A 56719-nucleotide genomic window follows, 5' to 3' on the forward strand; every position below is an offset into this window, starting at 1 on the left:
TTTACTGAAAAACGAAAAGACAACCAAGGCCGGCATCGCTACCAAACGCTTAAAAGCTGGCTGGAATGCCGACTATCTCGCCAAGGTCTTGGGCTTGCCGACCTGATGCTTCATGCAATCGCCCTGGTCGGCACTGGTGGCGACCCGTCGATTATCCAGCGCTTGTGCATGCAGCATCGGCCCGGCTCCCCGATAAAGTTGAAACAGCAGAAAGCATGAGTGTAATGCCAAGGCTGACAAAATGAAAATAATCGCCGCTGCCGTACGCTGGCTGGCGCGAAAAACCTGCTAGTCTGCTGGCATTCCACCCTCACAGGAGCATCGCATGCTGCATCGCCTGACGCATCACTTTAAATACCTGTCCCTCGTCGCCGCCATCGCCATGGCCGGCGGCTGCGCCACCACGTCCGACGGCGCCAAGCCGGACACGGGCCTCACGCCCAGCTACAGCCTGACGAATACCTACTGGAAGCTGACAGAACTCGATGGCGCCCCCGTGACGATGACGCCGGAGCAAGAGCGCGAAGTGCGCATCACCCTCACCGACGATGGCAAGGTCCACGGTTTTACGGGCTGCAACCGCGTGATGGGCGGCTACACGCTGGCCGGCACGGCCCTGCGCTTCACGCAGCTGGCCGGCTCGCGCATGGCCTGCCCGCCGCCGTTGATGCAACTGGAAAGCGCCGTGCTGGCCAATTTGAACAGCGTGACGGGCTACCGCTTCGATGGCGAATACCTGATCCTGCTCAAGGATGGCGCGCCCGTCGCCCGCTTTGAATCGGTCTACCTGTGAAATAAAAATCGACTGCCGTTACAATGGCTTCCATCCCATCATCCGGAAGGAAGCCATGTCTGCACTGCCCTCGCCGCCTTCACCCCCGCCACCATCGGCCGCCGGCCGCTACCGCGCTTTTCTGTTTGACATGGACGGCACCGTCATCAATTCCATCGCCGCCGCCGAACGCATCTGGGGTATCTGGGCGCAGCGCCAGGGCCTGGACGTGGCAGCCTTTTTACCCACCATCCATGGCGCGCGCTCGGTCGACACCATCGCCAAACTGCGCTTGCCCGGCGTCGACGCGCAGCGCGAGTCGCAGGGCATCACGGATGCAGAAATCATCGATGTGGATGGGATTATTGAAATTGCGGGCGCGCTGCGCTTTTTACAATCGCTGCCGCCTGCGCAATGGGCCATCGTCACGTCGGCCCCGCGCGCGCTGGCCACTGCACGCCTGAAGGCGGCCGGCATGCCAATTCCCGCCATCATGGTGACGGCGGAAGACGTCAAGGCGGGCAAGCCGAAGCCCGATTGCTACTTGCTGGCGGCTGAAAAACTGGGCGTGGCGCCCTTGGATTGCCTGGTGTTCGAAGACGCGTCGGTCGGCATCGAGGCGGGTGAGGCGGCCGGCGCGAAGATCATCGTCGTCACCGCCACGCATGCGCACCCGCTGGTCACGCACCACCCCGCCATCGACAGCTACGAGAGCATCGTGGCAACCGTCGATGCGGATGGTTTCATCGTGCTGGCGCAGTTATCTGCCCCTGCGATTGCAGTACCGGCGACAAAATAGCCTGCTCCAGCGCGGCGAAAGCCGCATGGCCGCGCTGGCGGGGGCGCGGCAAGTCTACCCGCACGTCCAGGGCAATCCGCCCATCCTCGATCAACAGCACCCGGTCGGCCAGGGCCACCGCTTCGGCAACATCGTGCGTCACCAGCACGGCCGTGAAACCGCGCGCCAGCCACAGCGACTCGATCAGCTGCTGCATTTCGATGCGCGTCAGCGCGTCGAGCGCCCCCAAGGGCTCGTCAAGCAGCAGCAATTGCGGTTCGTGCACAAGGGCGCGCGCCAGCGCCACGCGCTGCTTCTGCCCGCCCGACAAGGCCGCCGGCCAATCGTCCGCCCGTTCTGCCAGACCCACCGTCCACAGCGAGGCGGCCGCCGCGCCGACGGAACGCGGCAAGCCCAGAGCCACGTTGGCTAGCACTGTCTTCCACGGCAGCAGCCGCGATTCCTGGAACATGATGCGGATATCGGGCGCGCCCACGCCGCTGCCGATGGCGACCTTGCCCTCGTCGATGCTTTCCAGGCCCGCGATGGTGCGCAGCAAGGTGCTCTTGCCGCAGCCGCTGCGCCCCACGATGGCGACGAATTCGCCCGCCTCCAGCTGCAGGTCGACGTTGTTCAGGACCGGGCGTTCGCCATACGCCTTGCTCAATTGCGTCAGTTCCAAAGGCACGCCGCGGCGCGCCAGCGGGGCAGACGGCGTGCCCCTGGCTTGCGGCGGCGCGCTGGTGTGGTCGTACTGCACGAAGAGCGACAAAAAATCCGTTTCGATCTGGATGGGGGCGAGCAGCATGGTTTTTTCTTTCCTCATTTCGTCACTATCGGTAGGCGGGATGCCAGCGCAGGCAGTGGCGTTCCAGCCCCCGCGAGAACAAATCGGCCAGCTTGCCCAGCAAGGCGTACAGCAAGATCCCCACCAGCACCACGTCCGTTTGCAAAAATTCGCGGGCATTCATGGTCATGTAGCCGATGCCGGCCTGCGCACAGGAGCCGCTGCAAGACGCCATCCGCATTGCCACCGCGCTGGCCGCGCGCCTGGCCGAAACGGCGAATGCCCGCGACCAGGCCGGCGGCCACGCGGCCCAGGAACGCGAAGGGCTGCGCGATTCAGGCTTGCTGACCTTGTCGATTCCCGTCGAATTCGGCGGCCAGGGCGCATCCTGGCCCCTCGTGTACCAGGTGATCCGCATCCTGGCGCGCGCCGACAGCGCATTGGCGCATGTCTTCGCCTTCCACCATTTGCAGCTGGCCGGCCTGCAGCGATACGGTAGCGCGCAGCAGCAGCGCCGCCTGCTGGCCCTCATCGTCGACGAGCGTCTGTTCTGGGGCAATGCCTTGAATCCTCTCGACAAACGCGTCACGGCCATCGATAGCGATGACGGTTACCTCCTCGACGGCATCAAGCGCTTTTCTTCCGGCTCCGTCGGTTCCGACTGGCTGACTATCTCCGCCTGGCACGCACCCACGCAAACGGCGCTGATCGCCGCCCTGCCCACGCGCCAGGAGGGCGTCACCGTGCAGGCGGACTGGGACGCCTTCGGCCAGCGCCAGACGGACAGCGGCAATGTGCATTTTCAGGCAGTCGCCCTGCCGCAGGAAATGGAAATAGTGTTCCGCAAGGGCGCGCTGGCCGTGTCCGTGGCCGAAGCCAAGTGCCTGGCGCACAAGGCGGGACTGGAAATCAGCAGCCAGATGTTCGAGCTGACGGGCGCCCGTTCCACCTCGGCCCAGTATGGCTTCGACCGCTACTGGCGTAACGTGCGCGTGCATACCCTGCACGACCCCATCGACTACAAGCTGCGCGACCTGGGGCGCTTTGCCTTGACCGGCACGCCGCCCGAGCCGACCGCGTACTCATCATTCACCACCAAGGAGGCAGCATGACCATCGCCCGCCGCACCGTGTTGCTTACCGCCCTGAGCCTCACCCTGACCAGCAACCTTGTCCACGCCAAGGCCCCGAAGGAAATCACCATCGGCACCAGCGCCGGACCGTACGCGGACCAGATCAAGCTGGGTATCAAGCCTATCCTGGAAAAACAGGGTTACAAGGTCAAGCTGGTGGAATTCAATGACTACATCCAGCCGAACTTTGCGCTGGCCAAAGGTTCGCTGGATGCCAATGTGTTCCAGCACATCGTCTACCTGAAGAAATTCGCGCTCGAGCACAAGCTGGCGCTGACAGACCTGATCACGATACCCACGGCGCCAATCGCCATCTACAGCAAGAAGTACAAGACCCTGGACGAGGTAAAGGAAGGCACGACGGTGGGCTTGCCGAACGATCCGACCAACCAGGCGCGCGCGCTGGTGCTGCTCGACCAGCTGGGCTGGATCAAGCTGCGCGCCAGCTACGACCCCGTGCGCGCGTCGGAAAGGGATATCGCCGTCAACACGAAGAAAATCAAGCTGCTGCCGCTGGAAGCGGCGCAGCTGCCACGCTCCCTGGGCGACACCGACTACTCCTTCATCAACGGTAATTATGCGCTGGCGTCCGGACTGAAACTGACGGACGCGCTGGTGGCCGAGAAAATCTCTCCCGACTACATCAACCTGGTGGCCGTGCGCACGGCAGACAAGGACAAGCAGTTCGCAAAAGACCTGGCGGCCGCCTATCGCTCGCGCGAATTCCTCGACATCACGAACAAGCACTTTGCCGGCTACTCGAAACCCGACTACCAGCAAGCCTTGCAGACGGCGGCAAAATGAGCCATGGCAAAGACGCTACGCTTCAACGCCTTCCAGATGAATACCGTAGGCCACCAGTCGCCGGGGCTGTGGACGCATGCGCGCGACCGCAGCCACCGCTATACCGACCCCGAACACTGGACGGAACTGGCGCAGCTGCTGGAAGCGGGCCTGTTCGATGCGGTTTTTCTTGCCGACGTGCTGGGCGTATATGACGTGTACCGGGGCAGCCTCGATGCGGCCCTGGACGAGACGGGCATCGACGGCTTTAATCTGGCCTTCGCCGTGGCGCACGACAGCATGGCCGACGTGGTGGCCCACATCGTGCCGGAACTGCAGCGGCGCGGCCGCTACCGCACCCGCTACGAGGAAGGCAGCCTACGCCACAAGGTCTTCGGCCAAGGCCCGCGCCTGCCCGCCGATCACGCGGGACGCCAGGTCAGCATCACACCCGGCAGCGCCACCCTGGCTGCGGCCTGAACACCAGCTTCGCCAACAGCTATGCATGCAAGGATGCGTTTGCGTCCAGCCCCGTTCCGTGTCAGCATACGCCACCTTGGCAACACGGATAAGGATTGCAATGCCCCTCACTCTCACACGCGCGCTGGCTCTGGCGCTGCTGGCAGGCCATGGCTCCCTGGCAGTGGCGCAGACGCCGGGCTGCGATGTCTGCGCCGCCTGGAATGCCGACCAGGCGCCGTTCCGCATCTTCGGCAATACCTATTATGTGGGCGTGAAAGGCCTCAGTTCCGTGCTGGTGACGTCGCCGCAGGGCCATGTGCTGATCGACGGCGGCCTGCCGGAATCGGCGCCCAAGATCATCGCCAATATCGACACGCTGGGCTTTCGCATCGAGGACGTCAAGCTGATACTCAATTCGCACGGCCATATCGACCATGCGGGCGGCCTGGCCGAACTGCAGCGGCGCAGCAATGCACTGGTGGCCGCCAGCCCGTCGGCGGCGCTGGACCTGGCGTCGGGCGAAGTGGGGCCGGACGACCCGCAATACCACGCGCTGCCCAAGTACCCGCCCGTGAAAGACATGCGTTTGGCGCGCGACGGCGGCCAGTTCAAGGTCGGCTCCATCGAACTGACGGCGCATGCCACGCCAGGCCACACGCCCGGAGGCCTGAGCTGGACGTGGCTATCGTGCGACGGCCCGCGCTGCCTGAACATGGTGTACGCGGATAGCCTCAACGCCGTCTCGCGCCCCGGCTTCAAATTCAGCGCCAGCAGCGAATATCCACACGCGCTGGCGGATTTACGCCACAGCTTCGAAAGCCTGGAAAAACTGCCCTGCGACGTGCTCATTTCGGCGCACCCGGAAGCATCGCAATTGTGGGAGCGGCTGGAGGCGAGCGTCACGGGCGGCAGCGATGCCTTTGTCGATCCGCAGGCCTGCCGCGCCTACGTGGCGGCGGCGCGCACCTTGCTCGACTCTCGTCTGGACCAGGAAAAACAGCAGTAAGCTTGCCAGTAAGCTTGTCAACCGTGCACGCTGGCCTGACGCCAATCTGCTACGCTGGCGCCATCCATTTGAAGAAGGATTGCCATGTTCACACTCGCCAGACTGTTTCCCCTCGCCGCCATCGTGGCCATCACTGCCGGCTGCGCGCAAACGCCCGTGCGCAGCGATGCCGCCGCCGCCGCGCCCGGCGCCACCTCGCCCGCCAAGCCGGCGCCCAAGCTGACACAGACGCAATGGAAGCTGATGGAATTGAAGGGCAAGCAAGTGCTGCGCAAAGCAACTGAACAGCGCGAAGTGACCCTGCTGCTGGCCGAAGGCCGCGCCAGTGGCCACAGCGGCTGCAACCAGATGATGGGCGGCTACACCAGCGATGGCGTCAGCACCCTGGCCTTCTCGCAGCTGGCCGGCACCATGATGATGTGCCAGCCGCAGGACATGGACCTGGAGCGTCTGCTCTTGACCACCCTGGGCGAAGTCAATGGCTACCGCTACGCCGACCAGGAATTGCTGCTGCTGAAAGATGGCGTGCCCGTGGCACGTTATGAAGCGCTGACGGTGAAGTAAGGTCGTTGCAAAACCGGGGGCTCCCCCCGGCATGAAGAGTGCCCGAAAAACGTTCAGGACCAGGCGCAGCGCCGCAGGCAGTACGCTAGTACGCCAAGGCGCTGCAGCGCCGCCATGGGCGTTTTCTCGGGTACTCTTCCTAGTCGTTGCGCATCTGCGCCTGCGACACGTTACTCTCAGGCGGCACGCTCTGCGTCAGCCACACATTCCCCCCGATGGTCGATCCTGCGCCGATGGTGATGCGCCCCAGCACGGTCGCGCCCGCGTAGATGACCACGTCGTCTTCGACGATGGGGTGGCGCGGCGTGCCCTTGATCAGCGCACCGCTGGCATCCGCAGGAAAGCGCTTGGCGCCCAGGGTGACTGCCTGGTACAGGCGCACGCGCTGGCCGATGATGGCCGTCTCGCCGATCACCACGCCCGTGCCGTGGTCGATGAAGAAGGATGCGCCAATGTGCGCGCCAGGGTGGATGTCGATGCCCGTCAGCGTGTGCGCGATGTCGGCGATCAGGCGCGCCAGGAACGGCGCGCCCAGCGCATGCAGGCGGTGCGCCAGGCGGTGGTACAGGATGGCGATAGTACCCGGATAGCACAGCATGATCTCGGCCACCGAGGTGGCGGCCGGGTCGCCCGTGTAGGCGGCCTGCACGTCCGACACCAGCAAGGCGCGGATCTCGGGCAGGCTGGCGGCAAAGGCGCGCGTGATGTCGCGCGCCTGCTGCGCCAGTGCCGCATCGTCGCTGGCGGCATCCTGCTCCTCGCCGGCCGGCACCGAAAATAACAGGCCGCGCCGTACCTGCTCGCTAAGGCGGTTCAGGGTGGTGTTGAGCGTGTCGCCGACAAAATAGTCGATGCTTTCATCCGTCAGGTTAGGCCGCCCGTAATGGGTGGGAAACAGGGCCGCCGACAAGCCGTTGACGATGGTGGTCAAGGCCTCGCGCGACGGCAGTTCGCGCACCCTGCCGTTATGGCGGATCTTGTGCTTGTCTTCGCGCGAGCTGCGCAAGGCCAGGATCACGGGCCCCAGGTTCCACTGGGGCGTGTCGTCGGCGGGCGCTGCGGGATCAATGCTGTGCATGGCGTATCACTTCCAAAAATGGCAAACAAGCCGGGTCGCCCCAGCATAGCGGTGGCAACAAGCGATGCAAACGAAGAATTTCAATATTCCATATGCGAAAAACACATATGGATGACAAACAGCGTCGGCGCCAAACCCGATTCCAGTCACTAGCGTAAAATGACGGACTAACAAAAACACTCTTCAACATGACTAAATTATTAACCTGGATTTTGGCGGGCCTGGCGATGGTCGGACCGCTTGCAATTGACACCTATCTGCCGTCTTTCCCCGCCATCGTGCAAGATTTCAATGCCAGCCCCCTGCTGGTGCAGCAAACCCTGAGCTTTTTCCTGTTCACGTTCGCCTTCATGATGCTGTTTTACGGCACCCTGTCCGATTCCTTCGGCCGCCGTCCCGTGATTCTCGTCTCGCTGGTGCTGTATGTGATCGCCTCCGTGGGTGCCGCGCTGGCGCCGTCGCTGGGCTGGCTGCTGGCCTGGCGCGTGCTGCAGGGCTTGTCGGCGGGCGCAGGTTCCGTCATCGGCCGCGCCATCGTGCAAGACCGCTATTCGGGCGCCGCCGCGCAGAAAATCCTCTCGCACATCATGATGGTGTTCGCGCTGGCGCCAGCCATCGCGCCCGTGCTGGGCGGCTGGCTGCAGGTGGGACTGGGCTGGAGGGCGATCTTCTGGTTCCTCACGGCCTTCGGCGTGCTGATGTTCATCGTCGTCTGGCGCGCGCTGCCGGAAAGCCTGCCGAAGGAGCAGCGCCACGCCTTCCACCTGGGCGACATCGCCGTCAATTACTGGAAAGTGCTGTGCCACCGCCAGTTCCTGCTGCTGTCGACGGCCATCGGCGCCGCCTTTGGCGGCTTCGCCCTGTACATCGGCTCGGCCGCCTACTTCATCATCAACATCCTGCACCTGCCGGAAACGGCATTTGCCTGGCTGTTCATTCCCTTAATTAGCGGCATGGTGTTCGGCTCGGCCCTGTCGGCGAAAATCGCCCACCGATACAGCCAGCGCCAGATGATCTGGGCCGGCTTCATCCTGATGCTGGTGGCAGCGCTGGCCAACATCGGCTATAACTATATCTTTGCCGCCGAAGTGCCATGGGCCGTGCTGCCCCTTTTCTTCTACTCGTTCGCCCTGTCGATCGCCATGCCGCCGATGACCCTGATGGCCTTGAACCACTTCCCCAACAACAGCGGCCTGGCCTCGTCGATGCAGTCGTTCATCCAGATGCTGCTGTTCGCGCTGGTCTCGGGCCTGGTGGCGCCGTTGCTGTTCGACAGCGCCCTGAATCTGGCGTATGGCGTGATGGCGGGGCTGCTGGTGAGTTTGCTGTGCTGGGTGTTTGCGCAGGGTAAAGCTGAAGCCTAGGCCAGATTACGGCCAGGGCGCGGGGGTCACATCGACATACTGCGCCCCGCCCTGCTCAGGGGCCGGTTCCGCCGCATCACGCACGGCTGGCTGATTCAAGGACCCGGCCGGCGAACGCAAACTCAAAATCTCCTTGCGCGCCTCGACGAAGTCGGCGGAACTCAGGGGATGTTGCTGGTCGGGCCAGTGGCTGACAGCCCACTCCTGCAAGGTTTCAAAGCGCCGCCACAACTCGGCGACGAAGGCGCGGCGCGCCTCTTCCAGCTGTTCCGGGGTCTTTTCAATTGCTTCGCTCACATTGACTTCCATGGCCGTTTCCTCGCTGACAAGTTGTCCTGCCAGCCTACTCTGAAACCAGCCAGGCCTCTGTTCGCGAACGAACACAGGATTTATTCGGGCATCTTGCGGAAGCCCACAGCCAGGCGGTTCCAGGTATTGATGGAGCCGATGGCCAGGGTGACGTTGACCATCTCCGCCGGCGTCAATTGCTGCGCCAGCGCCGCATAGTCTTCGTCCGAAGCATGACCTTGCGGCAGCAGGGTTAGCGCTTCCGTCCAGGCCAGCACGGCCCGCTCACGCGGCGTGAAGAACGGCGTTTCGCGCCAGACCGACACCGCATACAGGCGGCGCTCCGTCTCGCCCGCCTTGCGCGCATCGCTCGTGTGCATGTCCACGCAAAAGGCGCAGCCATTGATTTGCGAGGCGCGCAGGCGGATCAGCTCGAGCAGCGAGTGTTCCAGGCCCAGCTTGGCGATGGCCGCTTCCAACGCACGCATGGCCTTGACGGCGTCCGGTGACGCTTGTGTGAAATCGATTCGTTGCTGTGTCATGATGCATTCCTTGATAGAGTAGAGATGCACTATTGTAGAAGCGCGCATAGCGCGCGCGGCAGGCCAATCCTGCCGAAAAACGGCAGACCACCAACAGATATTCCATGGAACTACATATCCTGATCGACGGCACGCGCGACCTGGGCGGCCAGCTGTATCGCCAGCTCAGCGAAGCCATCCGCTCGGGCCGCCTGAGCGACGGCCAGCAATTGCCGCCCTCGCGTCTGCTTGCCAGCCAGTGGGCCTGTCGCGCAAGACGGTGTCCGACGTGTATGAGAAGCTCGCTTATGAAAAACTGCTGATAGGAAAGGTCGGCGTGGGCAGCTTCGTGCAAACCCCGCATGCCTCGCCGCAGCGCCGCCACGCCAGCACGCCGCTGGCCAGCGCCGAGCGCATCGCCCGCTGGGAAGCGACGCCCACGCCCTTGCGCCAGGCCAGCCAGGAAACGCCCGCGCGCTACGCCTTCATCGGCGGACGCGCCACCCCCGCGCACTTCCCGCAAGATGAATGGCGCGCCTGCCTGCTGCACGCGCTGCGCCAGGATGGGCAGGCGCGCGGCCGCTATGGCCCTGTCGCAGGCTTGCCCGCCTTGCGCGCGGCGATTGCCGGCCACGCTGCCTTCAGCCGCGGCATCCATTGCACCGAGGAACAGGTGCTCGTCACCAGCGGCGCGCAGCAAGCCTTGCATCTGCTGGCGCTTACCCTGCTGGAGCCGGGCGACACGGTTGCCGTGGAAGAACCTGGCTACCCGGTGGCGCGCGCCGTATTCGCCAGCCAGGGCGCGCGCGTGGTGGGCGTGGAAGTGGACGAAGATGGTCTTGTCGTCGCACAAATCCCCGACGGCACGCGCTTGATCTATGTCACGCCCGCACATCAATTTCCGCTCGGCATGCCGATGAGCATGGCGCGCCGCCATGCCTTGCTGGAGCGCGCCCGGCAGCTGGGGGCCATCATCATCGAGGACGACTACGACAGCGCTTTCCGCTACGAAGGCCGACCCGAAGATGCGCTGCAAAGCATGGACCGCTACGGCGTCGTCGCGCACGTGGGCAGCTTTTCCAAGATCATGCTGCCGGAATTTCGGCTCGGCTATGCGGTGCTGCCGCAAGCCCTCGTGGCCGCCGTGGAAACGGTGAAATACCTGACGGATTGCCATACGGCCAGCCTGGGCCAGCATGCGCTGGCCAAGTTCATCGGCGATGGCCACTTGCTGCGCCATCTCCGCCGCTGCCACGACATTTATGCGGGGCGGCGCGAACGGCTGCAGCACTGGTTCAACGGCCCCTTGGCGCCGTGGTTCCGCCTGGTGCCGGCCAGCGCCGGCTTCCACGTAGCGGCCCTGGCCCAGGCGCCGCTCGATATCGCCGCATCGCTGCGCCGCGCGCGCCTGGCCGACGTCAGCTTGTATGCGCTATCCGGCTTTTACGATGGCCCCGCCCGCCATGAAGGCTTGTTCCTCGGCTATGGCGCCATCGACAGGCTCGATATCGATACGGCGCTGGCCTGCGTGCTGGCGATCCTGCAAGAGATCGCTCCCCTGCCCCTCAGCGCGGCTGCCAGCCGGGTTGCCAACGATAGTGTCCCGTGATCGGATAACTGAATAACATATTTTCCTCGCGCGCGCCCTCGCCGATGTTGTGGATGATGAGAGGCACGCCGCTCCACGACTGCTTGTCGCTGACGATGCCGATATGCGTGAGGTTGCGCGGCAGGCGCCAGGTGACGATGTCGCCCGCGCGGTAAGCGTTCGCTTCCTTGGCTGGCGGCAGGCTGGTGCCGTGGCGGGCAAAAAACGTGCCCAGGTTGGGCACGCGGCGGTGGTCGATATTGCGGTCCGGCCCCTTCATTTGCCAGCGTCCCTGCTGCTGGTACACCTGCCACGCCTTGCGCATGTCTTCGTGCACCAGTACCTGCAAGTCCTGCCCCAGCTGGCGGTAGGCGCGCACCACCACATCCGTGCACACGCCACGCTCAAGCGGCACATCGCCGCCCGGATACGCGAGGCGCTCGTAGCGCGGGTCGTACTGCAGGGTCACGCCCACCTGGCTGCGGGCGGCGACGACGAGGGCTTGCGGAGTGGCAGGGGCTGCCGACGCCAGCATCGGCGCCAGCACAAGCGCCAGGAGGGAGAGCAGTTTGATAGGCATCAACGTCGGTGGGCGGATGGAAATGCCAACTTTACCCCAGCGGCAGGGAAAACGTCGGACGCCAGGCGGCCAGCTGCGCCAGGTGGGTGGGGAAATCCACGGCCGGGCCAGCCGCATTGATGGTCTCAAAGTAATCATGCCAGCCCGTGGCGGCGATACCGGCCAGCAAGGCGTCCAGCGCCGCCTCGTCCGGGAAGCGCCAGACGGCATAGAATTGCTGGGCAGCCGCATGCAGCTTGCCGCCGTCGATGGCGCCCATGGCCAGCGCTTCGGCGCCGCTGCCCGACAAGGCCGCCATGCCGGCGCCCACCGTGTCGAAATACGCCTGGCGCGCGGCGCCATCGAGGGCCAGCCAGGCAGGTTTCGGGCTGTACAGTTCTAACAGGTAATGCATGTTTACTCCTTGGGTGAGGTATCGTCAGGCCAGCGAGCGCTGGGCCCGCTTGCAAATGCGTGCCGTCGCAGCATTGTCACTTTCCTGCAGCCATTGGGCACACAGCTTGCGCACCCAGTCCGGCTGGCTCTTGGCTGCATCGTTGAGCCAGTTGGCCACGGCATCCTGCACGTAGACGGCCGGGTCGGCGCGCAGAGGCTGCAGCAGGGGCAAGGCCAGTTGCGGCGCTTCTTTTAACTGGGCAATATGCGCGCACCACACGCCGCGCGGGCGCAGCGCTTCGCAGGCAAAGCGGCGCACTCTTTCCGACGGGTCCGCCGTCCACGGTGCCAGCAGCGCGATGGCGTCAAGCAGATGCGCAGCCAGCCGGGGCCGCAGCGCCAGCCAGGCCCATTCACGCACGCCGAAGTGGCCATCGTCGGCCAGCGGCCGCATGGCGGCCAGTTGTTGCGGCAAGGTCCAGCCAGTTTGGGCGGCGATGGCAAAGCAGGCCCAGCCACGTACCGTATCGGACACATGGTCTTGCAGCGGCGCCAGGTCAACTTGACCGTCGAGCAGCAATTGCGCCGCCAAGACCATGCGTTTGGTGATGCCCGCTGCGGCCTGCGCGCGCATCCGGTCCAGCCGGGCGGCGCCGATATCGGGTACGGCTGCGACCAGCAGCTGGGTGAAATCGATGGCCAGCCCTTCCGTCAGGGTGGCGCTGGCCACGCTCCCCCCGTTCAGCAGCGCCAGGCGCGCGGGAGTCACGTCAGCGACGCCACGGCTCATGCAGCACCTCGGTCCGTCTTACGCCAGGCTTTTTCCAGCAGTGCACTGAACACCTGCATTTCTTCCGGCGTGAAATCGGCAAACAGGCTGGCGATCCATTGCGCATGTTCGTCGACCAGGGTGGAGGCGGCAGCTTCTCCCTTGGCGCTCAGGCGCACCAGCAGCTTGCGCCGGTCGACCTGGTCCGCATGGCGCGCCAGGAAACCGTCGCGCTCCATGCCGTCGAGCAAACCCGTGATGGTGCCGCGCGTCACGCCGGCCCGCTCGGCCAGTGCGTGCGGCGAGAGTCCGTCCGGCACATCGCGCAGCAGGGACAGCAACACAAACTTGCCTTCCGACAAGCCATGCCGGCCCAGGCGCGTGGCGCAATCGCCATCGATGGCGGACGCCAGGCCCAGCACTTCAAAGCACAGGCGCAGGCGCCCGAGGGATGCCGGGGTGTCCGGGCCGAGCGCGCGGCGCTGCACGTCGCCCAGCAAGGCCGTGTATTTCTGTTCGAGTTTTATCATATGGCGCAATATAATATTGCGCCATACTAAATGTCAAATGAAAAACTGTGATGGTTTTCCCGCCGGCTCAAAGGTGGGCTTTATCCTTCGCCCAGGCGATGATGGCCAGCGCATCGATGGCGCCCGGCTGGCGCGCCACTTCCACGCCGCGCAAAAACAGGGCCAGGGTGGGAATGCTGCGGATATTGAAACGGCTGCCCAGGTCCGGCGACGCTTCCGTATTCACCTTGACGACGCGGAACGCCGGCTCCAGGGTCTTGGCGGCCTGCACATAGAATGGCGCCATGCTGCGGCACGGACCGCACCACGGCGCCCAGAAGTCCACCAGCACGGGAATGTCGCTGCGTTCGATATGTTTGAGGAAACGGGCGCTGGCCAGGTCCACGGGCTGGCCCATGAATAAATCCTTTTGGCACTTGCCGCAGGTAGGCTGCTCGCTGAGGCGGGCGTGCGGCAGGCGGTTGACGGCGTCGCAATGGGGGCAAACGATGTGCAGGGAGTCTGGCGTGGTCGAGGTCATGGCATTCCTGGGAAGCGTAGCGTAAAGTGATCGGACATTTTACGGTGTATCGTGCAGCCGCGTCGGCACGCTGGCGGCACTTTTGCACAGAGTCAACTATAGTGCGCTGGAGCGGCGCGCACATTGCCAAGCCGGCCGAGGAAAAAAATGCCTGATGTCGCAGAAAACATGGATCTGAGCACCACCCCCGTCCACGCAACACTGGATGCCGCCCTGGCCTTGCAGCGTGCCGCTTATCTGGCCCACCCCGTGCCCACGCTTGCCGAGCGCAAACACGACCTGCAAACCTTGCAGCGCTACATCCGCGACCATAAAGACGCGCTGTGCGAGGCGATCAGTGTCGACTATGGCAACCGTTCCCGGCACGAAACCTTGCTAGCGGAGATATTCCCCGCCATCGACGGCATAGACCATGTATTAAAACACTTGAAAAAATGGATGAAGCCGCAGCGCCGCAGCGTGGACTGGCGCAATTTTCCAGGCGCAAGCAACCGCGTGCTGCCCCAACCGCTGGGCGTGGTAGGCGTCATCGTGCCGTGGAATTTCCCCGTGAACCTGAGCCTGGTGCCTTTGACTTACATCTTCGCCGCCGGCAACCGCGCCATGGTCAAGATGAGCGAAAATTCGCGCCACCTGGCCCGGCTGCTGATCGACACCATGCCCGCCTACTTTCCACCGGAAAAATTGCAGTTTTTTGAAGAGACAGGCGGCGTGGGCATGGCTTTTTCACAACTGCCGTTCGATCACTTATTATTTACGGGGTCCGGCCAGACGGGTCGCGCCGTCATGGCGGCGGCGGCGCGCAATCTGTGCCCCGTCACCCTGGAGCTGGGCGGCAAGGCGCCGGCCATCGTCTGCGCCGATTTCGATGTGCGCACAGCCGCCGAACGCATCCTGTTCGTCAAGTACTTGAACGCGGGGCAGATCTGCACCAGCGTCGACCACGCCTGGCTGCCCGAAACGAGCATTGCCGCCTTCGTCGCGCATGCGCGCCAGATCGTGCCCACGCGCTACCCGCAGCTGGACACGCCCGATTACACCTCCATCATCGACGAGGCCGCCTTTCAGCGCCTGCTGCTGGCGCTCGACGAAGCGCGCGAACGGGGCGCACAAGTGATTTCGCTGTTGCCGGGGCCTGCCTACGACCGCGCCACGCGCAAGATCGCGCCGCATATCGTGCTCGACGCGCCCGAGGACAGCCTGCTGCTGACGCGGGAAATCTTCGGCCCCATCCTGCCCCTGCGCGGCTACACGAATCTGGAAGGCGTGATCGACAGCATCAATGCGGGACCACGCCCGCTGGCCATCTATCCGTTCAGCAACAATAAGCAGACCGTGCAGAGGCTGATCGACAAGGTGATGTCGGGTGGCGTCTCCGTCAACGACGCCCTGTTCCATGTGGGCCAGCACGACCTGCCCTTCGGTGGCGTGGGCGAGTCCGGCATGGGCCACTACCACGGTGTGGAAGGTTTTCATACCTTCAGCAAGCTGCGCCCGGTGTTTTACCAGGCGCGCTTCAGCGCTTTGACACTGCTGCGGCCGCCATATGGCAAGCTGGCCAGCCGCATACTGAACTTCCTGACCCGCTGATTACAGGAACAGCGAGGCGGCGATGGCCCACATGACGAGGGCAATGATGCCGTCGAGCACGCGCCAGGCCATGGGCTTGGCAAACACGGGCGCCAGGTAGCGCGCACCAAAGCCCAGCAGGAAGAACCACAGGGCCGAAGCCATGATGGCGCCGCCGGCGAAGTAGAAGCGTCCCGCGCCTTCATGCTGGCCGCCGATCGAGCCGAGCAGGATGACCGTGTCGAGGAAGGCGTGCGGGTTCAGCAAGCTGAACGCCAACGCCGCGCCGATCACGGCCCAGTAACCTTCGGGTGCCTTGGCGGCCGACACCGTCAGGGCCGTTGGACGCCAGGCCGACTTGGCCGCGCGCAAGCCATACGCGATCAGGAAGGTGGCGCCACCGGCTTTGGCCCACAGCAGGAAGTTGGGATTGTCGGCAATGAACGTGCCCATGCCAGCCACGCCGGCCGTGATCAGGATGGCGTCGCACAGCAAACACACGAGTATGCAGGTGAGCACATAATGGCGCTTCAAGCCCTGCTTGAGCAAGAATGCATTTTGCGTGCCGATGGCCACGATCAGGCTCGCTCCGAGCCCCATGCCTTTCAAGAAGATTGCGCTGTCCATATTGCATCCTTTATTGCTTTCCATCACGCGCACGGCCGCCCACGCTCTGCCGGCAACGGCAAAGTCATCAGTGGTAGGTGGAGGGTGGTGCGGAACCAGGAGGACCGCGCGGGAGAGTGGAGTTGTTACCCTATTTCAACAGTGTAAAGAAAAAGTAAATATAAGTATAATGAATGATTCTAACTATATATAAGAGAATCTTATGCGCGTTGTCGATTACCGTGGCTTGGCCGCCCTCGACGCCGTAATCGGCCTGGGCAGCTTTGAAAAGGCCGCGCAAGCGCTGGCGATCAGCCAGCCGGCCGTGTCGCAGCGCATCCGCACGCTGGAAAACCTGGAAGGCACCTTGTTGATCATCCGCAGCCACCCGCCCCTGCCTACGGAAGCGGGCCAGCGCCTGATCGCCCACTATCGGCAAGTCAAGCTGCTCGAAGCGGCGCTCGACGCCCAGCCCGGCCCCACCACGCAATTGCCGGAGCTGGCCATTGCCGTCAACGCCGACAGCGCCGCCACCTGGATCCCGGAAGCGCTTGGGCCGCTGCTATCGCCGCCGTCGTGCCTGCTCGATATCCGCCTCGACGACCAGGACCACACCCTGAGCCAGCTGCGCGAAGGACGCGTGTTTGCCTGCGTCACCAGCGCCAACGATCTGGTGGCCGGCACCACGGCCACGCCGCTGGGCGGCATGCGCTATCTGTGCGTGGCATCGCCGGGATTCGCGCAGCAATGGTTTTCCCATGGTTTTACGGTGGAGGCCGTCAGCCAGGCGCCCGCCATCACGTTTGGCAGCAAGGATGCCCTGCACGAGCGCTACCTGCAGCACCGCCTCGGCTACACGGGCCGCTATCCGCACCATGTGCTCGGTTCGGCGCGCGACTTCGTGCGCTTCATCGAAGCGGGCTATGCTTATGGTATGGTGCCCCTGCTGCAGGCGGAAACGGCGCTGGCCACCGGCAGGCTGGTCGACGTGGCCGCCGGGCAGGCGCTCGACGTGCCCCTGACCTGGCATGCCTGGGATATCCAGACGCCCCTCACGCGTACCCTCTCGGATGCCGTCATCGCCACGGCGCGCAAATGGCTGCTGCAAGATTGAAATAAAACACGAAACAGTTAGCTGCTCTACACTGCAAGCATCATCCACCACCATCAGGAGCCAGCATGACGATCCTGCGCACCACATTGTTCGGTTTGGCGGCGACCATCCCGCTCGCTGCCAGCCTGGCCGCCTGCTCCCCCTTGACCGCCATCAATGCCTTGTCGTCCGGCAGCGCCTCGCAAGTGACGCGGGGCTTGGCCTACGGCCCCCTGCCACGGCAAAAACTCGATGTGTATGCCCCAAAAATCCGTACGGGGTCCGTGCCCGTGGTGGTGTTCTTTTATGGCGGCAACTGGACGACGGGCGAGCGCGCCGACTATGCCTTCGTTGGCCATGCGCTCGCGTCACGCGGCTACCTGGCCGTGATCGCCGACTATCGGCTATATCCGGACGTGCACTACCCGGAGATTTTGCAGGATGCGGCCCGCGCCGTGGCCTGGGCCGCGATGGAGTCCGGCCGCCATGGCGGCGACCCCGCCCGCTTGTTCGTGATGGGCCATAGCGCCGGCGCCTACAATGCGGCGATGCTGGCGCTCGACGCCAGCCTGCTGGCGCGCCACGGCATGCACCCGCACGACTTGCGGGGATGGATAGGTCTGGCCGGTCCGTATGATTTCCTGCCGATCGAAAACACCACCACCCGTCCCGTCTTCTTTTACCCGGACACGCCCGCCTCTTCGCAGCCCATCAACCACGTGACTGCCGAGGCCCCGCCCGCCTTGCTGATCGCCCCCCTGCCCGGACGGGATAAACTGGTCAATCCGCAACGCAACACGGGTGGCCTGGCCATGGCCTTGCGGGCACACCAACGGCCGGTGACGGAAACGTATTTCGACAAGGTCAGCCATACCACCTTGCTCGCCTCGCTGGCCAGCCCCTTGCGCATGCTGGCCCCCACGCTGGACGCCGTGAGCGCTTTTATCGACGCCAACAGCAAGACGGACAACGCGGGCACGCCGCAAGGCACGGGCATGCGGGAAAGCTCGGCTACGCGGCAACGTCCTGCAACGGCGCAAAGTCCTGCAACGGCGCCGAGCGCCGCCACGCAAGCTGCCGCAGCGCGCCCCGCCACCCACGACAATACGCCCGCCCCCTGAAGGACGGGCGCTCTGCCCGGACCAAAATGCACGATGCTGCGCCAGCTAAGCGCATCGCAAGGCTCGGTCCGCGTGACGCGGATTGCGCTGCCATTCAGGCCCCAGCAGCGGCCCGCTTATTCTTTACGGCTGGCGCTGCTGCTTTTGCTTTGTGCGGAGCCCGCTTGCGATGCGCTGCCGCTGGCCGAGCTTTCGCTGCCGGCCGACTGCTGGCTACCCTGCTGGCTGACGCTTTGCAGGCTTTGACCGTCACGGCTTTGCGCGCCGCGCTGCTGGTCGCGGTTGGCGCCGTTTTGATGGTTGGCCTGGAATGGTTCGGCGACGCGCTGCATGGTTTCCTGCTGCTTGCGCACGTTTTTCTGCGTTTCTTCCGCAGCCGTGCGGGCCACTTCTTCGGCCAGTGCCTTGGCAGTACGGCTCGTTTCATTCACATGCCGCTCTGCCACATTGGCCAGTTCGACCTGCGTATCGGCTGCCAGGCGCGACAGCTGTTGCTGGTACTTGCGCAGTTGCTCGGCGGCTGGCTGGCCCGCTACGGCAGCCACCTGGAACACATCTTCAGCGCGCTCGAGCGTCAGCAGGTTCTGGCTGGTGACAGTGGTTTCTTCCAGCAAGCCTTGCGCCAGTTGCATGTTCAAGTCATTAAAATGCTGCACCGACTGGAACAAGGACTTCGACACACCATTGAAAAAAGCCAGTTGCGCTTCCAGGTGGTTTTTGGCGGCAGGGGTAACACTAGGGAAATAGGGATACATGGAGTTCCTCATTAAATAGCGGTTGGGTAGACACAAGGCGACACCACCGGCTGTCGAACGGTGAAGCAGACGACCGGGCTACGCCACGAAACGCGAAAAACATATCCGATTGGTGGAAAGATGCTTTGCAACGCGAGTCCCAAGGCTACGTGAGCACCGCAGGTGAGGGATGATCTGTATCAAAGGTACGCCAGGCAGCGCAAAGAGTTTTGGCTGGACGGCTTGCCCTTGGCAAACGTCAGTGACAGGAAGGAAAATCTGTGCCAGGCACGCTCAAGAAACAGTGCCCGTGGCCGGCACGACGGGCTTGTAACCATGGCTACGCAGCGAGGCTTCCAGCCAGCGGTTGCCATACCAGCCACGTGCCAGCAGGTAACTGAGCTCTGCAGCGGCCATCAGCAGCATCAGCGGACCGATGTGCAGTTCGGTGGCCAGATGGCTGCCAAACCACAGGCAGACATCCATCGCCAGCATCAGCAGCAACAGCCACCAGCGGCGCTTGGCCACGGCCCAGAACGAGCCCAGCAACAGAGCCGGCCAGGAAAATCCCCCTTTCACATAGGCATAGCGGCCGGCATCGTCGGCAAACAGGGTGGCGCTGTGCTTCATGCGGCTCTCTTTGGGTAATGAACGGTGTCAGGCTTCGGGATGGTGGCAGACGGCTTCGACATTGTGACCGTCCGGGCCCAGCACGAAGGCGCCATAGTAATGCGGGTGATACATGGCGCGAATGCCTGGCGCGCCGTTATCCTTGCCGCCCGCTTCCAGCGCGGCTTTGTAAAACGCGTGCACCTGGGCACGCTTGTCCGCCGCGAAAGCCAGATGCATGCCGGCATGCGGCGTGCCGCCCACGCCGAACCAGAAATCGGGCTTGCCATCCTTGCCCAGGCCAACCCAACCCTGCGCTTCCATCACCACCGACACGCCCAGGGGCGCCAGGGCAGCCGAAAAGAAAGCCTTGCTGGCCTGTGCATCGCTGACATTCAAACCGATGTGATCAAGAATCATGATGGCGCTCCTTGGAGGGTATGGAAAATAAAGAAAGGAAACACAGTATGCGCCAACATTGCCTTTTTCGCAAGTAAAGCTACAGATCCGGCGCGTAGCGGGCGACCATCTGCGCCTGTGTTTCCTGCGGCCCGCTGCCGCCCGTCTGGTCTTGGATCATCTGGCCCATCGTCGGCAAGACGCAGCGTTCGACTTGCGCCGCGCTATCCCACAGACGCGAACGCATGAGGGCCTTGGCGCAATGCAGATACGCCTCTGCCACGCGCATGCGCATGACCAGGCGCGGCGGGTGGCGCTCGCCGGCGAAGTGCGCCAGCAGCGCCGGATCGTCGCTGAGACTGGCCTCGCCATTCACACGCAGGGTTTCATCGACGCCAGGGATCATGAACAGCAGCCCCGCCCTGCCCGTCTCGGCAATATTGCTGAAACTGTCGAGGCGGTTATTACCCTTGGCATCGGGCAGCAGCAAGGTATGGGCATCGAGCACCTGCACGAAACCGGGCGCGCCGCCGCGCGGTGAGGCGTCGAGCTGGCCGCCAGTGCCGCCCGTGGCCAGCACGACGAACGGCGACAGGCCAATGAACGCCATGCAATGTGGGTCGAGACGGTCGAGCTGCTTGCTCAGCGCCCGCCCCTGCGCGGGCGTATAATGCGCGCGCAGTTGCTCTATGGAATCGATGCGCATGGCCCCGGTGCCTAGCGCAGGTTGCCCGTATGGCCGAGCGAATAGCGGCCCGGCTGCGGCCACACGGTGAGGCCGTGCGGTTCCTGGCCAACTTTCACCTTGGACACGTCGCCACTGTTCGTATCGATGCGGTACACCACATCGTCGAAGCGGCCGGACAGCCACAGGTATTTGCCATCGGCCGATACATTGCCCATGTCGGGGCTGCCGCCGCCGGGAATCGGCCAGTTCGCCACCACTTTTTCGGTGGCAAAATCGATCACGCTGACGCTGCCCTTGCCATTGCGCTTGCCGTGGATGCGGTGCGTGCCGCGGTTGGCCACGTACAGTTTCTTGCCATCGCGGCTAGGGTAGAGGCCGTGCGCGCCCACGCCCGTCTGGATGAAGCCGATTTCCTTCAGGGTGGCGCCATCGACGATGTGCACGCCGTCGGCATCCATGTCGGCGATAAAGAATTTCTTGCCGTCCGGCGAGATGCGTATGTCTTGCGGCATGCCCTTCTTGACGCTGCAGATTTCATTTGCCGGGCCGCCCACGGGGCCGGACTCGGCAAAGCGCTTGGCCGGCATCTGCAATTTCAGGTAGCCGTCGACCTTGCGCCCCACCAGGTCGATCTTGGCGATGGTGCCATCGAACTCGCAGGTGAACATGGCGTAGCGGCCGTCATTCGAGAAATCCGCATGGTTGATGCCGCCGCACTGAGGTGTGTCGATCGAATACTGCACCGCCATGGTCTTCGGATCGCGGAAATCGAGGCGGTGGCGCGCTTCAGCCACGACGATGGCCGATTTTCCGTCCGGCGTGTAATACATATTGTAGGGATCATCGACGGGCACTTCCTTGCCCGGGTTGCCGCTCAAAGGGTCGATCGGCGTCAAACTGCCCTTGTCCGTGCGTTCGGCATTGTTCGCCACCCACAGGGTGCGCAAGTCCCACGACGGCACCACGTGCTGCGGACCGCTGCCGACCTTGAACTTGTCGACCACCTTCAGGCTCTCCTGGTCGATCACATACACGTCGTTCGAGCGCAGGTTGGGCACGTAGACACGGCGCAAATGATCTTTGACGACAGGACTCATATTGCTGCTGGCGATGCTGCCATACACGTTTTTCGGGTCCACCAGCGGCGGCATGCCCGGCAGCGGGGAATAGGCGGCAGTCGGTGCGGCGGCAGCAGGGGTCGCGGGGCTGGCGCCGGTGACCTGGCTGGCCACGCCCAGTCCTGCCAGTGCAGCAGCCAGGGCAGACAAGGTGACAATGGTGCGTCGTTGAGATTTTTTCATGTAATTTCGCGTCTTTTCGTTGCAAAAGCCGGAAGTTCAGCACTTCCGGCGGAGAATTCACTTGTTGCGTTGTAGTAACTGCTTGATGGCGGCCACCGAGGTGTCGACCTGCAACTTGACGCCCACCTGGCCCAATTCAGCCGTGGCACGCGTGGCGTCGCCGCGCACGCCGTCCGCCACGCCGGGCTTGGGTCCGTGGGCCATGGCTGCGCTGCGCACGAGCGACGGATCCGTCGCCAGCATCAGCGCCGCGTCGGCCAAGCCCGCATGCAAGCCGATTTCGGCGCTGCTGTAGCCGCGCTTCTGCAGTTCAGCAATATATGGCGATTGCGTAATGTCATAGTAATCGAGCAAGGCATACGCACGCGCATCTTTCGCCGGGGAAGCTTTGCCCCAGGCCCGATTCAGCTTATTCGCCACATTCTGCTCGTTCTTCTGGTAACCGCCGTGATCGCCGAGGAAAATGATGTCGCGAAAACCATGCTGGCGCAGGCTGGCGGCCGCCCCTTCCAGCACCGCTTCGAAGGCGGCCGGCGGTATCGAGATGGTGCCGGCAAAGCGCATGTGGCCGGCCGGTGGCGAAATCGCGCCTTCCGGCACGTAGGAAACCACGGGCGCAACGATGGTGTTGCCCAGCTTTTGCGCGATCTGCCGCGCCAGCAAGCTGGCACGCACATTGTGCTTGCCCAGCGCGATATATGGCCCGCTCTGCTCGACGCCGCCAATCGGCACCAACACGGTGGTGGCGCCGTGGTCTATGCGGCTGCGCAACTCCGTGCTGGTCAGTTCTTCCAGCATGACGCTGCTGCTGGCAGGCGTGGCCGCCAGAGCGGACGCCGCAGGAATCAGGCAGAACAGGGTCAGGGCAAACAGGGAGCCGGATGGCTTGGACAGAATGGAGGGCGCGCGCGGCGCCAGGGGTACATTCGGCAGGGGGAACTGCAGAGTCATAAGCAAACATCTTTCCAAGGTCAAAGCGTGACGCCGTGCCCGGCCTTGCCAGGCAAGCTGGCTGCCACGCAGGAATTGTATTCCATCATGACGGTAACGGCACGTTAATTTGACGCGGTACTTTGCAAGGAATTGACGAGGGGAAACTATCCATCAGGCGATTGTCGCGCTAGCCCCGCATCGACATCGCCATGAATACATTGAATGGCGTAGTCGCCGGTCCAGGCCAACGCACCGGATGCGGGCAATATGATTCTTCCCCGTCAACCGCAGCCGCCGGCGGCGCCCTGGACATCCCCTACAGTTTATTGCGCCTACGCCATGCAATAAATCGTCCCAGCAAGGCGCCTGTCACAACGGACACCAGAAGCCAACCGTTAACTTCACTTTCGTCCTGAGAGAGAGCCAGCCAACTCACGATGCCGACGACGAAGCCGGCCAATCCGCCATAGCCTGCATCCATGCGCCGGTCCAGATTGTCCACGGTTTGTTGCAGCCCTTCAGGCCGGGCAATTGCCTCTTGTATCAGGATGGTTCCACACTCGAGGCAACGTACACTCATGGCCGAATTTTGGGCATTACACACTGGGCAAGTCATTGGCGGCCAGAAAAGAGAGGAGGCTTGATTGATAAAAATTGGCGAACGAAATAGTTTCCAAAAAGAAAATCAATCAATATAACATGCCCATTCCACGTTTTGCTAAAAAGCTTATATCAGTGAGCCTGCTTTGCAAGGCCTGTGATGCTGCGCGACATCGCGTGATGCGACGCAGCAAATATAAATTCGGCAGCGTCAGGAATAATCTCTTTGGGGTAGGAATATTGCGCAAGCAGCCGCCAGTGCGGCGGCCAGGAGATCAGCGCAGCGATACAGGACCAGGAAGGGGCGAGGAAAAATGCAGGTGGGTACACAGATGGGCAACAAAGACGCGGATTTTCGGTGACAGGTGGCGGCTCGATGGCCACAGCACCCAGAACTTGCTCGCATACAGCAAATCGTCAGCCAGCACGGCTTGCAGTTCGCCGCGCGCGATGGCGTCGCGCACGATAAAGTCGGGCAGGTAAGCGAGGCCCACACCCTGCGTGGCGGCGCCGATCAGCGCTTCGATATTGTTGCAGGTCAAGGCCGTTGGCAAGCGCAACTCGCCGCCGCTATCGCCATCGGCACGCTGCAAGGCCCATTCCTGCAACTTGCCCGTGGTGGGAAATTTATAGCGCACGCAGGCGTGGCCTTCCAGCGCGCGCGGCGTGGCTGGCACGCCATGGCGGGCGAAATACGCGGGAGAGCCCACGATGGCGAAGGCAAACGGCCCCAGCTCGCGCGCCATCAGGCGCGAATCGGTGAGCGTGCCGCTGCGCACGGCCACGTCGACGCCTTCGGCCACCACGTCGACCAGGCGGTCGTTGAAATCGAGGTCGAGCTCGATCTCCGGATACAGGCGCGTAAATTCGGCCAGCAGGAGCAATATGATGCGGTAGCCGATCACGGGCAGGCTGACCCTGAGCTTGCCGCGCGGCGCCAGGGCCAGTTGCGACAGTTCCGCCTCGGCATCGCCGAGGTCGGCCAGGATGCGCTGGCAGCGCTCGTAAAACAGCGCGCCCTCGTTGCTCAGGCTGATGCGCCGCGTGCTGCGGTTGAGCAGGCGCACGCCCAGCTTTTCTTCCAGCCGCGCCACGCTCTTGCCCACGGCCGAGGCCGACACACCGAGCAGGCGCCCGGCCGCCACGTAGCTGCGCATTTCCGCCGCGCGCACGAAGGCGGCGATGCCGTTCAGATTATCCATGCCACCTCGCCATCTCCATTAAGGAATATTTGTCCGTTATGAATGGATTTTCAACCACTTTTTCATTGATTGCGTCCATATTATCATCAGATTCCCTCTTTCTGGAATCATTCCCATGGATACGAATCACCGTATGAAGCCTGCCTCGCCGCCCCGGCGCGCCTTCGTGCTGGCTGCCGTCTGCCTGGCCGCGCTGTGCATGCCGCTCAGTTTCACGGGTCCGGCCATCGCCATTCCCGCCATCGCCGCCGACCTGCACGGCACGCCGCTGGCGCTGGCGTGGATCACGAATGCCTTCATGCTCAGCTTTGGCGGCTGCCTGATGGTGGCCGGCGCGCTGACCGACCGCTATGGCCGCAAGCGCGTGTTCTTGCTGGGCATGGGCGTGTTTTCCACCGCCGCCCTGGCGCTGGCGGCCGCGCCCGGCATTGTATGGCTCGACGTGCTGCGCGCCGTCCAGGGCCTCGGTTGCGCCATGGCCCTGTCGAGCGGACTGGCGGCCCTGGCGCAGGAATTCGACGGCCCCGCCCGCGCGCGCGCCTTCAGCCTGATCGGCACGGCCTTCGGCGTGGGCCTGGCCTTCGGCCCCTTCCTGGCAGGTACATTGATCACGCACACGGGCTGGCGCGCCATTTTTGGCGCCACGGCTGCGGCCGGCCTGGCCGCCCTGCTGGCCGCCGCGCGCGCCATGCGCGAATCGCGCGACCCGCAGGCGCAAGGCGTGGACTGGCCCGGCGCCCTGACGTTTACCGGCGCCCTCTCCTTGTTTACGTATGGCTTGCTGCAGGCGCCGGACAGCGGCTGGGGTAGCGCCGCCAGCCTGGGACTGCTCGGTGGCGCGGCCTTGCTGCTGGGCGTGTTCATCCGCGTGGAGCGGCGCGCGGCGCGGCCCATGCTGGATTTGACACTGTTCCGTCTACCCGCTTTTGCCGGTGTGCAACTGCTGGCCGCTGCGCCCGCGTTTTCCTTTGTCGTGCTGCTGGTATTGTTGCCGGCCCGCTTCATCGGCATCGAGGGCTACAGCGCACTGGAAGCGGGACGCATGATGATCGCCCTGTCGGCGCCCATGCTGGTGCTGCCTGTCCTGGCCGGCATGGCGGCGCAGCGCCTTGCCGCCGCCCACATTTGCGCCAGCGGCCTGCTGCTGGCGGCGGGCGGCTTGCTGTGGTTCTCCACCTGCGCGCCGGGCCAGGCGCCCGCCAGCTTGCTGGGGCCGCTGCTGCTGATCGGCTGCGGCATCAGCCTGCCCTGGGGCTTGATGGATGGCCTGGCCATCAGCGTCGTGCCTGTCGAGCGGGCCGGCATGGCGGCCGGCATTTTCAATACGACGCGCGTGGCGGGCGAAGGCCTGGCGCTGGCCATCGTCAGCGCGCTGCTGGGCACGTTCACCGTGGCAGCGCTGGGCGGCGCCGGCATTGCCGGCATCGGCGCGGAACAGGCGGCGCACGCCGGCCCCTTTCTGGCGCTGGGCCAGCTGCGCCATGCTGCTACCCTGCTGCCGCAGGCTGGCGCCGCCGAGCTGGCGCAAGCGTATGGCGCGGCCTTCCGCCACTTGCTATATGTGCTGGCAAGCATCACGACGGCGTCGGCCCTGCTGATCCTGGGCTTCCTGCGTCATCCGGCCGCTGCGGCAACAGACACGGCCGCACGGCCCGCCTGCAAGGCGCAAAACTAAGTCACCCTATTTCCTCACGACAGCAATTCCCTCCCCGCCACATCCGGCGGCGCCCACGCGCCGCCACCCGCCTTTGATGTTTCTCCACCACACCTCAACAGTATAAGAAGAATTCAAAGAACAAAACTAGTTTACTGATCAAAGCGCTTTGAACTATACTCAAAGCGCTTTGAGACATAGTTAAAGCGCTTTGGCTGTGCAAATTGATGCGCGCCGACCCCACACCTATAAAAACACTGGAGACACAATGAACAAATTTTTCTTGAAAGCGTTGCCAGCGGCAGTGTTGATGGCCTTGAGCGCATCGGCCCAGGCTGCCCTGCCGATCGACTTCGGCGGCTATATCCGCTCGGGCTTCGGCACCAGCAGCGAAGGCGGCAAGGAAGCCTGTTTCGGTCTGGCCGGCGCCTCGTCCAAGTATCGTCTGGGCAACGAGTGCGAAACCTACGGCGAGCTGAAATTCGGCGGCGAAGCCTTCAAGGCAGCCAACGGCACCACCTTCCGCATCAATACCCTGGTGGCGTTTTCCGTCAACCAGAACCAGGACTGGGAGCAATCGGACCCGTCGTGGCGCGAAATGAACGTGGTGGCCGACAAGATCGGCACGGGCGCCTTCGCCGAAGCACGCGCCTGGGTGGGCAAGCGCTACTACGACCGCCAGGACGTGCACATCACCGATTACTACTTCTGGAATAACAGCGGCCCCGGCGCCGGCCTGGAAAACATCGACCTGGGCGCCGCCAAGCTGGCCTACGCCGTCGTGCGCACAGCCGATGACACGGACGGCAAGCGCATGGGCCTGTCCCACGATCTGCGCTTCTCCGGCATTAAGGTCAACCCGGACGGCGAACTGACGCTGGGCCTGCAATTCAACCAGAAACGCAACGCGCAAGGCGCAGCCCCCATCGCCAGCGGCCACTTGCTGACCATCATGCATACGCAAGGCAACCTGCTCGGCGGCTTCAACAAGGTCGCCTTGCAGTTCGGCAAGGGCAGCGCCGCCAACACGGGCGGCTTCAGCCTGGGCGCCGACAAGGATGACAAGGTCACGCGCCTGACGGAACAAATCATGATCCAGCCCAAAGGCGCCTGGTCGGGCATGGGCACCTTCGTCTACGAAGACAAGCAAACGGCGGGCGTCAGCAGCAAATGGACCTCGATCGGCGCGCGTCCCGTCTACCACTTCACGGACAACTACAGCCTGGCCGTGGAACTGGGCCACGACATCGTCAAGCCGGAAGGCGGCGAGAGCCGCAACCTGACCAAGCTGACCTTCGCGCCGCAACTGTCGGCCGGCAACAGCTTCTGGTCGCGCCCCGTGCTGCGCGCCTTCTACACCTACGCCAAATGGAACAAGGCAGCCCAGTCGGCCGCTGCGGCGGAAACCGCGCTGTCGTCGACGGGCGTATTCGGTGGCAAGACCAATGGCAGCTCGATGGGTTTCCAGGTGGAATCCTGGTGGTAAGCGCGGGACTCTGGCACTTTGGCAAGCGTCCCTGGACGCCAGCCACTGGCAGCAACACCGCCCGCTCATCCAGGGGCAAGGAATATCCGGACCCACCATTTCGCCGCTGCACGCGATGGCCGGTAGCTTCAATGTAGTGATTCAGCAGTATCCTCTTTTAGCGCGGGCGCCCCTGGGTTTGCCCGCGTATTTTTTTGGGCGCTGCCGCCGCTGGTCATACCCCTGATGATTCCGGCATTTATCAGATAAACTACCCTGCATCGCTCCCGATCCACCCCAGACGCAGCATCCATGAACCTCAAAAATTTCGCCAAAACGCTAGGAATATCCGAAACCACCGTCAGCCGCGCCTTGAATGGCTATCCGGAAGTGAGTGAACGCACGCGCGAACGGGTGCTGGCCGCCGCGCAGGCCGCCGGTTACCGCCCCAATCCCATGGCGCGCAGCCTGGCCGTGGGGCGCACGAATATCGTCGGCATCATCTACCCGCTGATGCCGAACGACCTGGCCGACCCCATGTTCATCGACATCGTCGGCGGCATGTCGGAAGCGCTGGAAGCGCAGCAGATGGACATGATGATCGCACCCGCTTCGGCCGGCAACGAATTCCACACGTATGAACGCATGGTCAAGGGACGCCGCATCGACGGGCTGGTCGTGGGACGGACCAAGCCGTTCGACGAGCGCATCGCCTACCTGGCGCAGCAAGGCATGCCGTTTGTTGCGCATGGCCGCACGCAGCTGAACCAGCCGCACGCCTGGTTCGACTATGACAACGAGGCGGGCATGCGCCTGGCCGTCGAGCGCCTGGCGCAACTGGGCCACCAGCGCATCGGCCTGATCAGCGCCACGCCGGACCTGAACTTCGTGCGCCAGCGCGTCGAGAGTTTCCAGCACGCCATGCAGGCAGGCGGCCTCGTCGTCGATCCGGACAATCTGGTCGACAACGCGCACGACCGCCGCGCCGGCTACCAGGCCATGCAGCGCCTGCTGGCCCGCTCGCCCCGCCCTACCGCCGTCATCGTCGACAATCACATGTCGGGCGTGGGCGCCGTGCGCGCCCTGCTCGACGCGGGCATTGCCATCGGCAGCGAGATGTCGCTGATCGTCTGGGGCGTGATGGAAGATTCCCTGGCCGGCCACAACGTCACCACCGTCGTCCAGCCCGACCCGCGCGGCGCCGGCGCGAAGATGATCCACATGCTGCTGGCCCTGATGGATGGCACGCCCGTCACCGACTTGCAGGCACTGTGGCCGTGCGAACTGCTGCCGGGCGAGTCGGCCGGGCCGGTCATACACGCCTGATTTACCCCTAGAGCAAACTACGGGGGTCGGCCCCTCAAGGTCCGATCCCCGCCTCCGCTTGGGGTTTCGTAAAACGCCCTCTTCCGCTCTGTTTTGCCCTCCTGAATCACCCTCATAAAAAAATCGTATGTCTGGTGCGTGTATCGCTTTACTTTTCAAAGCGCTTTGAACTATACTCATTTCATACCCAAAGCGCTTTGAATACTAAAATAAGACGTTCGCCTACCAACCAGCAGCGCTGCCCTGATAGCCAAGGCTACAGGCAACTTTTAAGAAATCATTCATGCCGACCATCCAGAACAATCTTGCCCACCTGCCCGCCGACTGGTGGCGCAGCGCCGTGATCTACCAGGTCTATCCACGCAGCTTCCTCGACAGCAATGGCGACGGCATCGGCGACTTGCCCGGCATTACTTCGAAACTTGCATACATCGCCGCCCTGGGCGCCGACATCGTGTGGATCTCGCCCTTCTTCACGTCGCCGATGAAGGACTTCGGCTACGACGTGGCCGATTTCTGCGACGTCGACCCCATGTTTGGCAGCCTGGCCGATTTCGACCGCCTGGTGGCGCGCGCCCATGCACTGGGCTTGAAAGTGATGATCGACCAGGTGCTGTCGCACTCGTCCGACATCCACCCGTGGTTCGTGGAAAGCCGCGCCAGCCGCGACAATGCCAAGGCCGACTGGTATGTCTGGGCCGACCAGAAACCGGACGGTACGGCGCCCAACAACTGGCTGTCCGTGTTTGGCGGTTCCGCCTGGCAATGGGAGCCGCGCCGCGGCCAGTACTATCTGCACGATTTCCTCGCCAGCCAGCCCGACCTGAACTTCCATAATCCGGCCGTGCAGCAAGCCCAGCTGGACAACCTGCGTTTCTGGCTGGAGCGGGGCGTCGACGGTTTCCGCTTCGATTCCTGCAACTTCCCGTATCACGACCAGCTGCTGCGCGACAATCCGCCAGCCGCGCAACGCGACGCCAGCAGCGTGTCGGCCATCAATCCCTACGGCATGCAGGCGCACGTGTACGACAAGACGCAGCCGGAAAACATCGCCTACCTGCAACGCGTGCGCGCCGTGCTTGACGAATATCAAGCCATTTCCATCGGCGAAGTGGGCGACGACAATGCGCTGGCCACCATGGCCGCCTACACCACGGGCGGCGACAAGCTGCACATGGCTTACAGTTTCAATTTGCTGACGGCAGAGTTTTCAGCCGCGCACATCCGCACGCAGGTGGAAGAATTTGAAGCCCAAGTGACCGACGGCTGGGCTTCCTGGTCCGTTGGCAACCACGACAGCGTGCGCGTCATGACGCGCTGGGGCGGCGAGAACCCGTCGCCATCGCTGGCCAAGGTGGTGCTGGCCGTGCAGGCGGCATTGAAAGGCACGCCGTGCCTGTACCAGGGCGACGAACTGGCCCTGACGGAAGCGGACTTGCCTTTCGAAGCGCTGCAAGACCCGTATGGCATCCCGTTCTGGCCCCAGTTCAAGGGCCGCGATGGCTGCCGCACGCCGATGCCGTGGGTGGCCGATGCGCCGCATGGCGGCTTCAGCAATGCAAAACCCTGGTTGCCGGTGCCGCCCGAGCACATGGAGCGGGCCGTTGACGTCGAAGAGCGCGATAGCGCCTCGCCCTTGACGTTTGCGCAAACCATCCTCGCCTGGCGCCGCACCCTGCCGCAATTGCTGCGCGGCGACATTGCCTTCTTCGATGCGCCGGAACCCGTGCTGGCCCTGCGCCGCGACTTGCCCGGCCAACCATCCGTGCTGGCCGCCTTCAACCTGGGCACCGAAGCGGTCACGTTTGACTTGCCGGCCGCCGCAGCAGCGACCGACCTGGCCGGTCACGGCTTGCCGGGCGACAAGCAAGGCAGCCAGATCACCCTGCCCCCGCATGGCGGCTGGTTCGGCACCTTGGCGTAAATCGCAGGCTTTGGCGGCCACGCCGCCAATTACAATAACGAGCCCCGCGCATCAGCGGGGCCGAATTGACAGAACGAGGACGACATGGCAGGACTAAAATTAGCAGGGCTGAAGAAGGCATATGGCGACGTGCAAACCCTGCACGGCATCGACCTGGAGATCGCCGATGGCGAATTCATGGTCTTCGTGGGCCCGTCCGGTTGCGGCAAGTCCACCTTGCTGCGCAGCATTTGCGGCCTGGAGGAAATCAGCGGCGGCGACTTGTTCATCGGCAAGACGCGCATGAATGATGTCCCCCCCGCCAAGCGCGGCATCGCCATGGTGTTCCAGAGCTACGCCCTGTACCCGCACATGAGCGTGGCGCAAAACATGGCGTTTGGTCTGAAGCTGGCCGGACAGAGCCGCGTACAAATCGCCGACGCCGTGCAACGCGCCGCGCAAATCCTGCGCATCGAACCTTTGCTCGAACGCAAACCGAAAGACTTGTCGGGCGGACAGCGCCAGCGCGTGGCCATCGGCCGCGCCATCGTGCGCAAGCCCGACGTCTTCCTGTTCGACGAGCCGCTGTCCAATCTCGACGCCTCGCTGCGCGTGCAGATGCGCATCGAACTGGCGAATTTGCACCGCGAATTGCGTTCGACCATGATTTACGTCACGCATGACCAGGTCGAAGCGATGACCCTGGCCGACCGCATCGTCGTGCTCAACGCGGGCCGCATCGAGCAAGTGGGCGCCCCGCTGGAGCTATACCACCATCCTGCCAACCTGTTCGTGGCCGGCTTCCTCGGTTCGCCCCGCATGAACTTCCTCAAAGGCAAAATCCACAACTACGCCGACGGCGTGGCCAGCATCGCCACCAACGCCGGCGGCACGCTGCAGGCAGCACTCCAGCAGCCGCTGGCCAGCGGCACCCCCGTCACCATCGGCGCGCGTCCCGAGCATGTGCAAGCGTGCGCGCCCGGCGCCACGGCCGCCCTCACGGCCAGCGTGCAGGCGGTGGAAAAACTGGGCGACATCAGCTATCTGTATGTGCAGGTACCGGGCGGCGACGAGCCGCTGGTGGTGCGCGCCGATGCGGAAACCGACTGGGCCATTGGCCAGTCCGTGGCGCTGCAGGTGGCGCCCGCCCGCGTCCACGTATTCGACGAGCACGGCCAGACCCGTACCTGAACCCCGGCTTTAAGGGGCCAGGCGCTACAGGCGCCGCCTGGCCCGGTTGCATCGTTTCAGCCTTGATACTCAACATAAACTTAGCATAAAAAAAGATACTGGAGATTGACATGTCCTTCACGCACCCGAAACGCAGCTTCATCAAAACCACCCTGATCGCCGCCGCCCTGGCCGGCATCGGCAACCTGGCCGCCGTCAGCATGGCGAACGCGGCCGAAGCAGGCACCCTGTTGATCTGGATCAATGGCGACAAGGGCTACAAGGGCCTGGCCAAGGTCGGCGAAGAATTCACCAAGAAGACCGGCATCAAGGTCGTCGTCGAGCACCCGGAAGATGCGCCAAACAAATTCCAGCAGGCAGCGGCCGCCGGCAAGGGCCCGGACATCTGGATCTGGCCGCATGATCGCATCGGCGGCTGGATCGATGCGGGCTTGCTGCAACCATTGACGCCAAGCAAGGAAGCGCGCGCCGCCATCCTGCCGCTGGCCTGGAACGCCTTTACGGTGGGCGGCAAGACCTGGGGCTATCCGATCTCCATCGAAGCCGTGGCCCTCGTCTACAACAAGGATCTGGTGCCGAATCCGCCAAAAACCTTCGAGGAAATTGCCGCGCTGGACAAGAAACTCTCGGCACAGGGCAAGAAAGCCATCCTGTGGGATTACACGAATACCTATTTCACCTGGCCTTTGCTGGGCGCGGGCGGCGGCTTCCCGTTTGAAGTCAAGAGCGACGGCTGCTACGATGCGGCCAAGACGGGCGTGAACAATGCCGGTTCGCAGGCGGGCGTGAATGCGCTGATGACCCTGATCAATAGCGGCGCCATGCCGAAGGGCGCCGGCTATGCCGAGATGGAAGCGGGCTTCAACCAGGGCAAGATCGCCATGATGATCAACGGCCCATGGTCGTGGGACAATGCGCGCAAATCAAAAATCAATTTCGGCGTGGCAACGATTCCTACCGTGGCAGGCAAGACAGCCACGCCATTCGTGGGCGTGCTGGGCGCGATGATTTCGAAAGCCAGCCCGAACAAGGACCTGGCGACGGAATTCCTGGAAAACCAGATGCTGCAGCTCAATGGCTTGAAAACCATCAACGCCGACGTCCCGCTGGGCACGCCAGCGAACAAGGTACTGTTCGCGGAATTGAAAGCCAACCCGAACATCCAGGCGACGATGGAAAGCGCGCAAGCGGGGCGCCCGATGCCGAACAACCCGGAAATGGGCCGCTTCTGGTCGTCCATGCAATCGGCGCTGGAAAACATCACGCAAGGCCGCCAGACGACCAAAGATGGCCTGGACGCGGCGGCGAAGCGGATCACGACGGCGAATTAAACCAGGTATCCATCACCCCAGGCAAAAATCTGCGGTCAGACCCGCCGGGGGAACGCATCCCAATGGGATGTGTTCCCCTTCCGAAGGGACTGACCCCGGCATTCTGCTGCATCCATCTTCACAGGTATCCATCGTGCGCAAGTTTATCGGCCCTACGGTATTGACCATCAGCATGGCGCTGGGTCTGTATCTGCTCTTCATGTTGTACATTTCCGGGCAAACCATGCTGGCCGCCGTTTTCCTCGGCTTGCTGACCCTGACGACGTTTGTCTTCACGTCGCCGCGCGCCTATGCCTACCGTTATCTGTTTCCCGGCATCACGGCGGTGATCGTCTTCGTGCTGCTGCCGATGGTGTACACGGTGTCGATCGGCTTTACCAATTTCAGTTCGCGCAACCTGCTCACCTACGAGCGGGCCACGCAATACCTGCTCGACGAGACGCAGCGCGTGGAAAGCGCCGGGTATGCCATGACCGTGCATCCCGACAACAAACAATACCGCTTGCGCCTGGAAAGCCCGGACACGGGCGAAGTGCTCTTGACGCAGCCGCTGGCCCTGAAGCACGCCGTGCCCCTGAATGTGGAGGTGGCGCCGCCGGATCCCGTGCAAGCGCCCGTGCTGGCCCCGCCGCTGAGCATCAAGGACATCATCGCCCTGCAAAAAGATTTGAAGCAGCTCACCCTGATCATGCCGAACAAGATCGAGCTGCGCATGGTGGGCTTGCGCGAATTCGGCCCCGTCGCGCATGTCTACAAGCAACTACCCGACCAGACCCTCAAGAAGATCGCCACGGGCGAACGCATCAAGCCGAATTTCAAGACGGGCTTTTATGAAATGCCGGATGGCACGAAACTGGAACCGGGCTTCAAGGTCAATGTGGGCTTTGCCAACTTCGTGAAGATTTTCTCCGATGAAGCGTTCCGCGGTCCCTTCTTGCGCATTTTCGTCTGGACCATCGTTTTCGCCCTGATCAGCGTGGCCACCACCACGGGCCTGGGCATGGTGCTGGCCGTGCTGCTGAACTGGGATGCGCTGCGCTTCCGCGGCCTGTACCGCACCCTGCTGTTCCTGCCGTACGCCGTGCCGGGTTTCATTTCCATCCTGGTCTTCAAGGGCTTGTTCAACAATAACTTTGGCGAAATCAACCTGGTGCTCGACGCCTTGTTCGGCATCAAGCCCGCCTGGTTCTCGGACACCACCCTGGCCAAGGCCATGATCCTCATCGTCAACACCTGGCTGGGCTACCCCTACATGATGGTAGTGTGCATGGGCCTGATCAAGGCGATCCCCTCGGACTTGTATGAAGCCTCGGCCCTGGCCGGCGCGGGACCGCTGACGAATTTCTTCAAGATCACCTTACCGCTGATCATCAAGCCGCTGACGCCGCTGATGGTGGCCAGCCTGGGTTTCAATTTCAATAACTTTGTGTTGATCAGCTTGCTGACGGGCGGACGTCCCGATTTCCTTGATACCACGTTACCTGCCGGCACGACGGACTTGCTGGTGTCCTACACCTACCGCATCGCGTTCGAGGATTCGGGCCAGAACTTTGGCTTGGCCGCCGCCATCTCGACCCTGATCTTCTTCCTCGTGGCCGCGATTTCGCTGGTCAACATGCGCCTGACGCGCATGAACAAAGCATAAAGGACAGTAATGGCTATCGTTGTCGACCGTTCCAACCGCTGGCGCATTCTGGCGGCCCACGTCGCCGTGATCGCGCTGATCGCGCTGGTGATGTTTCCCTTCCTGATGATTTTGTCGATCTCGCTGCGGCCCGGCAACTTCGCCTCGGGCAGTTTGATCCCGCCCGAAATCAGCTTCGAGCACTGGCGATTGGCGCTGGGCATGTCTTACCAGGCGCCCAACGGCGCCCTGGTCGAGCCGGACTTCCCCGTGCTGCTGTGGCTATGGAATTCCATCAAGGTGGCCAGCATGAGCGCCACCGTCACCGTGCTGCTGTCGACCACCTGCGCGTATGCGTTCGCGCGCATGCAGTTCCGCTTCAAGTCGCAAACCCTTTCCGCGCTGATGCTGCTGCAGATGTTCCCCGCCGTGCTGGCCCTGGTGGCCATCTACGCCATCTTCGATGTGCTGGGCAGCTACGTGCCATGGCTGGGCATCGACCACCACGGCAGCCTGGTGCTGGCTTACACGGGCGGCATCGCCCTGCATATCTGGACCATCAAGGGCTATTATCAAACCATCCCCATCGAGATCGAGGAAGCGGCCAAGGTCGACGGCGCCACGCAGTGGCAGGCGTTCATCTACGTGCTGCTGCCGATGACGGTGCCCATTCTGATGGTGGTGTTTTTGCTGTCGTTTATCGGCGCCATCATCGAATACCCGATCGCCTCCGTGCTGCTGCATGAACAGAACAACCTGACCCTGGCCGTCGGCTCGAAACTGTTCCTGTACGAGCAAAAATACCTGTGGGGCGACTTCGCGGCGGCAGCCATTTTGTCCGGCTTGCCCATCACGGCCGTATTCCTGCTGGCGCAAAAATGGATGATCTCCGGCCTGACGGCTGGCGGCGTGAAGGGCTGACATGAAGACCGTGCTGACCGCCCTCGCCGCTTTGCTCGTCAGCCTGCAGGCGCAGGCGGCCAGCTTCGCGGACAACCCCATCGTCTACTTCGCCGTGACGGATCGCTACGCCAACGGCAATCCCGGCAACGACCACAGTTATGGCCGCGCCGCCGACCCGGCAGGCGGTGATGTGGGCAGCTTTCACGGTGGCGATATCGCCGGCATCACGCAGCAACTGAAGGCCGGCTATTTTCAAGAACTGGGCATCAATGCGCTGTGGATCACGGCGCCGTATGAACAGATCCACGGCTGGGTGGTGGGCGGCAAGCAGCAATTCCAGCACTATGCCTACCACGGCTACTGGGCGCTCGACTACACCACCATGGATGCGAACATGGGCACGCGCGAAGAATTGCGCGAGATGATCAACACGGCGCACGCGCAAGGCATCCGCGTGCTGTTCGACGTGGTGCTGAACCACCCCGGCTATGCGGACTTGCGCACCCTGGCCGAATACAAGGTGCCAGTGCTGTGGCCGGGCCACGAGAAGGCCGGCTTGCGCGATTATCACAGCTTCATCGACTACAACAACTTCGAATTCAAACAGTGGTGGGGCCCGCACTGGGTGCGCGCGGGCTTGCCCGGCTATCCCGACGGCGGCAAGGATGATTTCACCATGCAGCTGGCGTATCTGCCCGACTTCCGCACGGAAAGCGGCAAGGCCGTGGGCTTGCCGCCGATTTTACAACGTAAAAGCGACACGCTTGCTGTGGCCCTGCCCGATACAACGGTGCGCGGCTACCTGGTCCACTGGCTGGCCGACTGGGTGCGCGAATTCGGCGTCGATGGTTTTCGCGCCGACACCGTCAAGCATGTGGAGCCGGCCAGCTGGCTGGCCCTGCGCGCGGCCGCCACCGACGCCTTGAAGGATTGGAAAACGCGTCATCCGCAACAGAAAATCGACGACGCGCCATTCTGGATGACGGGTGAAGCGTGGGGCCATGGCCCTGAGCGCAGCAGCTGGTTTGATGCCGGTTTCGATTCGATGATCAATTTCGATTTTCAAGGCCGCGCCGGCGGCGACTGGAAAAGCATCGATGGCGTGTACCGCCAGTACGCGGGCTTGCTGGCCAAGGGCCCGGCTCCCCGCTACGACATCCTGTCGTATATCTCGTCGCACGACACCAGCCTGTTCCCACGCGACCGGCTGAAACACGGTTTGAGTGCCCTGCTGCTGGCGCCGGGCGGGGTGCAGCTGTTTTACGGCGATGAAAGCGCGCGCCAGCCTGGCACGGCGCCCGTCGGCGACGAACAGCAGGCGACACGGTCGGACATGAACTGGACATCCATGGACTCTGCAACGCTTGCGCATGCGCGCAAGCTGGGCCAGTTCCGCTTGCGCCACCCTGCCCTGGCGCGCGGCGAGCACAACTTCATCCATGAACAGCCGTATGCGTTCGCCCGCGTGATCGATGGCGACGCCGTCATCGCCGTGCCCGAGGCGCAAGGTGCTATCGCGCTGAAGGTGCGCGGCGTTTTCGCCGATGGCACCAAGCTGCGCGACGCCTACACCAATCAAAACTACATCGTCAAAGATGGCGCCGTCGCGGTGAACGCGGCCGGCACCGTCCTGCTGGAGAACGCTGCACCATGAGTAACTATGACATTGTAGTAGTGGGCGGCGCCGGCATCGATACAATAGTGCGCGTCCCTTCCCTGCAATTGCCCGTCGCCGATTCCGTGCACGTGCCGCCCATCCACGATTACGTGGCGCACACGGGCAATGGCGTGGCGCTCGGTTGCCATGCGCTGGGCTTGCGCTGCAAGTTCATCGATTTCATCGGCGACGATGCGCAAGGCGCGGCCATCCTGCAGCGCTACAAGGAAGCCAAACTCGATTTTTCACATCTCGTCGAGCCATCGGGCACGCGGCGCAGCGTCAACCTGGTTGACCCGCAAGGGCGCCGGCTGTCGCTGTACGATGGCCGCCACCCGGAAGACCTGCGCATGCCGGCCGCCTTTTATCTGCCTTACCTGGGGCCGGCGCGCCATGCGCACTTTTCCATCATGGGCTGGGTGGCCGAGCTGTTTGACGATGCGCTGGAGTGCGGCACCACGGTGTCGACCGATTTGCACGACTGGGATGGCGTCAACCCGCACCACCGGGTCTTTGCCCTGCGCGCCGACCTGGTGTTCCTCAGCACGGCGGCACTGGGCGAACGCCACGAGCCAGTCATGCGCGCGATTGTCGCGCAAGGCCGCGCGCAAGCCGTGATCGCCATGGCCGGCGCCAACGGCGCCTATCTGCTGGAACGCGCCAGCGGCGAAGTGCGCCACTACCCGACGGCAGGCTTGACGCTGCCCGTGGTGGACACGAATGGCGCGGGCGACTCATTCGTTGCCGCCTTCCTGCAGGCATGGCTGGATGGCGCGGGCATCGACGCCGCCATGCGCCGCGGCGCCATCGGCGGCGCGTTTGCCTGCGCCCAGCATGGCACGCATGAACGATTTATCGCGCAGGCAGAGCTGCATGACTTATATCAAGATAGCACTAGCTTATGACTTAATATTCTATCAAGCGTAACAGCCTTGCAAGTGGCGCATGGCACAATGGCTGCGGATTTCACCACCGCATACCATCGACACCGGAGACCACATGAGAATCGAAACCCTGGCCGTGCACGCCGGCTACACCCCCGACCCGACCACCAAGGCCGCCGCCGTCCCCATTTACCAGACGGTGGCCTACGCTTTCGACAATGCCCAGCATGGCGCCGACCTGTTCGACCTGAAAGTGGCCGGCAATATCTACACGCGCATCATGAACCCCACGCAGGACGTGCTGGAAAAAAGAGTCGCGGCGCTGGAAGGCGGCGTGGCCGCGCTGGCCGTGGCGTCGGGCATGGCGGCGATCACCTACGCGATCCAGACCATCGCCGAAGCGGGCGACAATTTCATTTCTGCCAGCCAGCTGTATGGCGGCACTTACAATCTGTTTGCCCACACCCTGCCGCAGATCGGCATCGAAGTGCGCTTCGCCGATGCGCGCCAACCCGAGACCTTCGCCGCCCTGATCGACGCGCGCACCAAGGCCATCTTCTGCGAATCGATCGGCAACCCGCTGGGCAATGTGACGGACGTGGCGAAACTGGCCGCGATCGCGCATGCGCACGGCATCCCGCTGATCGTCGATAACACGGTGCCCAGCCCCTACCTGTTCCGCCCCATCGAGCACGGCGCCGACATCGTCGTCCATTCGCTGACCAAATACCTGGGCGGCCACGGCACCACCGTGGGCGGCGCCATCGTCGACAGCGGCAAGTTTCCGTGGGCCGAACACAAGGAGCGCTTCAAGCGCTTGAACGAACCGGACGTGTCGTATCACGGCGTCGTCTACACGGAAGCGTTCGGCCCCGCCGCCTTCATCGGCCGCGCCAGAGTCGTCCCGCTGCGCAATATGGGTGCCGCCATCTCGCCCCTGAGCGCCTTCCAGCTGATCCAGGGCATCGAGACCCTGGCCCTGCGCATGGACCGCATCTGCGACAACACCCTGGCCCTGGCCAAGCACCTTAAGCAGCATCCAAAAGTCGCGTGGGTCAATTACGCGGGCCTGGAAGACCACCCGGACCACGCGCTGGTGAAAAAATACATGCATGGCCGCGCCTCGGGCATCCTGTCCTTCGGCCTGAAGCTGGCCGAAGGCGAAGATCCGCGCGCGGCCGGCGCCCGCGTGCTCGACGCCCTGCAGCTGTTTACGCGCCTGGTCAACATCGGCGACGCCAAGTCGCTGGCCACCCACCCGGCGTCCACCACGCACCGCCAGCTCAATCCCGCAGAACTGGCCAAGGCGGGCGTGTCCGAAGACATGTTGCGCCTGTCCGTGGGCATCGAGCATATCGACGACTTGCGCGAAGACCTGGAGCAGGCGTTGAACGCCGCCTGACTCCGGTTGAAATCAGGCTGAAAGCCTGTCCCTGCATAGACATGCCCCCCCCCCGCCGGGACAGAGCAGCTGCATGCCGTAAAGCGAAGCCGGCGTTCACGCGCAGCGCCAGCGGCGCTTCTGTCATGTCTGTCATCCTCCCCATGCTTGCACTGGATCGCCCCCAGGTCCAGCCCGGAACATCATTGTCCCCCTCCCCGCATCCCCTGGTATCACGCCTATGCCATGGCGATTGCTTCGCTGCGCCTGCCGGGTTTGATGATCGACGAAGGCCCATGCTCCAGGCATGTGGCGGGAAGTTGTTCTATGCGCCGCCGCTCATGGTCGATAGCCTCTTGTTGCGAAAACGAATCGAAACGAACAAAAAAGAAGAACTAAATGTTGTTAAATTCTCGAACGTGCGTAGAATAAACAAAAAAAAGCGCCTTATTCTTCACTTCAGCGCAGTTCTCTTCCTGTTCGCATGAGCGCCCGGATGCGCCCATGGCAGTGGCAGGCAGGCGCAGGACAGCGACTGCGTGGCGCGATGAGAAACACCTGAAACCATGCACTTTTTGTAGCCCATAGCGGCCTATCACCACCTCCAGGATCATGATGCAATCGACAATCAAGCAGCTAGCGCAACAGGACTGTGATCTTTTAATCGTCGGCGGCGGCATCAACGGCGTCGGTATCGCGCGCGATGCGGCCGGCCGCGGTTTGCGCGTCATGCTGTGCGAGCAGCACGATCTGGCCCAGCACACGTCCTCGGCCAGCACAAAACTGATACACGGCGGCCTGCGTTATCTTGAGTATTACGAATTCAAGCTGGTGCGCAAGGCCTTGCAGGAACGCGAATTGCTGTTGCGCACGGCACCGCACATCATGTGGCCGCTGCGCTTCGTCATGCCGCATGATGCCGGACAACGGCCCGCCTGGATGATCCGTGCCGGACTGTTCCTGTATGACCATCTGGCGCGACGCGCTTTCCTGCCGGCCTCGCAAGGCGTGTCGCTGCGCCAGCACGTGGCGGGCGGCCCGCTGAAGGGCGATTTCCGCAAGGGCTTCGTCTACTCTGACGGCTGGGTGGACGATGCGCGCCTGGTGGTGCTCAATGCGCTGGACGCCAGCGAACGCGGCGCCAACATCCTGACCCGCACCCGCTGCGCAGCAGTGCGCCAGGAAGGCCAGGGCTGGCACGCCACGCTGGAGAGCGAGCAGCATGGCCGCATCGAGGTGACGGCGCGCGCCATCGTCAACGCCGCCGGCCCCTGGACCGCGCAATTCGCCAACGCCGCCTCTGGCGTGAGCAATACGCACGGACTGCGGCTGGTCAAGGGCAGCCACATCATCGTGCCGCGCCTGTTCGACCATCCTTACGCCTATATTTTCCAGAACCAGGACAAACGCATCATCTTCGCCATTCCCTATCAGGACGAGTTCACCCTGATCGGCACCACCGACCTGGAATACACCGGCGCGCCCGGCAAGGTGACGATCAGCGACAGCGAAGTGAGCTACCTGTGCGAAGTGGCCAACCGCTATTTCACCAAACAGATTGCACCGGGCGACGTGGTCTGGACCTATTCCGGAGTGCGACCGCTGCTCGACGACAGCGCGCAAAACGCCTCGGCGGTGACGCGCGACTACCTGCTCGAATGCGACCCGAACACCGCCCCCTTCCTCAATATCTGGGGCGGCAAGATCACCACTTACCGGAAACTGTCGGAAGAAGCGCTGGCCATGCTGCAGCCGCGCCTGGGCGGCGATGCACCGGACTGGACCGCCTCGGCCCCCTTGCCGGGCGGCGACCTGGAGCAAGCGGGCGCGCTGGTTGACAACATCGACTTCGAGCGCTTTGCACAACAATTGCACACCCGGTACCCATGGCTGCCGGACAAGCTGGCGCAGCGTTATGCGCGCTGCTACGGCACCCGCGCCAGGCGCATGCTCGGTACGGCAAACAATATGACGGATCTGGGCGAAGAGTTGACGCCCGGCATGTACGAACAGGAGGCGCGCTATCTGTTTGAGGTGGAATGGGCGCGCTGCGCCGAAGACATCCTTTGGCGCAGAACCAAATGCGGCTTGTACTGCCAGCCGCAGCATGTGGCGCGTCTGGAGGAATGGATCAAACAGATGTCGATACCTGAGATGAGCACTTGAAAAAAATAAGCCTGAGAGCCAGGCAGCTTTGCCTTGCCTGGGCCATCTCCATGGACACGGGATACCAGTTTTACCGAGTGACCGGCGCGGCAAAGACCGGCAAAAAAATCAACTATAGACGGAGATAAGACATGCAGAAAATGGCGATGAAGGACCAATACATTCTTGCGCTCGATCAGGGAACGACAAGCTCGCGCGCAGTGTTGTTTGATCGGGCCGGCAACATCGTCTCGGTAGCACAAAAGGAATTTCCGCAAATTTATCCGCAGCCGGGTTGGGTCGAGCATGACCCACAGGATATCTGGTCGACGCAGGCCGGCGTCGCCGCCGAAGCCGTCACGCACGCTGGTCTGAATGGCGCATCGATTGCCGCCATCGGCATCACCAACCAGCGCGAAACCACCATCGTCTGGGACCGCGAGACGGGCCGCCCGGTGTACAACGCCATCGTCTGGCAAGACCGCCGCACGGCCGATTTCTGCGATGAACTGAAAGGCCGCGGCCTCGAAGCCATCGTGCGGGAAAAAACCGGTTTGCCGATCGATTCGTATTTCTCCGCAACCAAGATCCGCTGGATACTCGACAATGTTCCAGGGGCGCGCGAACGCGCCAACCAGGGCAAGCTCGCCTTCGGCACTGTCGACAGCTGGCTGGTCTGGAATCTCACGCAGCAAGGACTGCACGTCACCGATGTCACCAACGCTTCGCGCACCATGCTGTTCAACATCCACACGCTGGAATGGGACGAGGAATTGCTGGCCTTGATGGATATTCCGCGCAGCATGCTGCCTGAAGTCCATCCTTCTTCGGCCGTCTACGGCACCACCAAAACCACCTTGTTTGCCTCCGCCGTACCGCTTGCCGGCATCGCCGGCGACCAGCACGCGGCGCTGTTCGGTCAGATGTGCACCAAGCCAGGCATGGTCAAGAACACCTACGGCACAGGTTGCTTCCTGGTGATGAACACGGGCGACAAACCGATTGAATCGAAGAACAATCTCGTCACCACGATCGCGTGGCAGATCGGCGAGCAAGTCAACTACGCGCTCGAAGGCAGCATTTTCATCGGCGGCGCGGTCGTGCAATGGCTGCGCGACGGGCTCGGCATCATCAAGAGCGCCGCTGAAATCGAGGCGCTGGCGCGCTCGGTGCCGCATGGCGACGGCGTCTATCTGGTGCCGGCCTTCGCCGGACTCGGCGCGCCGCACTGGAATCCGCGCGCCCGCGGCACGCTGTTCGGCGTGACGCGCGGCACCACCTCGGCCCACATCGCGCGCGCTGCGCTCGACAGCATCGCCTACCAGTCGCTGGATGTATTGAAGGCCATGGAAGCCGACCTGGGTGGCAAGATCACCGAATTGCGCGTCGACGGCGGCGCGGTAGCAAACGATTTGTTGATGCAATTCCAATCGGACCTGCTCGGCGTGGACGTGGTGCGCCCGCAAATCACCGAAACGACGGCCCTGGGCGCGGCGTATCTGGCTGGCTTGGCGGTCGGCTACTGGAAGGATGTCAGCGACATACAGGACCAATGGAAACTGGACCGCCGTTTCACGCCGGTGCTCGACGCGAGCACAGTGAAGACCAATATACAAGGATGGCAACGTGCGATCAACGCCAGCAAAGCCTGGGCCGATGCGGTCTGATCGACCAAGCGCCCATCCCTACCACCTCACTGGAAGTCTCACATGCATCCTTTATTTGCCGAATTCATCGGCACCACCTTGCTCGTCCTGCTGGGCAATGGCGTGGTCGCCAACGTCATCTTGCAAAAAACCAAGGGCCATAACAGCGGCCTGATCGTGATCGCCATCGGCTGGGCGATGGCAGTCTTTGTCGCCGTGCTGTGCACCGCCGCCGCCAGCGGCGGCCACCTCAATCCGGTGGTCACCGTGGCACTGGCGGTGGTCGGGAAATTCCCTTGGGCAAAGGTCCCCGCCTATGTCGCCATGCAGATGCTCGGTGGCATGATGGGGGCGTTTCTGGTATGGGTCGTCTACTACAAGCACTTCGAGAGCACCCCCGATGGCGACACCAAACTGGCAGTCTTTTGCACCGGCCCGGCGATCCGGGGCACCTTTGGCAGCCTGGCCGCCGAAATGATCGCCACCTTCGTTCTCGTGTTTGCCGTGTTGAACATGGCGGCGCCAAGCTTCGGACTGGGCGCCATGAGTGCCTTGCCCGTCGCCCTGCTGGTGCTGGGCATCGGCGTGTCGCTCGGCGGCACCACGGGTTACGCAATGAGCCCGGCGCGCGACTTCGGTCCGCGCATCATGCACGCGATCCTGCCCATCCCGGGCAAGCGCGACAGCGACTGGCGCTATGCCTGGGTACCGGTCGTCGGCCCGCTGCTGGGCGCCGTCCTGGCGGCACTGCTGTACAACTATAAATTCTAATTCCAATCCCACTACTCCCCCGCGTTTGCCGCAGATGGCCGTGGTAACAGGCCGGAGCGGTGTGGAGTAGGCACTTACACAGGAGAAGCACATGGCAGCGAAAAGAATCTTGTTTTTGACGGGCGATTTTGCGGAAGATTATGAAATGATGGTGCCGTTCCAGGCATTGCAGATGGTCGGCCACACGGTGCACGCCGTCTGCCCGGGCAAGAAGAGCGGCGAGAAGATCAAGACCGCCATTCACGACTTCGAGGGCGACCAGACCTATACCGAGAAACCGGGGCATCTGTTTGCGCTCAATGCCAGCTTCGACGAAGTCGAGGTGAGCGACTACGACGCCCTGATGATCACGGGCGGCCGCGCGCCGGAATATCTGCGCCTGAACCCGCGCGTGATCGAGATCGTGCGCCAATTCGCCGCGGCCGGCAAACCGATCGCAGCCATCTGTCATGGCGCGCAAGTGCTGGTCGCCGCCGATGTCATCCGTGGAAAACGCATTGCGGCGTATCCCGCGTGCGCGCCGGAAGTGCGCCTGGCCGGTGGCGACTATGCGGACATTGCAGTGGACCAGGCAGTCACCGATGGCGCTTTCATCACGGCGCCGGCGTGGCCCGCCCATCCGCAATGGCTGGCGCAATTTCTCCAGCGACTGGGAACAGCCATCACGCTCTGATCCTTGTAAAAGCTAGTGCCTCGCGCCCTTTCCGGACGCGAGGCCGCCCGCAGCGCCGCCTTGAAAGCAGAACCATCATGCCCTTGCGTTCTCCCCGCTACAGAATCGGTCTGGCCGCAAACCGGGCGCATCAGGATGCCCCCGACTCGGCCCTGGTGCGCCTGCTCCAGGGTGGGCAGGCGGCGATCGAAAACCAGCTCCAGCCGCGACTCGTCGTCGTGGGCAGAACCCTCGACGCGATCCTGAGCCACGGTTTGCTGCCGCACTACCCATCGATTGAGCGCTTTCCCTATGGCCGCGAAGGCGGCCTGATGATGCTCGTGTCGCGCGTTGTCGAGAGCGATCCGGCCAAGGCGCTGGACGCGGTGATTTACCTGATGGACCCGCTTGACCCGTCGTCCAATTTTCCCGAAGCGCTGGCCTTGAAACGTCAATGCGTCATTCATGGCAAACCATTCCTGTCGACCCTGGCCGGCGCCAGGGAGTGGCTTGAACTGGAAGCGGTGGCCGTTGGCGCACGGCCCGATGCGACGCTCGATTCCACCTTCGACCTAGCCAATGAAAGCATCGCCCTGATTGCGCACGACGCGATGAAAGGCTGCATGCTGGCCTTGGCGGAGCGGCATTTCGCATTGTTGGACAGCTTCGCGATGCGCTGCGCCACCGGCACCACAGGCAGCTTGCTCAATCAACTGGCGCAAAAGATCAAGGGAGAAGTGGCGGGCCGCAATTGGGTGCGACCTTTCCGCAGCGGTCCCCTGGGTGGCGATGCGCAAATTGCCGAACTGATCCTGAACCGCCAATGCCGCCGCGTGCTATTTCTCGAAGATCCGCATGTGGCGCGCCAGCACGAGGCAGACATTCAATTGCTGGAACGCGCGGCGCGCACCGTCACCGACTATGCATCGTGCAGCAGCGATGTGAAAGGCGTGGAACGCTGGCTCAATTTGCTGGCCCTGCGCTGCAAGCGGGTGGCCTGAACGCCCTTGCGGAGCTGAAGCGCTGGCATGTCAGCGATAACAATGAGCATGGCAAGACCATGATGGTAGTGGCTTCTGTCTTGCCGAAGAAAATAAACAGGAGTACGCCAGCATGAACCGATCGAACACCGCATCCACCACCCCGAAGCCGGCCTTGATCGCGGCGCTGCGCGCACGCTTGCCGGACGCGCGCGTCATCACCGATGAACTGCGCCGCCTGAGCTGGGGCAGCGACGCCAGTTTCTACCGCATGCTGCCACGGGTGGTCGTCGTGGTGGAAGACGAGGCCGACGTGGCGCATGTGCTGCAGGTGGCGCGCCAGCATCAGATGCACCTGACCTTCCGCGCCGCCGGCACCAGCCTGTCCGGGCAAGCCGTGACCGACGGCATGCTGGTGTTGCTGGGCGACGGCTTCGCGACCTATGCGCAAGACGACGGCGCACTGAGCGTGCGACTGGGGCCGGGCATGATAGGCGCCGAAGTGAATCGCCGCCTGGCGCCGCTGGGCCGCAAGATCGGCCCCGACCCGGCCTCGATCGCCACCTGCAAGATCGGCGGCATCGCCGCCAACAATGCCTCGGGCATGTGTTGCGGCACCTCGCAAAACAGTTACCGCACCCTGCGCGCAATGCGCGTGATGCTGGCCGATGGCGCGCTGCTCGACAGCGCCGACCCGCTCAGTGTCGCCGCCTTTCAAGCCAGTCACGGCGCACTGCTGTCGACGCTGGCGCAACTGGGCCGGGAAACGCGCGCAAACCTGGCGCTGGCAGCCCTGATCCGGCGCAAATACAAGATCAAGAACACGACCGGATACAGCCTTAACGCGCTGGTCGACTTTGACGATCCGATCGACATCCTGTGCCATCTGATGATAGGCTCGGAAGGCACGCTCGGCTTCATTTCCAGCATCACCTACGACACCGTGCCGGAACACCGGCACAAGGCCAGCGCGCTGGTTTTTTTCGCCGACATCGCCGGCGCCTGCGCCGCCGTGCTGGCGCTCAAGCCACTGGCCGTGTCGGCGGTGGAGCTGCTCGACCGGGCCGCGCTGCGCTCGGTCGAGAACAAGGCCGGCCTGCCGCCGATGCTGCGGCAACTGGACGCCGGCGCGGCCGCCCTGCTGATCGAGGTACGCGGTGGCGACGAAGCCGCCCTGGAACGTGACGTGGCGGCGGCACTGGCGGCGCTGCAAGCGTTTGACACGATAGCACCGGCGCGCTTTTCAAGCGACCCGGCGCAATGCGACATCTACTGGAACGTACGCAAGGGCATCTTCCCCAGCGTCGGGGCGATGCGCGCGACAGGTACCACCGTCATCATCGAAGATGTCGCCTTCCCACTCGACTCCCTGGCCGCCGCGACGCTCGATTTGCAAGCCTTGTTGCGCCAGTACGCATACCACGAGGCGGTCATTTTCGGCCACGCGCTCGAGGGCAATTTGCACTTCGTGTTCACGCAGGATTTCGGCCAGGCGCAGGAAGTGCAGCGCTACCGCCGCCTGATGGAGGCAGTGTGCGACCTGGTGGTGAACAAGTACCAGGGCTCGCTGAAGGCCGAACATGGCACCGGACGCAATATGGCGCCTTTCGTCGAGCTGGAATGGGGCAGCGAAGCGACCGCCCTGATGTACCGCATCAAACAAAGCTTCGACCCGGCCGGCTTGCTCAATCCCGGCGTCATCCTCAACGACAATCCCACAGCCCATTTGGAGCATCTCAAGCCGCTGCCGACAGCATCCGCATTGGTCGACAAATGCATAGAGTGCGGCTTTTGCGAACCGAAGTGTCCCTCGCATCAGCTCACGCTGTCGCCGCGCCAGCGCATCATCGCGTGGCGCGAAATGTCGCGGCGTGAACTGGCCGGCGAAGCGCCAGGAAAACTGGCCGAGGACTACGTGTATATGGGACTGGGCACCTGCGCCGGTTGCAGCCTGTGCGCCAGCGCCTGCCCGGTCGGCATCGATACCGGCGCCCTGGTGCGCGATGTGCGCGGCCGCCGGCACAGCGGTGCGGCGCGCCGTATCGGGCGCTGGAGCGGCGACCATTTCGGTGCCGTCGCCCTGCTCGCGCGTCTGGGATTACGGCTTGGGCATAGCGCCGCCAGTATCGTCGGCGAACGGACGCTGGCCACGGTGTCGGGCGGCGCCTGGCGCCGCAGCATGCCGCGCGCCGCCGCCAAAGTGACGCAGCATGCTCCCGGCCCCGGCGAACCGGTGGTGTATTTCCCCAGTTGCGCCAGCCGCATCTTTGGATCGGATCAGGACGGCGAAACGCCATTGCCCGACGTGATCCAGACACTACTGCTGCGCGCCGGCTACGCGCCACGGCTACCGCGCGGTGTCGAGCAACTGTGCTGCGGCCAGATGTTGGCCAGCAAGGGCATGACGGAACAAGCCGATGCCAGCGCCAGGCGGCTGGAAGCGGCGCTGGCCGAAGCCTCCGAAAACGGGCGCTATCGTATCGTCACCGATGCCAGCGCCTGCACCCTGCGCCTGCAACAGCACATGTCCGGCCGCCTGAGCGTGTTCGATTTCCATGAATTTGCGCATGACGCCTTGTTGCCCAAGCTCAGCCTGGTCAAACAGGCTGGCCCGATTGCCTTGCATATCAATTGCTCGGTTCAGAAAAGCGGTTCGGACAAAAAACTGCGGACCGTGATGAACGCCTGTGCCGAACAGATCGTGCAGCCGGCCAGCGTGGGCTGCTGCGGTTTCGGCGGCGACCTGGGCTTCGCGGCGCCTGAACTGAACCGCCACGCGCTGCGCAAGATCGAGGCCGAGCTGCCCACCGGCTGCGGCTGCGGCGTATCGACCAACCGCACTTGCGAGATCGGACTCTCGTCCGAAACGGGCCGCCCGTATCGCTCGATCGCCTGGCTATTGGAACTGTGCAGCCGACCAGCGGGTTATGTATCATAGCCGGCATAAATCGACGACTGGCGCAACGGGCTGGAACCGATCTTGAACGCAGCCGGAAGCCCTATTTCAAACCGCACGGAGGGGACTTCATGCCATAATCGGCGGCATGTCTTCTCCTCCTACTCCTCCTGAGCAGCCGGTATCTTGCCAGTTCCGTGGCCAGTTCCGCGCCGAATATGCGCGGCGCATGAATGCCGTGCTCGATCATATCGACCGCCACCTCGATACGCCGCTGGACCTGGCGCGGCTGGCTGACGTCGCACATTTTTCGCGCTTCCACTTTCACCGCGTGTTCGCCGCCTGGATGGGCGAAACGCTGGGCGACTATGCGCGCCGACGGCGCCTGGAAACGGCCGCCTTGCGGCTGGCCTGCCGCGCCGACGAAGCAATACTGGACATTGCCCTGGCGACGGGCTTCGGTTCCGGCGAAGCGTTTGCACGCGCCTTCAAGCTGAAATTCGGCTGTACGCCGACGGCCTGGCGCGCCGGCGTCGCCGCGAAAAACGCGTCCATGCTTACTGCCATGCGCCTGCGTCGGCAAGATAGCAATCTGGATCAGGCCATGCGCAATGCGGATCAGGAAAACGCGCCGAACTTGCAGCACCATGGGCACTCCAATCCATTTTATAGAGAGCGTCCCATGCAAGTTACCATCCTCGACCTGCCGCCCGCCAGCGTGGCGTGCCAGCGCCATATCGGCCCCTACGGCCCCGCCATCGGCGCCTTCTGGCGCGACACCGTCGCACCGTGGATGCAGTCACACGGCCTGGGCGACGCCACCTGCTACGGCATCGGCCATGACGATCCCAGCATCACGCCGCCAGACAAATGCCGCTACGACGCCTGCGTCGCTTTGCCAGATGGATTCCAGCCAGGCGGCCGGGCCAGCATCACCACCCTGCCCGGCGGGCGCTATGCGGTAGCGCAGTTCAAGGGGCCGTCCAGCGCCATCGCCGAGACGTGGACGCGCATGACGCGCGAATGGCTGCCGGCCAGCGGCTTGCAGTGGGATGAGCGCCCCTGCTTCGAGCGCTTTTCCGCCGCCACGGCAATGGACCCGGCCACCGGCGAATTCTCCTGCGAGATCTGCATTCCCGTGCGGCCGCTGTAATGGCAGCGTAGGTCGGATTAGCGGAGCGTAATCCGACCTCACCGCAGACGCAAGCAATGTTGTCGGATTACGGCCCCACCTGATCCGACCTACGCACCAGCAACTGTGCGACTTGCCCGACCCTGTCTGCGACCGTGCCGGACACATCGACATACGCAATCTCCCGCCGCGCCAGCTCGTCCCTGTACCACGCATGCTGGCGCGCGCGGAAATCCCCGTCGCGGCGCGTGCCGTCCTGGATGAAGGGAAAGTCGGGCGCGCACAGCAGCACCAGGTCGTAACGATGTTCGGCCAGCTGCGCCAGTTCCTGCTCGGCCCTGCCGAACTTCTCGAGGCAGTAAAAATAGGTGGTCAGGGGCGAGGTATCGCAAAACAGCCAACGCTGTGCGGTTATGGCGGCTTGCGCTTCGCGGCGCAGCTGCTCGCGGCCGATCTTGAGCAGATCGTCGTAATGTAATACGCCACCCTGGCTTTCCCACAGCTCGCGGCCATACTCGGCCACCCAGCCGGTATCGAAATGCGCTGCCAGCGCGGCCGCCAGGGTCGTCTTGCCGCTCGATTCGCCACCAAGCACGCACACGCGCGTGACGAAATGGGCACGCACCAGGGGCGACAGGAAGGCGCTGTGCGCCTGCGGGTCGTGCCTTACCCGCGTTCCGGACACGGGCACCAGCGCTCTCGCCTGGTCCACGCTGACATGCGCCACCGCTCCCGTAGCGTAATGCCGTTCCAGCACGCGCGCAAAGCCGGTTCCGTAATCCTCGCTGGTGAAAACGGCATCGACAGGCAGCGCCAGCACCGTCCAGCACAGCCAGCCCATGAAGTGGCGATGCAGTTCGCCGTCGTCGTCGTTGTGCGGCAAGGTCCGCGCCGGCACGCCACGCGCCGCGCACAGGGCGGCCAGGCGCGCATCGTCCAGCACCACGACCGCCGCCTGCGGAAATTGCGCACGCAGCCACCCTTCCCGGCGCGCCGGCTCGTAGCCAGGAAATTCAGGCCTGGTGTAGCTGACTACCAGCAGTTCTTCGCAAGCCTCCTGCGCACGCTTGATCAACAGTTCGTGGCCCTTGTGCAGCGGGCAAAATTTGCCGACTACCAGGCCGCGCTTATAAAGATTCATACTGCCGCTTCCTGCAAATCCGAGGTGTATTGAATGATCTTGTCTTCCGCCAGCAAAGTCTCGAGCGTGACGGCGCCGAAAAAAGGCGCCAGCAAGGCGCGCGCCCGGTCAGCCTGCGGCATGGCGCCAGGCGCCAGGCGCAGCACCACGCTGCCGTCGCCATGCTGGTGTACGCCGAACAAGGCGATGGCCAGCGGTTTCAAGGCATGCGTGAGGTCGATATTGTTGATCCATGCGCCATTGATCGTCCTGTAGCGCAAAGGGTTGCGGCCGGCCAGCCCCACCAGCACGGGCCCGTGCGGGCCGTGGGCCAGCGAAGCGTAGTCGCCCGTGCGGTAGCGCACCAGGGGCAAGCAGAAATTGAAGCCGCCCGTCACCGTGATTTCGCCGCGTGTCCCATCCGGCACGGGCTGGCCCGCACTATCGAGGATTTCCACGTACAAGCGGTGCTGCAGCAGCACGTGGCCACCCGCCGGTTCGTCGTAGACGGCGACCGGCCCCACCTCATTGAGCGAATAGATGTCGAGCACGGGGCAGCCGAAACGCTGTTCCAGACGCGCGCGCATGCCAGGCAACAGCATCATCGAGACGGACAGCAGCGCGGCCGGCTTGTGCGTCAAGGGCAGGGTCAGCAACTCTGCAAACGAGATGGGGTCGCCCGCGATCAGCTCGGGCGCCATGGCGTCCAGGTAGCGCGCACGGTCGCCAGGGTCGCGCCAGTCGTGCGTATGCAGGTTGATCTTCGCCAGGCCCGATTCGTTCATCGTGGGCGTGACGGAAACGTAGGTAAAGCAGCGGCGCTGATGCCCCAGCAGCATCACGCCCACCTGCCCCGCGCCATGGCGCAGCGTGACGCCGAAGCGGTGCAGCGCGCGCTTGTGGAAGGCCAGGTAGCGCCCCGCCACCAGCGGGTGCGAGGCAATCAGCAGCGGATGGCCCGTGGTGCCCGTCGTCTGGAAATTGATCATGCGCGCCAGGTCCGCATCGTCGGGCACGAAGGCGGCGATATCGTGGGCCAGTTCGGCGCGGTTGATGGGCGCCACGTCAGCAAGGCGGGCGGGCGGCGAACCGCAGGCGCGGTAATGTGGCACCGTGGCATAGACCGTTTTGAGAAAATCCACCAGCCAGGGCGGCGGCGCGGCATCACTCCAGCCGATCGCCGCCGCCATGACTTCCTGCTCATAGGCGCGCAGCGCCGCCACTTCCTCGGCCAGCAGCTTGTTGCCGCTACGGTTGCGGTACTGGGGGGCTGCAGGATGGCTGCGCAGTTTTTCCAGCATGCTCGCCCCCGCCTGCGTCAGGGTGGGACAGTAATCGCGGTCCGATTCCCAGGCGCCGCCCGGCCGATTGGCGTCCACGCTCATTCGCGCGACCATTTGTCGGCCGATTCCTCGGCCGCCTTTTTGGCCAGCGCCTCGCGGATTTCCCGCGCGCGCTGTTCGGCCAGGCGGCTCGCTTCGAGCAGGCGGCGGCGCTCCGTGCCGCTGATGGCGGACAATCTATCCGTGGCCTGCGCCACGCTTTCATCGCGCGGCCGAAAGCCCAGGCGCGCCAGCACGATGCGCGCCAGTTCCTCGCGCCGTTCCGGGTCTTGCGTGAACTGGTGGGCCGGCGTGGCGGCGGCCAGTTCGCGCGCCGCCTCGCCCAGCACTTGCAGCAAGGCTGGCTGCGGCAACTGCTGGCCGATGAACCAGTCGTCGGCCAGCAACCAGCACAGGATCATGGCCAGCGCCAGCCGGTTGCGGTCCGCCTTCACCTGTGCGCCGATAAAACCCTGCAGGGAGGCGGCCGGCGCGCGCGCGCCATGCAGCAGCAGGATATCGTTGACCAGCGCGGCAACTGCCACCGCCTGCGCGTTCGCCACGCCGGCAATGCGCGGCTCGGCGAGGAATTCGACGGGTGTGTCGGCCAGGCGGTGGGTCAGGGTTTCGAGCAAGGGACCGGGAGTGTGCATATTATTGTCGTATTCTTACTTCACATAGTGTCGCCGGCTGAACGCCCGCGCAAAGTCCAGCAAATCCTCGTAACGCTCGACGGCGTGGATATCCCAGCCCTGTTCGCGGCGCGCGCGTTTCAGCGCGTCATAGGTTTGCTGCAGCCACTTGGTGGCCGCCGCGCCCTCCCAGTCGCGCTCCAGGTTCAGGGCCATGGTACCGCCCGCGCCGCCCTGGGCCAGCGCCTTGGCGGAAATATCCCAGCCGCTGTTGCCCAGTTCATCATTATCGAACATGGTGGTGATGCCATCGTCGGAAATCATCAGGATGTGCGCGGGCCGTTCGCGCTTGCCCGCGTAAGTCTGGCGCAGGCAGTGGATGGGGAAACAGGTGCCGCCGCCGAAAAATTCCGTCAGCACGCCCAGGATCATGTCTTCATCGCGCACGAAACCGGGCGTTTGCATCACCTCGTTCTTGCCGCTCCACAGGGTCACTTGCACTTTCGCGCCGGCGCGCAGTGCCGATAGCGCGATGACGGCGCCGGCCAGGGTCAAAAACGAGGTGTGCGCCTGCGGGTTTGGCATGGAGCCGGAACTGTCCACGTACATGTCCAGGTCGACGGGCACGGCGTCGATGGCGCGCGCCGGTTCGCGGCCAACCACGCGACGCACGGTCGTCACGCCGGGCACGGGGCGCGGCGACTGCATCACGGACTGCAGCCAGTCGATTTCTTCCAACGGATCGCCGATCTCCCACGCTTCCAGCCATTCCATCTGCGGCTCCTGCGATTCGGGCGCGGGGCGGCTGGGAAACGCCACCAGATGCGGCAAGGCCCGCTCGCGGTAATAGCGGATGGCGATTTCATGGTCGCTCAGGTCCACGCCCGAGGCCTTCAAAATGTCGCCCAGTTCGAACGGTTCGCGCAGCTGCCCGCCGCCCGCCCTGGCCGGTGCAGCCGCTTGCGGCTCCTCGCCATCGAGGCCGGAAATGCGTTTGTCGTGCACGGGATGGATGGCGCCGCCCTCCTCGTCATCCTCGATCTGCTGCGCGCCATACGTCTGGCAGCCACGGGCCGCGTCGCGCGTGTCGAGCAGATAGCGGCTCGGGCTCAAGGCATCCGTATCCTCGACCAGGTAAGGCAGCAGCAAGGTGGCGAAGCGGCCCGCCGCCAGCATCCAGTCATTCGCATACACGCGTATCAGGCGCGCGCCCAGCCAGGCGTCCGTGTCCAGGCGCTCGTCCACATTGGCGCCACCCAGTTCGCCCTTCTCCAGCTGCCACAGGTTTTCATAGATGCGCATGTACAGGGTCCACACGCCGCCGCTTTTAGCGTCAGCTTGCGCCGTACGCCCCTGCTGCAACTTGCGGTAGATGTCGGCCATGCGCAAATTCGCCTGGCGCTGCAAGCGGTCGTTGATGAACAGGTCCGTGTACAGGTTGGCCACCATGGGCGCGTGCTGCTCCAGGGTGGGCAAGGCGCGGCGCATGCGCGCCAGCAGGCGGAACTGATCACTCGCGCTGCCCGGCGCGAGGATGTGGTGGCCGATTTCATGCGCGAGGATTTCCAGCGCATAGTCGTCCAGCCCCAGTTCCGTCACCAGCGGCAAATCCACCACCACGCTCTGGTCCAGCAGACGGATCATGGCGAAGCTGCCGGACAAGCCCTGTTTGCTGGCCTCGACGTGGCTGGCGCACAGGCTGGGGTCGCGCAGGCGCGTAAATTTGCTCCACACGGCCAGGGCCTCCGGCCAGGCGGCCTGCCAGGCGTCGATCAAGGCGGTGTCGGCATCCTTCTTCATACAAGCGGCAGCAGGCGGATGGCATGCTTCCACGGCGACGTGACGGCCAGCGTGTGCGCATTGGCGGCGATGGCGATGTCGCCGGCAGGCACATCGAGCACGATGCTGCGCGCGCCGATATGCAGGCCCGCCCCATCGAGACGCACGGAAGATGGCCTATCGTTTGGCGCCTGCGCAAACTCCTGCGCAGTGGCGCCGTGCAGCACGGCGCCATAGGCATCGGCCACCAGCAGATAATGGCGTTCGCCGCTGCGCACAGCAAAGCCGCAGCCGTCCACCGTGGCGCGCACTTGCGGCGGCGTGCCGAAGTCACCGCCCAGGCCAGTAAAGGCGCCAAACTCCCTGCCATCGGCATTGCCGCGCCACGGATTGGCCAGCAGTTGCGCATGCACCTGCGGCCAGTGCGCACCCGGTTCGCCAAAGGCCGCCAGCGCCAGCGCGGGCGGCAGGGTGTCGGCAGCGGCCAGCGCGCCCTGGCGGAAATGCGCGACGCCTGCGCGCCAGGCCAGCACCTGGCCCACGGCGCGCAGCTCGGCCACGGCGCTCACGTCCGGCGCCACGGCAGCCATCTCCGCCAGCCACTGTGCGGGACGCGCTCCCGCCACGGTACCAATGTGGATGGCGGCGTTGCTCAGCATGCCCAGTACCTCGACGGGGGCCTTCGCCAGCAGCGGCGCAAACGACGGCGCCAGTTCGCGCCAGACGGTATTCAAGACGGCATCTTTTGCCGCCGGCCCCACCAAGCCATGGCCCACCAGCACCAAAGCCATGTCGTAGGCGGCCAGGGTGACGCTGCCCACACGCTCGGGCGCGGCGGTGGCTACCGCCACCACCAGCGGATCGAGGCTGTCGTGCAAAAAGGCGCCAAAGGCGGCCATATCGAGCGCAGGAAAACGCCGGCGCGCTTCCGCCGCGCGGCCGTTGAACTGGGCGCGGCCGCTGGCGAGGATAGCCGAAAAAGCAGGGGAAATCATCGCAGCCATTTAATCGCTATAAGAAAAATGCAGCAGATAACGCTCGCTTTCGCGTCCATTCGTGCGCTCAAACGCAAGCTCATTCCAGTTGATCGCGTACCAGATGGGTGGCGTCATCGTCACGGCGTGGACGGCGAATTCGCCCAGCGACATTTCCAGCGCCTCCAGAAAGGCCTGGACCAGGCAGGCGCGAAAATGGCCCGGCGGCGCCGTCTGCATGTGCTTCGACGAGAAGAACCAGCGCTGGCACAGGGCCGGCAACTGCGCGCGGTCGTATGGCGCCACGCTGATCTGCCACAGTGGCGCGGTGACGTCGCGCGCGGCGCCGACACCGTTCAAACCATATTCCTCCACGCGCATGCCCAGGGCCGTGAGCAGATCGGGCGCGTCGGGCAGGCGTAGCAACTCATAGGTCGCGCACAGGTCGCTGGCCTCGCTGTTCAACATGGACAGCGCATCGAGAAAACCGCGGCAGTGATCAACATTCAGCGCGTAATTCATTGCGAACGCAGCCAGCTGCGGTAATTGGTATAGCGCTGGTGCAGGTATTTGAGCTTCAGCAAATCGTCATACAGGGG

56 protein-coding genes and 2 pseudogenes (1 of these 58 cut by a window edge) are annotated in these 56719 nt (G+C 63.6%); 32 read left to right on the forward strand and 26 right to left on the reverse strand.

What is annotated here, in order from left to right:
• The 3 genes from CSZ94_RS27950 to CSZ94_RS07055 all read left to right on the forward strand — a co-directional run.
• On the forward strand, positions 1-219 hold a 219-nt coding region (locus CSZ94_RS27950; RefSeq protein WP_180977391.1), incomplete at its 5' end, for a hypothetical protein.
• 106 nt (positions 220-325) lie between these two features.
• A complete protein-coding gene (locus tag CSZ94_RS07050; protein ID WP_102120863.1) occupies positions 326-793 on the forward strand; it encodes an META domain-containing protein in 468 nt (155 codons plus the stop codon).
• Positions 794-848: 55 nt separating this feature from the next.
• On the forward strand, positions 849-1571 hold the full coding sequence (locus tag CSZ94_RS07055) for an HAD-IA family hydrolase (protein WP_102120864.1): 723 nt from the start codon (positions 849-851) through the stop codon (positions 1569-1571).
• Here the strand turns inward: CSZ94_RS07055 and CSZ94_RS07060 are convergent.
• On the reverse strand, positions 1516-2358 hold the full coding sequence (locus tag CSZ94_RS07060; RefSeq protein WP_102120945.1) for an ATP-binding cassette domain-containing protein: 843 nt from the start codon (positions 2356-2358) through the stop codon (positions 1516-1518). The two genes, CSZ94_RS07055 and CSZ94_RS07060, sit on opposite strands and share 56 nt — an antisense overlap.
• Before the next feature lie 25 nt (positions 2359-2383).
• Positions 2384-2551, reverse strand: a pseudogene (locus CSZ94_RS07065) (ABC transporter permease); the annotation flags it as partial.
• On the opposite strand from CSZ94_RS07065, the gene CSZ94_RS07070 reads away from it, so the two are divergent.
• From CSZ94_RS07070 to CSZ94_RS07090, 5 genes and pseudogenes are all read left to right on the forward strand, one after another.
• A complete protein-coding gene (locus tag CSZ94_RS07070; RefSeq protein ID WP_102120865.1) occupies positions 2535-3449 on the forward strand; it encodes an acyl-CoA dehydrogenase family protein in 915 nt (304 codons plus the stop codon). The pseudogene CSZ94_RS07065 and the gene CSZ94_RS07070 overlap by 17 nt on opposite strands.
• Positions 3446-4273, forward strand: a complete 828-nt coding sequence (locus tag CSZ94_RS07075) for a MetQ/NlpA family ABC transporter substrate-binding protein (RefSeq protein WP_102120866.1) — start codon at positions 3446-3448, stop codon at positions 4271-4273. The genes CSZ94_RS07070 and CSZ94_RS07075 overlap by 4 nt, the downstream gene beginning before the upstream one ends.
• Before the next feature lie 3 nt (positions 4274-4276).
• Positions 4277-4498 (forward strand): annotated as a pseudogene (locus tag CSZ94_RS28525) (5,10-methylene tetrahydromethanopterin reductase); the annotation flags it as partial.
• A 334-nt stretch (positions 4499-4832) separates the two neighbouring features.
• Complete coding sequence (gene bla / locus CSZ94_RS07085) at positions 4833-5720, forward strand: subclass B3 metallo-beta-lactamase (RefSeq protein WP_102120868.1); 888 nt, start codon at positions 4833-4835, stop codon at positions 5718-5720.
• A gap of 84 nt (positions 5721-5804) precedes the next feature.
• On the forward strand, positions 5805-6284 hold the full coding sequence (locus CSZ94_RS07090; RefSeq protein WP_102120869.1) for an META domain-containing protein: 480 nt from the start codon (positions 5805-5807) through the stop codon (positions 6282-6284).
• 139 nt (positions 6285-6423) lie between these two features.
• Here CSZ94_RS07090 and epsC read toward each other — a convergent pair whose 3' ends face one another.
• On the reverse strand, positions 6424-7362 hold the full coding sequence (gene epsC / locus CSZ94_RS07095; protein WP_102120870.1) for a serine O-acetyltransferase EpsC: 939 nt from the start codon (positions 7360-7362) through the stop codon (positions 6424-6426).
• Positions 7363-7550: 188 nt separating this feature from the next.
• Here epsC and CSZ94_RS07100 point away from each other — a divergent pair, with 188 nt between their 5' ends.
• Positions 7551-8726 carry a multidrug effflux MFS transporter gene (locus tag CSZ94_RS07100; RefSeq protein ID WP_102120871.1) on the forward strand — a complete coding sequence of 392 codons (1176 nt, stop codon included), beginning with the start codon at positions 7551-7553 and terminating at the stop codon, positions 8724-8726.
• A 6-nt stretch (positions 8727-8732) separates the two neighbouring features.
• Here the strand turns inward: CSZ94_RS07100 and CSZ94_RS07105 are convergent, their stop codons facing one another.
• Both CSZ94_RS07105 and CSZ94_RS07110 read right to left on the reverse strand, forming a co-directional pair.
• Entirely contained in the window at positions 8733-9035 is a 303-nt protein-coding gene (locus CSZ94_RS07105; RefSeq protein WP_102120872.1) for a hypothetical protein, read from the reverse strand.
• Between the two features lie 80 nt (positions 9036-9115).
• Positions 9116-9556: a carboxymuconolactone decarboxylase family protein gene (locus CSZ94_RS07110; protein ID WP_102120873.1), complete on the reverse strand. Its 441-nt coding sequence runs from the start codon at positions 9554-9556 to the stop codon at positions 9116-9118.
• A gap of 104 nt (positions 9557-9660) precedes the next feature.
• Between CSZ94_RS07110 and CSZ94_RS29170 the strand changes: the two genes are divergently transcribed.
• Both CSZ94_RS29170 and pdxR read left to right on the forward strand, forming a co-directional pair.
• Positions 9661-9858: a hypothetical protein gene (locus tag CSZ94_RS29170; RefSeq protein WP_308410542.1), complete on the forward strand. Its 198-nt coding sequence runs from the start codon at positions 9661-9663 to the stop codon at positions 9856-9858.
• Positions 9825-11144: a MocR-like pyridoxine biosynthesis transcription factor PdxR gene (pdxR, locus tag CSZ94_RS07115; RefSeq protein ID WP_308410543.1), complete on the forward strand. Its 1320-nt coding sequence runs from the start codon at positions 9825-9827 to the stop codon at positions 11142-11144. The genes CSZ94_RS29170 and pdxR overlap by 34 nt, the downstream gene beginning before the upstream one ends.
• Here the strand turns inward: pdxR and CSZ94_RS07120 are convergent.
• From CSZ94_RS07120 to trxC, 5 genes are all read right to left on the reverse strand, one after another.
• Positions 11101-11703 carry a DUF1287 domain-containing protein gene (locus tag CSZ94_RS07120; RefSeq protein WP_102120874.1) on the reverse strand — a complete coding sequence of 201 codons (603 nt, stop codon included), beginning with the start codon at positions 11701-11703 and terminating at the stop codon, positions 11101-11103. The two genes, pdxR and CSZ94_RS07120, sit on opposite strands and share 44 nt — an antisense overlap.
• Before the next feature lie 31 nt (positions 11704-11734).
• Complete coding sequence (locus tag CSZ94_RS07125) at positions 11735-12097, reverse strand: DUF6616 family protein (protein WP_102120875.1); 363 nt, start codon at positions 12095-12097, stop codon at positions 11735-11737.
• Positions 12098-12121: 24 nt separating this feature from the next.
• Positions 12122-12868: a HEAT repeat domain-containing protein gene (locus tag CSZ94_RS07130; protein WP_102120876.1), complete on the reverse strand. Its 747-nt coding sequence runs from the start codon at positions 12866-12868 to the stop codon at positions 12122-12124.
• On the reverse strand, positions 12865-13374 hold the full coding sequence (locus tag CSZ94_RS07135) for a MarR family winged helix-turn-helix transcriptional regulator (protein ID WP_219725983.1): 510 nt from the start codon (positions 13372-13374) through the stop codon (positions 12865-12867). Before CSZ94_RS07135 ends, CSZ94_RS07130 begins: the two co-directional genes overlap by 4 nt.
• A 70-nt stretch (positions 13375-13444) precedes the next feature.
• Positions 13445-13897: a thioredoxin TrxC gene (gene trxC / locus CSZ94_RS07140; RefSeq protein WP_102120878.1), complete on the reverse strand. Its 453-nt coding sequence runs from the start codon at positions 13895-13897 to the stop codon at positions 13445-13447.
• 147 nt (positions 13898-14044) lie between these two features.
• Here trxC and CSZ94_RS07145 point away from each other — a divergent pair, with 147 nt between their 5' ends.
• Positions 14045-15487 (forward strand): coniferyl aldehyde dehydrogenase, encoded by a 1443-nt coding sequence (locus tag CSZ94_RS07145; RefSeq protein WP_102120879.1) that lies wholly within the window; start codon positions 14045-14047, stop codon positions 15485-15487.
• Here the strand turns inward: CSZ94_RS07145 and CSZ94_RS07150 are convergent, their stop codons facing one another.
• Positions 15488-16093 (reverse strand): LysE/ArgO family amino acid transporter, encoded by a 606-nt coding sequence (locus CSZ94_RS07150; protein ID WP_102120880.1) that lies wholly within the window; start codon positions 16091-16093, stop codon positions 15488-15490. It lies immediately after the preceding gene.
• Between the two features lie 202 nt (positions 16094-16295).
• Here CSZ94_RS07150 and CSZ94_RS07155 point away from each other — a divergent pair, with 202 nt between their 5' ends.
• Positions 16296-17186: a LysR family transcriptional regulator ArgP gene (locus CSZ94_RS07155; RefSeq protein ID WP_102120881.1), complete on the forward strand. Its 891-nt coding sequence runs from the start codon at positions 16296-16298 to the stop codon at positions 17184-17186.
• Positions 17187-17251: 65 nt separating this feature from the next.
• Complete coding sequence (locus CSZ94_RS07160; protein WP_102120882.1) at positions 17252-18286, forward strand: alpha/beta hydrolase; 1035 nt, start codon at positions 17252-17254, stop codon at positions 18284-18286.
• Positions 18287-18402: 116 nt separating this feature from the next.
• Here the strand turns inward: CSZ94_RS07160 and phaP are convergent, their stop codons facing one another.
• The 8 genes from phaP to CSZ94_RS07200 all read right to left on the reverse strand — a co-directional run bounded on the left by phaP (position 18403) and on the right by CSZ94_RS07200 (position 24752).
• Entirely contained in the window at positions 18403-19041 is a 639-nt protein-coding gene (gene phaP / locus CSZ94_RS07165) for a TIGR01841 family phasin (protein ID WP_102120883.1), read from the reverse strand.
• Positions 19042-19314: 273 nt separating this feature from the next.
• Positions 19315-19650, reverse strand: coding sequence for a hypothetical protein (locus CSZ94_RS07170; protein WP_102120884.1), 336 nt, complete (start codon positions 19648-19650; stop codon positions 19315-19317).
• Between the two features lie 27 nt (positions 19651-19677).
• A complete protein-coding gene (locus tag CSZ94_RS07175; protein ID WP_180977387.1) occupies positions 19678-20049 on the reverse strand; it encodes a VOC family protein in 372 nt (123 codons plus the stop codon).
• 79 nt (positions 20050-20128) lie between these two features.
• On the reverse strand, positions 20129-20734 hold the full coding sequence (locus CSZ94_RS07180) for a pyridoxamine 5'-phosphate oxidase family protein (RefSeq protein ID WP_102120885.1): 606 nt from the start codon (positions 20732-20734) through the stop codon (positions 20129-20131).
• A gap of 11 nt (positions 20735-20745) precedes the next feature.
• Positions 20746-22017 (reverse strand): YVTN family beta-propeller repeat protein, encoded by a 1272-nt coding sequence (locus CSZ94_RS07185; protein ID WP_102120886.1) that lies wholly within the window; start codon positions 22015-22017, stop codon positions 20746-20748.
• 57 nt (positions 22018-22074) lie between these two features.
• Entirely contained in the window at positions 22075-22968 is an 894-nt protein-coding gene (locus tag CSZ94_RS07190) for a creatininase family protein (RefSeq protein ID WP_102120887.1), read from the reverse strand.
• Between the two features lie 298 nt (positions 22969-23266).
• Positions 23267-23530 (reverse strand): hypothetical protein, encoded by a 264-nt coding sequence (locus CSZ94_RS07195; protein WP_102120888.1) that lies wholly within the window; start codon positions 23528-23530, stop codon positions 23267-23269.
• 295 nt (positions 23531-23825) lie between these two features.
• The gene (locus tag CSZ94_RS07200) at positions 23826-24752 is read right to left on the reverse strand and encodes a LysR family transcriptional regulator (protein ID WP_102120889.1); all 927 of its coding nucleotides are present in this window, start codon (positions 24750-24752) and stop codon (positions 23826-23828) included.
• Between the two features lie 115 nt (positions 24753-24867).
• Between CSZ94_RS07200 and CSZ94_RS07205 the strand changes: the two genes are divergently transcribed.
• The 18 genes from CSZ94_RS07205 to CSZ94_RS07295 all read left to right on the forward strand — a co-directional run bounded on the left by CSZ94_RS07205 (position 24868) and on the right by CSZ94_RS07295 (position 50314).
• Positions 24868-26427, forward strand: a complete 1560-nt coding sequence (locus CSZ94_RS07205) for an MFS transporter (RefSeq protein ID WP_102120890.1) — start codon at positions 24868-24870, stop codon at positions 26425-26427.
• Positions 26428-26674: 247 nt separating this feature from the next.
• A complete protein-coding gene (locus CSZ94_RS07210; RefSeq protein WP_102120891.1) occupies positions 26675-27892 on the forward strand; it encodes a maltoporin in 1218 nt (405 codons plus the stop codon).
• 291 nt (positions 27893-28183) lie between these two features.
• The gene (locus tag CSZ94_RS07215; RefSeq protein ID WP_102120892.1) at positions 28184-29197 is read left to right on the forward strand and encodes a substrate-binding domain-containing protein; all 1014 of its coding nucleotides are present in this window, start codon (positions 28184-28186) and stop codon (positions 29195-29197) included.
• A 283-nt stretch (positions 29198-29480) separates the two neighbouring features.
• On the forward strand, positions 29481-31121 hold the full coding sequence (locus CSZ94_RS07220) for an alpha-glucosidase (protein WP_102120893.1): 1641 nt from the start codon (positions 29481-29483) through the stop codon (positions 31119-31121).
• 84 nt (positions 31122-31205) lie between these two features.
• Positions 31206-32291, forward strand: a complete 1086-nt coding sequence (locus tag CSZ94_RS07225; RefSeq protein ID WP_102120894.1) for an ABC transporter ATP-binding protein — start codon at positions 31206-31208, stop codon at positions 32289-32291.
• 110 nt (positions 32292-32401) lie between these two features.
• Entirely contained in the window at positions 32402-33622 is a 1221-nt protein-coding gene (gene malE, locus CSZ94_RS07230) for a maltose/maltodextrin ABC transporter substrate-binding protein MalE (protein ID WP_180977388.1), read from the forward strand.
• Positions 33623-33755: 133 nt separating this feature from the next.
• Positions 33756-35267 carry a maltose ABC transporter permease MalF gene (malF, locus tag CSZ94_RS07235; protein ID WP_102120895.1) on the forward strand — a complete coding sequence of 504 codons (1512 nt, stop codon included), beginning with the start codon at positions 33756-33758 and terminating at the stop codon, positions 35265-35267.
• A gap of 9 nt (positions 35268-35276) precedes the next feature.
• Positions 35277-36167, forward strand: a complete 891-nt coding sequence (malG, locus tag CSZ94_RS07240; protein WP_034783032.1) for a maltose ABC transporter permease MalG — start codon at positions 35277-35279, stop codon at positions 36165-36167.
• Position 36168: 1 nt separating this feature from the next.
• Positions 36169-37803, forward strand: coding sequence for an alpha-amylase family glycosyl hydrolase (locus CSZ94_RS07245; RefSeq protein ID WP_102120896.1), 1635 nt, complete (start codon positions 36169-36171; stop codon positions 37801-37803).
• The gene (locus CSZ94_RS07250) at positions 37800-38711 is read left to right on the forward strand and encodes a carbohydrate kinase family protein (RefSeq protein WP_102120897.1); all 912 of its coding nucleotides are present in this window, start codon (positions 37800-37802) and stop codon (positions 38709-38711) included. Before CSZ94_RS07245 ends, CSZ94_RS07250 begins: the two co-directional genes overlap by 4 nt.
• 94 nt (positions 38712-38805) lie before the next feature.
• Positions 38806-40092 (forward strand): O-acetylhomoserine aminocarboxypropyltransferase/cysteine synthase family protein, encoded by a 1287-nt coding sequence (locus tag CSZ94_RS07255; RefSeq protein WP_102120898.1) that lies wholly within the window; start codon positions 38806-38808, stop codon positions 40090-40092.
• Between the two features lie 591 nt (positions 40093-40683).
• The gene (gene glpD, locus CSZ94_RS07265; protein WP_258000817.1) at positions 40684-42237 is read left to right on the forward strand and encodes a glycerol-3-phosphate dehydrogenase; all 1554 of its coding nucleotides are present in this window, start codon (positions 40684-40686) and stop codon (positions 42235-42237) included.
• A gap of 146 nt (positions 42238-42383) precedes the next feature.
• Entirely contained in the window at positions 42384-43883 is a 1500-nt protein-coding gene (glpK, locus tag CSZ94_RS07270) for a glycerol kinase GlpK (RefSeq protein ID WP_102120948.1), read from the forward strand.
• A gap of 42 nt (positions 43884-43925) precedes the next feature.
• Entirely contained in the window at positions 43926-44633 is a 708-nt protein-coding gene (locus CSZ94_RS07275; RefSeq protein ID WP_102120901.1) for an MIP/aquaporin family protein, read from the forward strand.
• Between the two features lie 91 nt (positions 44634-44724).
• Entirely contained in the window at positions 44725-45306 is a 582-nt protein-coding gene (locus tag CSZ94_RS07280; protein WP_102120902.1) for a DJ-1/PfpI family protein, read from the forward strand.
• Between the two features lie 77 nt (positions 45307-45383).
• On the forward strand, positions 45384-46286 hold the full coding sequence (locus tag CSZ94_RS07285; RefSeq protein WP_102120903.1) for a methylglyoxal synthase: 903 nt from the start codon (positions 45384-45386) through the stop codon (positions 46284-46286).
• A 112-nt stretch (positions 46287-46398) separates the two neighbouring features.
• On the forward strand, positions 46399-49203 hold the full coding sequence (locus CSZ94_RS07290) for an FAD-binding and (Fe-S)-binding domain-containing protein (protein ID WP_102120904.1): 2805 nt from the start codon (positions 46399-46401) through the stop codon (positions 49201-49203).
• A gap of 106 nt (positions 49204-49309) precedes the next feature.
• Positions 49310-50314 (forward strand): AraC family transcriptional regulator, encoded by a 1005-nt coding sequence (locus CSZ94_RS07295; protein WP_219725982.1) that lies wholly within the window; start codon positions 49310-49312, stop codon positions 50312-50314.
• A gap of 67 nt (positions 50315-50381) precedes the next feature.
• Here the strand turns inward: CSZ94_RS07295 and CSZ94_RS07300 are convergent, their stop codons facing one another.
• The 7 genes in view from CSZ94_RS07300 to CSZ94_RS07330 are tightly spaced (at most 15 nt apart) and all read right to left on the reverse strand, a layout consistent with a single transcriptional unit that may run on beyond the window.
• Positions 50382-51434: an AAA family ATPase gene (locus CSZ94_RS07300; protein WP_102120906.1), complete on the reverse strand. Its 1053-nt coding sequence runs from the start codon at positions 51432-51434 to the stop codon at positions 50382-50384.
• Entirely contained in the window at positions 51431-52810 is a 1380-nt protein-coding gene (locus CSZ94_RS07305; RefSeq protein WP_146009758.1) for an AMP-binding protein, read from the reverse strand. Before CSZ94_RS07305 ends, CSZ94_RS07300 begins: the two co-directional genes overlap by 4 nt.
• The gene (locus CSZ94_RS07310) at positions 52795-53388 is read right to left on the reverse strand and encodes a hypothetical protein (RefSeq protein ID WP_102120908.1); all 594 of its coding nucleotides are present in this window, start codon (positions 53386-53388) and stop codon (positions 52795-52797) included. Before CSZ94_RS07310 ends, CSZ94_RS07305 begins: the two co-directional genes overlap by 16 nt.
• A 15-nt stretch (positions 53389-53403) precedes the next feature.
• Positions 53404-55167, reverse strand: coding sequence for a VWA domain-containing protein (locus CSZ94_RS07315; RefSeq protein ID WP_102120909.1), 1764 nt, complete (start codon positions 55165-55167; stop codon positions 53404-53406).
• Positions 55164-56150 (reverse strand): hypothetical protein, encoded by a 987-nt coding sequence (locus CSZ94_RS07320; RefSeq protein WP_258000818.1) that lies wholly within the window; start codon positions 56148-56150, stop codon positions 55164-55166. Before CSZ94_RS07320 ends, CSZ94_RS07315 begins: the two co-directional genes overlap by 4 nt.
• Positions 56151-56642, reverse strand: a complete 492-nt coding sequence (locus CSZ94_RS07325; RefSeq protein WP_102120910.1) for a hypothetical protein — start codon at positions 56640-56642, stop codon at positions 56151-56153.
• Positions 56639-56719, reverse strand: partial view of an AAA family ATPase gene (locus tag CSZ94_RS07330; protein ID WP_102120911.1) — the 3' end only. 1500 nt of this gene lie beyond the right edge of the window; the window shows 81 of its 1581 coding nt (coding positions 1501-1581); the start codon falls outside the window, past its right edge; the stop codon is at positions 56639-56641. The genes CSZ94_RS07325 and CSZ94_RS07330 overlap by 4 nt, the downstream gene beginning before the upstream one ends.

The organism is Janthinobacterium sp. ROICE36, assembly GCF_002869965.1.
In the GTDB taxonomy this organism is placed as follows: Bacteria; Pseudomonadota; Gammaproteobacteria; order Burkholderiales; family Burkholderiaceae_D; genus Janthinobacterium.

Coding starts and splice junctions, on each gene's coding strand:
- CSZ94_RS07050 (WP_102120863.1), top strand. CDS start 326: ATGCTGCATCGCCTGACGCATCACTTTAAATACCTGTCCCTCGTCGCC.
- CSZ94_RS07055 (WP_102120864.1), top strand. CDS start 849: ATGTCTGCACTGCCCTCGCCGCCTTCACCCCCGCCACCATCGGCCGCC.
- CSZ94_RS07060 (WP_102120945.1), bottom strand. CDS start 2,358: ATGCTGCTCGCCCCCATCCAGATCGAAACGGATTTTTTGTCGCTCTTC.
- CSZ94_RS07070 (WP_102120865.1), top strand. CDS start 2,535: ATGCCGGCCTGCGCACAGGAGCCGCTGCAAGACGCCATCCGCATTGCC.
- CSZ94_RS07075 (WP_102120866.1), top strand. CDS start 3,446: ATGACCATCGCCCGCCGCACCGTGTTGCTTACCGCCCTGAGCCTCACC.
- bla (WP_102120868.1), top strand. CDS start 4,833: ATGCCCCTCACTCTCACACGCGCGCTGGCTCTGGCGCTGCTGGCAGGC.
- CSZ94_RS07090 (WP_102120869.1), top strand. CDS start 5,805: ATGTTCACACTCGCCAGACTGTTTCCCCTCGCCGCCATCGTGGCCATC.
- epsC (WP_102120870.1), bottom strand. CDS start 7,362: ATGCACAGCATTGATCCCGCAGCGCCCGCCGACGACACGCCCCAGTGG.
- CSZ94_RS07100 (WP_102120871.1), top strand. CDS start 7,551: ATGACTAAATTATTAACCTGGATTTTGGCGGGCCTGGCGATGGTCGGA.
- CSZ94_RS07105 (WP_102120872.1), bottom strand. CDS start 9,035: ATGGAAGTCAATGTGAGCGAAGCAATTGAAAAGACCCCGGAACAGCTG.
- CSZ94_RS07110 (WP_102120873.1), bottom strand. CDS start 9,556: ATGACACAGCAACGAATCGATTTCACACAAGCGTCACCGGACGCCGTC.
- CSZ94_RS29170 (WP_308410542.1), top strand. CDS start 9,661: ATGGAACTACATATCCTGATCGACGGCACGCGCGACCTGGGCGGCCAG.
- CSZ94_RS07120 (WP_102120874.1), bottom strand. CDS start 11,703: ATGCCTATCAAACTGCTCTCCCTCCTGGCGCTTGTGCTGGCGCCGATG.
- CSZ94_RS07125 (WP_102120875.1), bottom strand. CDS start 12,097: ATGCATTACCTGTTAGAACTGTACAGCCCGAAACCTGCCTGGCTGGCC.
- CSZ94_RS07130 (WP_102120876.1), bottom strand. CDS start 12,868: ATGAGCCGTGGCGTCGCTGACGTGACTCCCGCGCGCCTGGCGCTGCTG.
- trxC (WP_102120878.1), bottom strand. CDS start 13,897: ATGACCTCGACCACGCCAGACTCCCTGCACATCGTTTGCCCCCATTGC.
- CSZ94_RS07145 (WP_102120879.1), top strand. CDS start 14,045: ATGCCTGATGTCGCAGAAAACATGGATCTGAGCACCACCCCCGTCCAC.
- CSZ94_RS07150 (WP_102120880.1), bottom strand. CDS start 16,093: ATGGACAGCGCAATCTTCTTGAAAGGCATGGGGCTCGGAGCGAGCCTG.
- CSZ94_RS07155 (WP_102120881.1), top strand. CDS start 16,296: ATGCGCGTTGTCGATTACCGTGGCTTGGCCGCCCTCGACGCCGTAATC.
- CSZ94_RS07160 (WP_102120882.1), top strand. CDS start 17,252: ATGACGATCCTGCGCACCACATTGTTCGGTTTGGCGGCGACCATCCCG.
- phaP (WP_102120883.1), bottom strand. CDS start 19,041: ATGTATCCCTATTTCCCTAGTGTTACCCCTGCCGCCAAAAACCACCTG.
- CSZ94_RS07170 (WP_102120884.1), bottom strand. CDS start 19,650: ATGAAGCACAGCGCCACCCTGTTTGCCGACGATGCCGGCCGCTATGCC.
- CSZ94_RS07175 (WP_180977387.1), bottom strand. CDS start 20,049: ATGATTCTTGATCACATCGGTTTGAATGTCAGCGATGCACAGGCCAGC.
- CSZ94_RS07180 (WP_102120885.1), bottom strand. CDS start 20,734: ATGCGCATCGATTCCATAGAGCAACTGCGCGCGCATTATACGCCCGCG.
- CSZ94_RS07185 (WP_102120886.1), bottom strand. CDS start 22,017: ATGAAAAAATCTCAACGACGCACCATTGTCACCTTGTCTGCCCTGGCT.
- CSZ94_RS07190 (WP_102120887.1), bottom strand. CDS start 22,968: ATGACTCTGCAGTTCCCCCTGCCGAATGTACCCCTGGCGCCGCGCGCG.
- CSZ94_RS07195 (WP_102120888.1), bottom strand. CDS start 23,530: ATGAGTGTACGTTGCCTCGAGTGTGGAACCATCCTGATACAAGAGGCA.
- CSZ94_RS07200 (WP_102120889.1), bottom strand. CDS start 24,752: ATGGATAATCTGAACGGCATCGCCGCCTTCGTGCGCGCGGCGGAAATG.
- CSZ94_RS07205 (WP_102120890.1), top strand. CDS start 24,868: ATGGATACGAATCACCGTATGAAGCCTGCCTCGCCGCCCCGGCGCGCC.
- CSZ94_RS07210 (WP_102120891.1), top strand. CDS start 26,675: ATGAACAAATTTTTCTTGAAAGCGTTGCCAGCGGCAGTGTTGATGGCC.
- CSZ94_RS07215 (WP_102120892.1), top strand. CDS start 28,184: ATGAACCTCAAAAATTTCGCCAAAACGCTAGGAATATCCGAAACCACC.
- CSZ94_RS07220 (WP_102120893.1), top strand. CDS start 29,481: ATGCCGACCATCCAGAACAATCTTGCCCACCTGCCCGCCGACTGGTGG.
- CSZ94_RS07225 (WP_102120894.1), top strand. CDS start 31,206: ATGGCAGGACTAAAATTAGCAGGGCTGAAGAAGGCATATGGCGACGTG.
- malE (WP_180977388.1), top strand. CDS start 32,402: ATGTCCTTCACGCACCCGAAACGCAGCTTCATCAAAACCACCCTGATC.
- malG (WP_034783032.1), top strand. CDS start 35,277: ATGGCTATCGTTGTCGACCGTTCCAACCGCTGGCGCATTCTGGCGGCC.
- CSZ94_RS07245 (WP_102120896.1), top strand. CDS start 36,169: ATGAAGACCGTGCTGACCGCCCTCGCCGCTTTGCTCGTCAGCCTGCAG.
- CSZ94_RS07250 (WP_102120897.1), top strand. CDS start 37,800: ATGAGTAACTATGACATTGTAGTAGTGGGCGGCGCCGGCATCGATACA.
- CSZ94_RS07255 (WP_102120898.1), top strand. CDS start 38,806: ATGAGAATCGAAACCCTGGCCGTGCACGCCGGCTACACCCCCGACCCG.
- glpD (WP_258000817.1), top strand. CDS start 40,684: ATGATGCAATCGACAATCAAGCAGCTAGCGCAACAGGACTGTGATCTT.
- glpK (WP_102120948.1), top strand. CDS start 42,384: ATGAAGGACCAATACATTCTTGCGCTCGATCAGGGAACGACAAGCTCG.
- CSZ94_RS07275 (WP_102120901.1), top strand. CDS start 43,926: ATGCATCCTTTATTTGCCGAATTCATCGGCACCACCTTGCTCGTCCTG.
- CSZ94_RS07280 (WP_102120902.1), top strand. CDS start 44,725: ATGGCAGCGAAAAGAATCTTGTTTTTGACGGGCGATTTTGCGGAAGAT.
- CSZ94_RS07285 (WP_102120903.1), top strand. CDS start 45,384: ATGCCCTTGCGTTCTCCCCGCTACAGAATCGGTCTGGCCGCAAACCGG.
- CSZ94_RS07290 (WP_102120904.1), top strand. CDS start 46,399: ATGAACCGATCGAACACCGCATCCACCACCCCGAAGCCGGCCTTGATC.
- CSZ94_RS07295 (WP_219725982.1), top strand. CDS start 49,310: ATGTCTTCTCCTCCTACTCCTCCTGAGCAGCCGGTATCTTGCCAGTTC.
- CSZ94_RS07300 (WP_102120906.1), bottom strand. CDS start 51,434: ATGAATCTTTATAAGCGCGGCCTGGTAGTCGGCAAATTTTGCCCGCTG.
- CSZ94_RS07305 (WP_146009758.1), bottom strand. CDS start 52,810: ATGGTCGCGCGAATGAGCGTGGACGCCAATCGGCCGGGCGGCGCCTGG.
- CSZ94_RS07310 (WP_102120908.1), bottom strand. CDS start 53,388: ATGCACACTCCCGGTCCCTTGCTCGAAACCCTGACCCACCGCCTGGCC.
- CSZ94_RS07315 (WP_102120909.1), bottom strand. CDS start 55,167: ATGAAGAAGGATGCCGACACCGCCTTGATCGACGCCTGGCAGGCCGCC.
- CSZ94_RS07320 (WP_258000818.1), bottom strand. CDS start 56,150: ATGGCTGCGATGATTTCCCCTGCTTTTTCGGCTATCCTCGCCAGCGGC.
- CSZ94_RS07325 (WP_102120910.1), bottom strand. CDS start 56,642: ATGAATTACGCGCTGAATGTTGATCACTGCCGCGGTTTTCTCGATGCG.